Here is a 57671-nt window from a genome sequence, read left to right as displayed (position 1 = left end):
CAACCAACGTTGCGTTGAAATGTCGGCGATTGCATTGGCGATTGTTGACCAAGAAGCCTTGTTCTTCCGCGCGATGTCTGAAGAAGGGCAGGCTAACACGGTACGTTGGCTTCAGGCGGCATCCTACATTCAAATCCCAAACAATAACTGGCACTTTTTCCGTGTACTGATCCTGATGGCTCTTCGCCACATCGGTGCAAATTTTGATGTAGACGTGCTGAAAAACGACCTGAAAGAAATCGACGATATGTATCTGGCTGAAGGCTGGTATCGCGATGGTCGTAGCGGATGCACAGACTACTACAACCCGTTTGCTTTCCATTATTACGGATTGGTGTTTGCCCGTTGGGTAAATGGTGTTGTCGATCGTCACTCTTCGGTGCTTGCGGAATTCGCCCAACTCTTTATTCATCGTGCAGCTCTCTTTGCGAAGTGCTTTTCCCTGTGGGTAGGCAGCAACGGCGCATCAGTGGCATACGGCCGTTCGATGACCTATCGCTTTGCGTCTGCGGGCGTTTGGAGTGAACTGGCTTGCTACAGCGCGGCTCTGAAAAATGTCGGCTTGAGCGTCGCTGATATGAAGACCTTGTGGGCGAACAACATCCGCTGGTGGAGCCAGCAGCCAATCATTTCAGATGGTCTTCTGAGCGTGGGGTATCGCTACCCGAACCTCATCATGAGCGAAATCTATAACAGCCCTATGTCCCCGTTGTTGGCACTGAAAGGCTTTGCGGCGGTTCGTCTGCCAAGCTCTCATCCGTTCTGGCAAGAAACAGAAAACCAAATGCTTCACAGCAATGGTACGCAATTGCTGGAAAAGAACCGCCAAATCATTACTCGCCAAAATGGCACGAGCTTCCTGCTTTCAGGGGCACCGAGTGCGGCAGAGTTGCGTAACAGCCACGACAAATACCTCAAATTTGCATACTCATCTGCCCATGGATTTTCCGTAGAAGCACTGCGTTGGATTGAGCAGGGCTTTATGGGTGACAACGTCATGGCCTGTAAACACCCAGAAACGGGCGAGTGGTTTTTCCGCACCGCATTGCTGAAAAGTGAGCTTGTTGAAAACACCCTGATCACCACGTGGAGCCCATTCTCGGGTTGCACCGTGACGACCAAGCAATGGATGGAAGGTGGCAAAGAATGGCGTGCTCACCACATTGATGCTGACACATCGTTTGAATTCATTATGTCCGGTTATGCCGTCGACACCTGGGTGAAATGCATTGGTGCGCGTGAGAACCGCCAAAGCGCACGCATCGCGGGACACGAGTACAGCAGCGACATTCAATTACACGAAGGACAAGGCAGCTATGACGTTATGCCTTGTGCGCCAAATACGAATCTTTGTTTTGCACAAGCAGCAGTGCCCATCATCTACGGCAATGTGCCGCAGGGAGAAAGCCGCTGGTTAGTGTCAGTTATTTCAGAAAAACAAAATTAAACAATTACATATAAAACTCCCTGGAGAACCCAATGAAAGGTAATATCCAAACTCGCAAGCGTACCCTACTTGCCGCTTCCATCGCTGCGTTACTGGCTTCGCCAGCTTTCGCCGCTCAGTTCAATGAAGCACCTGAGCTAAAAGCTCTGGTCGCAGAAGGTAAACTACCTTCCGTTGAGCAACGTCTGCCAAGTGATCCTTTGGTTGTGACACCATTTGAAGCCGTAGGCCAATACGGCGGTACAATGAACCTTGTGGGCCTGTGGGGCGACAACGGTCACCGTATGCGCATCCTGGGTAACAACAACCTGTTCTCTTTCAACCACACTTACACCGACGTTGAGCCAAGCTTGGCAACCGGTTACGAGTCAAACGCAGAAGCAACGGAATACACCATTTTCCTGCGTAAAGACATGAAGTGGTCTGACGGTTCAGATTTCACCGCTGACGACATCGTTTACTACGTGAATGACGTACTGGGTGACCCTAACCACGCAGGTAACCGCCCGCTTTACTTCAAAGATTACTCGTCTGCAAAAGCAGAAGCCGTTGATAAACACACGGTTAAGATTTCTCTGACTGAGCCAAACGGTCTGTTCATTCGCCAATTGGCGGGTGTTGACGGCTCTAACATCGCTGCGTTTAACAAAGCCTACTGTTCTAAATTCCAACCTCAGTTCAACGCAAACGTAGAGAAAGAAGCGAAAGCGGAAGGCTTCTCTTCATGGCGTGAATACTACGAAGTGAAATGTCCTGCGCATTACTTCACACCGTTCTACGCAAATGCTGATCGTCCAACGATGGCACCGTGGATTGTTGAAACACCACCATCAGCAAACGCGCCGTTTGCAGAATACGTACGTAACCCGTACTTCTGGCAAGTGGACACGGCGGGCAACCAACTGCCGTACATCGACTCCGTGAAGTGGACTTTCTCTGAAAACAAAGAAGAAATGTTGCTGCGTGCAGTTGCAGGCAAAACAGACTTCCAATCTCGCCACATTGATAACGCAGCAAACCGTCCAATCATCTTCGGTAACGCTGAAAAGTCTGACTACAAAGTCATGCTGCGTCCTGAAACACGCATGAACGTGTTGGTTCTGGGCCTGAACCAAAACGCGAAAGATCCAGTTAAGCGTGAGCTTTACTCGAACAAAGACTTCCGTATTGCGCTGTCTTACGCGATTGACCGTTGGGACATCAGCGAAACCATCTTTGGTGGTGCAGTAGAACCGTACCAAGCGGCTCCGCTAGAAGCGTCTCCTTTCTACAGCGAAGAGTTTGCTACTCAGTACACTGACTTCGATCTGAAGAAAGCCAACAAGATGCTGGATGACCTGGGTCTGACTAACCGTGACAAAGATGGCTACCGCCTGATGAAGAACGGTGAGCGCATCCGTATCGAAGCGTTGAGCACCACGCTGGTGAAACCAGAAACCCGTGATGCGCTGGAAATGGTGAAAAAACACTGGGATGAAATCGGCGTCATGCTGGATGTCCGCATTGTTGACCGTTCACTGCAAAACTCCATGCGCTTTGCTAACGACTACGACGTGATCCCATGGTACGGCGACGGCGGCGTGGGCATCATCGATGAAGCGCGTTGGTACATGCCTTACTCACCAGAATCTACGTTTGGTCTGGGTTGGTACAACTGGTCTGCAAACCCGAACTCAGATTCAGCGGTTGAGCCACCAGCGGCCGTGAAGAAGCAAATTGAGCTGTACAGCGAGCTGCGCAAAACGTCAGACAAGAAGAAGCAAAATGAGCTGATGCAGGAAATCATCAACATTGCTCAAGAAAACTTCTACGCGATTGGTACGGTGACTAACCTGCCTAACACTGTGATTGTTAACGAGAAACTGCGCAACGCACCAGAAGGTATGCCTGAGTCTTACAACCTGATGACGCCAGCACCAATGCGTGTCGGTCAATTGTGGTTCGATAACAAATAACAATAAAACAGAGGATGGCGAGTAATCGCCATCCTATATCGATTAGCAACACAATTTAGGAATTGGGGAATTGAAATGAGCAATTTCTTAATAGGTGCACGTGACCAGTTGGCGTCAACCGTTGCACCGTTTTTCGAGAAGCATCCTCTGGTGGCAAGTGGTTTATCACGCCTCGGCTTGATGATGTTTACCTTCTTTTGTATGTCCATCATCATTTTCTTGGTGATCGACTTGCCAGAGGGCGACTTCGCAACTGCGAAGATTGCTGAACTCCAATCGCTGGGCCAAACCGTTGACCCTAAGATGATTGAAATTCTCCGTGAAACATATGGTTTGGATAAGCCAATCCTTGTGCGTTACTGGGCGTGGTTCTCGGGTCTGATGACCGGTGACCTAGGGATGTCTCTATCCACTCAAGAGCCTGTTTGGGACACGATTAAAACGCGTTTGCCGGTCACCCTGCTTCTGATGTCAGCGGTACTGGTATTCATGTTTGTTACCGCGATTCCAATCGGCATTTACTCTGCACTTCGTCCTTACTCAGTCGGTGACTACGTCGGCACCATTATCGGTTTCCTGGGTATGGCAACGCCAAACTTCGTGATGGCGATTATCGCTATCCTGATTGGTTACGAATATTTCGATACCGTGATTACCGGCCTGAACTCAGACGAATACCTCGGACAACCTATGTCTTGGGGCAAGTTCTGGGATTCGGTTCAGCGTAGTTGGGTATTTATTTTGGTTCTGGGCACATCGGGTATGGCCACCATTATCCGTAAAGTACGTGCGAACCTGATGGAAGAAATCAACAAACCTTACGTGACAACGGCACGTGCAAAAGGGTTGAGTGAGCGCGAACTCACCATGAAATATCCAGTGCGTCTGGCACTGATCCCAATTGCTGCAACGATTGGTTGGAAACTGCCTGTACTGCTTGGTGCTGACATCATTGTTAGCCAGGTAATGAACATGCCAACGATGGGTACGCTGATGCTTCAAGCGTTGGAAAAACAAGACATGGTATTGGCAGGCGACATTCTGCTCATCATGGGCGGCCTGACCATTCTCGGTACGCTGATTTCTGATGTGCTGCTTCGTTTGATTGACCCACGCATTCGTGCTGGCGCGTAGAGGAAAGTGACATGAGTGCTTTAGCTATCGTAGACAAACTGAATATTTTCAAACTGAAAAAGCTGGATAAAGAGACGGCAACGGCTTCCCAGTTAATGATTCATAAATTCCGCAGCAACCGCCTTGCTTGGGTAAGTATGTGGTTTTTGCTGGTGGCGTATATCGTTGCTATGCCTTTTGCGGAATTCTTTGCCCCGTTTGAGTCGGGTGACAGTTGGCGTCGATACACCTTCGCGCCACCGCAAGAAATGCACCTGATCGAAAAAACCGATGACGGTTACAAGTGGGCTCCGCACCTGTCTGTTTACAAAGTAAAAACAGACCCGATGACACTGCAAAAATCTTACGAACTGGATGAGAACAAAAAAGCCTACTTTGAGTTCTTTGGTCAAACCGATGAATACCACCTGATGGGCTTCATTCCAATGACCACCAAGTTCATTGTTCCAGAGGATAAGAAGCTGCCGTTCTTCTGGCTGGGTTCTGACCGTATGGGTCGCGACATGTTGTCACGCGTTATCCACGGTGCACGTATTTCCCTGTCAGTCGGTTTGATGGGTGTGTTTTTCAGCTTGGTTATCGGTATTACCGTCGGTTCTATCGCCGGTCTGAAAGGCGGTTGGTTTGATACCGTGACAAACCGCATCATGGAAGTAATCAAGGCTATTCCAACGCTGCCGCTTTGGATGGCACTGACTGCATCGCTACCACGTGAGTGGGACAGCATCACCAAATACTTCCTCGTTACCCTGATTTTGGGTTGTGTGACCTGGCCGGATATGGCGCGTGAAGTGCGCTCCCGTTTTATGTCACTGCGTAATGAAGAGTTTATTAATGCAGCGTGGCTGGACGGAAACTCACAAACGTCGATTATCAGCCGCTACATGGTTCCTAACTTCATGGGCCACATTATTGCCGCCGTTACGCTGGCAATCCCTGCAATGATTTTGGGTGAAACCTCTCTGAGCTTCTTGGGCCTTGGCCTTCAGGCTCCGGTTGTGAGCTGGGGTGTACTGCTTCAGGAAGCGCAAAATATCCGCTCAGTAGCGGAAGCCCCTTGGCTGCTTTACCCCGCAGGCTTGGTGGTCGTAGTAATTCTGGCAATGAACTCTTTAGGTGACGGTTTGCGAGATGCAACTGACCCTTACCACGAGGCATAACGAGATGACTGATAAAGTATTAGAAATTAATGGTCTGAACGTAAGTTTTGATAGCACACTGGGTTCTAAGCACGCAGTAAAAGATGTGAGTTTTGACATTGTTCGCGGTGAAACGTTGGCAGTCATTGGCGAGTCAGGTTCCGGCAAATCGGTCACTTCAAAAGCGATTCTGCAGATCCTTGGAAAAACGGGTCACATTGACTCGGGTGAAATCATGCTGCATGTCGATGGCTCAAAAGTAGACATCACCACACTGAAAAGTGACAGCATTGAAATGCGCCGTATCCGTGCTGAGCGTATTTCACTGGTATCTCAGGAGCCGATGAGTGCGCTGAGCCCAGTTCATACCGTGGGCGATCAAATCAAAGAGACATTGTTCCTTTGCAATAAAGGCCTGACGAAAGAGCAAGCTCACCAAGAAACCATTAAGTTGCTGGGGCAGGTATTACTGCCTGACCCAGAAACATTGATTGATAAATACCCGTATGCGCTTTCCGGTGGCCAGCGTCAGCGTGTTTGTATCGCCATGGCGATTGCAAGCCGCCCAGATATTCTGATTGCCGATGAGCCAACAACCGCACTGGACGTGACCACGCAAGCAGAGATCCTTGAGTTGTTTGCGAAGCTTCAACGCGAAATCAACATGTCTATTCTGTTTATCACCCATGACCTTGGTGTGGTCGCGCAGATTTCAGACCGCGTCGTGGTCATGAAAGATGGTGAAGTGGTTGAGCGTGGCGATGTGCGCCAAATCTTTGAAAACCCGCAGCATCCATACACGATTCGTTTGATGGACGCGACCAAGCGTCTTGAAATGCGCTCTGCGTTGAAAGTGCCTTATGACGCCGAAAAAGCGACCTGTAAGAAGCCAATTATCGACGCGCGTAACGTGTACAAAATTTTCGAAAATGGCGGCGGTTTCTTCAAGAAAGGCAAAGAACTGGTTGCGCTGGAAGATGTGTCTGTCGTGGTAAACCAAGGTGAATCACTCGGCATCGTTGGTGAGTCTGGCTCAGGCAAATCGACATTGGGCCGCGCGATTCTTGGTTTAGGTCATGCGACGTCAGGTTCCATCCTGTATCACGATCCAAGCCGTGATCTCGATGTGGATCTGGTTAACCTAGAGCGTAAGCAAAAAGATCATCTGTTTGTCGACCTGCGCCTGATTTTCCAAGACCCAATGTCTTCGCTTAACCCGCGTATGACGGTAGCGGACATTATCCTTGAGCCGCTGCGCCAGTTAAGACCAGACCTGACCGAAGACGAACGCCGTAAAGAGCTTCATGAAGTGATGGACTGGGTGGGCGTTCACCGCGATTGGGCGGCACGTTACCCACACGCATTCTCAGGCGGTCAGCGTCAACGTATCGTTATCGCACGCGCGCTGATCACGCGTCCGAAACTGGTTATCGCTGATGAAGCAACGGCAGCATTGGACGTATCGCTACGTTCTCGTGCGCTGGATCTTCTGATTGAGTACCAAAACCGCTACGGCACTTCCTTCATTCTTATTACTCACGACATCGCGACGGTTAAGTATTTCTGTGACCGCATGGTGGTGTTGGAGAAAGGCAAGATTGTTGAGCAGGGCACGGTGGATCAAATCATCAACAATCCTCAGGAGGCGTACACCAAACGTCTGATTGATGCAGTGCCAAAGGCAGAACTTCCGCCTTTGACGACGCAACCTGAATTGCTTACCGCATAACGTAAAACAATAAAAATAATAAAGAAAAAAACTTCCGGAGGCTCGAAAGAGCTTCCGGTGGCTAGTTGCACCCGAAATTCAACATCCAAATCCAAAAACAATAGAGATAAATACCCTATGAACATCAAAACCTCTGTACTCGCTTTAGCGATTGCTGCGGCACTCGCTGGCTGCCATTCGGACTCTGAAGACCTGAAAAACCCGAGTATTGGCGTTGACCCTGAAATTCCAGCGGTCATCGATTACGACTTGGCCGTGAACAATTGGGCTTCGTTGTGGACACCACCAAACACGGATGACGCGCAATATCAGCTAATGATCGAAGCAAAGCTGGAGACAGCGGCAAAGTCTTACACAGGATTTACGAAAGACAACGCTGAGCACCTTTGGGCAGATTTGCCGCTTTACAAATTTTATGACAAAGAAAAAACCGTTGACGCGATGAAGACCAAAACGTCGTTCGTGCGTCTACGTGATTTAGCGGTCGCGTACACCTTAGGCGATCCTAGTTTTGCAACTGAGGAAGTGCTTGCCGATATCCTGTTCGGTATGGAGTTCTTGCTTAAAGATTTCTATAACGCAGACCTCATTCCGCATAAAAAAGACAACTGGCATGAGTGGGAAATCGGTACGCCGAAGATCATCCATGACATTGCATCACTGATTTACGAGCACGTTCCAGAGCAGATGATGAAGGACATCATCGCGGCGTCTCGTGCGCAACTGCCTGATCCTACTAAGCAGTATGCGGGTAATTCCCCACACAATGACATTACCAATACTGGTGCAAACCGTGTAGATACGTCCATGGTCGTGCTGCAGCGCGGCATTTTTGATAAGAACATGGACGAAATAAAGCTCGCTCTTGCTGCTATGCCTGAAGTACTTGAGCCTGTGACGCGTGAAGACGGTTTCCACGATGATGGTTCCTTTATTCAGCATGAAGACATTCCTTACATCGGCACCTACGGCATGATCTTGCTGTCGAACATTTCTCGCATCATGGTGATGCTGGATGACACGGGCATTTCGCTGGATGACGAACGCTACAAACTGGTTGATGAGTACCTGTTCAGTGCGGTAGAGCCGTTCTTATACAAAGGCCAAATGATGGAAGCTGTTTCTGGCCGCGCTATTGCTCGTGGTTGGTCACAGAATAAAGGCGAAGGTCGCGGAGCCTTGTCTGTTCTACTTCGCTATTACGATTCTCGCGAAGGCGAAGTGAAACAGCGATTGGGTGGATTGATCAAAGAGCAACTGCAGACAGACACTGACGCGTTCTTTGAAAAAGCGACTGACTTTAAAGTGTTGGATGTGGCAGAACGCATTCTGAATGACACCACCATTGAAGCGGCGGGGGAGGTTCAAGGTAACTTCCTGTTCCACAACATGGATCGCATGGTACATCGTGGTAACGGCTACGCGTTGTCTGTATCGCTTCACTCTGACCGCATTGGTAACTACGAATGTGGTGCAAACAACACCGAAAACACCCGCGGTTGGTATACCGGTGACGGTATGGTTCATCTTTATGATGCTGACCACAATCAATTCACGGATTGGTACCCTCTGGTTGATCAACGCAAAATGCAGGGTGCAACAACAACGGTCGAAAATATCGGGAACTGTAAGGGTCGCAATACTTGGGGTAACAAGAAGAAAGACATGAAGTGGGTGGGTGGTACATCGAACGGTGAGTTTGGTGTGATTGCGGCTGACTTCTTTAATTCAAGCCAAGGTGTTGATAGCGGTAAGTACTACGAAACATTTGCGAAAAAATCCTACTTTGGTTTTGACGATGAAATCGTGATGTTGGGTTCGGATATTCGCTCAGAACGTAATAATTCCTGGTCCGTTGCTACCCACGTTGAAAACCGCAAGCTACTGGAAGGGGCGACGAACAAAATTACGATTGATGGCAACGTATGGGCACCAACCGTGCCTGCAATTGGTGCCTCTCCAGACTACGTGGCCAAGGATGCACTCAAAACGTATCACGTAGAAGGTAACGTTCCAGGTTCTCAATTGGGTGTGTACCTTCCAAATGGCGACACGTTCAAAGTTGGTATTTACGCCCGTCAGGGGAATTGGAAAGAACTTTATCCGTTAAACAGCAGCAAGATGGCCGACACTGCTGTGAGTGGTCATGTTCTACAAACATGGTTCCCGCACGACACAACGGGTGGCCGCGCAGCCGAATACGCCTATGTGATGCTGCCTAGCCACAGTGCTCAGCAAACCACGGACTACGCAAACAATCCGGATGTTGAGATCGTGGCACAAACAGCAGGCCTTCATGCGGTTGTTGAAAAGACGCAACACGCCATTGCAGCCAACTCTTTCAGTGTAGAGGCACAAGAGAGCACACACGTAAATACTCAAGGTGAGCTGTCAGTGTTGATGGTTCAGGAAGGCGATATTGCGAAAGTTTGGATAAGCCAGCCGACGCGAAGCAACCAAGCGGTAAAAGTGAGCTTCCCTCAATCACTTGGTTATGAAGTGATTGAAGACAGTGCTAAACGCGTAACGTCTGTAGGTAATGATTGGCAAGTCGATACCAACGGACTAGACGGCGAACCGTACTTCTTCTCATACCGTATTAACTAAACCTGCGTTTTCAAAATGGGCACCCTGCGTGCCCATTTTTTATGGTGAATCCAATGAATAACACTTTTTCTCGCTCACTTCTTACGGTGGCACTTAGCATGGCTATCTCTGGCTGTATTCATGAAGACAGTTCAGCATTAAACCCGAATGACCCTTTAAAACCTGTCGATCCTATTCCACCTTCCGAAACCATTGATTACGGGCAAATTATTGAGAATTGGTCTTTCCCTATGTTGCTGACGGATGGGGATCGTCAAAACCCGCTGTACGACACCATTTTAGATCAACGACTTCAAACCGCTCGCACGCTGCAAGCTGAGTTGATTCGTGATGAGCCGACGATGCTGTGGAACAATCTGCCACTGTATAACGATGATGGTGAAACCATCCACAACCGCAATATGGCCACCACGTTCAACAACATCGAACACCTTGCTTTGGCCTATCGTTCGTTTGACGAGTTCCACAACGAAAAAACGCTCGACGACATTCTCTACGCGCTCGATTTCGCATTGGAAAATCTGTACACCGAAACCTCGGTATCAACGGGTAACTGGTACGAATGGGAAATCGCGGTTCCTAAGTCTATCTATGACACCTTCAGCTTGGTACATGACAAGTTACCTGCGGCACTGATCGACAAAGCCAATCGCGCCACGCGTTACATTGTGCCTGATCCAAATTGGCAGCATAAAGGTGAAGGCGCAACGAGAGAGCCGATGGAATCAGCGGGAGCAAACCGCATTGATTTGGCCTTGGTTGTGCTGTTCCGCGGTGTGTTTTCTGAAAACCCAGAGGAAATTGCACAAGCGATCGATGCTATTCCAACCGTGTTAGACGAAGTCTCGACGGGCAATGGTTTCTACGCAGATGGCTCTTTCATCCAGCATGCCAACATTCCTTATATCGGTACCTATGGGCTGACACTGCTGCACGGGGTAGCGAGAGTCATGGATGCGGTACATCAAACGGGTATTGATACCAGCGATCCGCGTTACCAAACCATTGATACCTATCTTTTCAGTGCACTAGAGCCGTTCCTTTACGATGCAAAGATGATGGATGCGGTGAATGGCCGAGCGATTGCGCGTGGTTGGGTACAAAACCAAGGCGAGGGGTTAAATGCGATTTCAGCATTGGTGCGTTTTTATGAATCGCGCGAAGGCGAAGTGAAACAGCGTTTAGGTAAGCTGATTAAACACCATATCCTCATCGACAAAGAGCGTTTCTTTAGCTCTACCAGTGATCTGCATATCTTGCATGTGGCGGACAAAATCTTAAATGACGCTGAGATAACGGCGTCAGAGGAAATCAAAGGTAACTTTGTCTTCTACAACCAAGACCGAATGGTGCATCGAGGAAATGGTTTTGCGCTGTCTGTTTCCCTTCACTCTGATCGCGTCGGAAACTATGAATGCTTAACGACTACCGATGAAAACCTGAAAGGGTGGTACACGGGTGATGGCATGACCTACCTCTACGATGCTGACCATAATCAATACCAAAACTGGTATGCGCTGGTGGACAAGCGTCACTTGGCGGGAACAACGACTGACGGCGCAATGCTACCGGATTGTGGCGGTCGTCGACAGTATGACAACACCAAAAAAGATATGACGTTTGTTGGTGGTGCATCAAATGGTGAGTTCGGTATTTACGGTGCGGATTTCTATAACCACAACGATACCCTGCAAGCGAAAAAGAGTTACTTTGGCTTCGGTGACAAAGTGGTAGCACTCGGTTCAGACATCCAATCGAACTCTGGAAAAGCGTTCACCACAATCAATAACTTCAAGCTAAACGATCTGGCGAACAACACGATTCACGTTGATGGCGTGGCTTGGGCTCCTTCTGGCAACGTAACCAATACCGCGACAAACAGCTTCCATATTGACGGCAATGTGGAAGGTTCGCAGCTTGGCGTTTATTTGCCCGCAGGGCAGAGCGTGAAGATGAACTTCCATCAACGTAGCGGCAACTGGAACGTGATTTACCCAGAAAACGAACGCAAGATGGAAGACACAGTAGTGAGTGGCACGGTACTGCGTAACTTCTTCGCTCACAATGCGAAAGATAATAGCTATGCCTATGTATTGCTTCCGACGCTTTCCGCAAGTGAAACCGTGGCATTTAGCCAAAGCCCGAGTATTGAGGTGATTGCCCAAGACAGCAAAATGCATGCGGTGTATGACACTGAGTTTGATGTGCTGGGTGCTTTCTCCTGGAGCAAGGAAATCGCGACGAATGCCCTTATTTCGACGCAAGGACAATTCACTGTTCTGGCCAAAATCGAAGGGCAAACGCGCCACATTTGGTTAAGCCAACCAACACGTGCGAATGAGGTTGTTAAAGTTAAGTTTAATGACCGTCAATGCCAATCACTTCAGTCGGATAGTGAAAATCGCGTGACCTGGCAAGATGGTTACTGGGTTGTTGATACTTCCGGCTTAGAAGGGCGTGCTTACGCGTTTAGCTGCCAAATTTAAAACGATATTTCATATAGGCACTGCTTAGCGGTGCCTATTTTCTTTAAGAATGTAAACGTAGCGTTGGTAAGTAACACTATGAAAAATAACAAATAAAAGGAGTAATAGGACAGAGTGTGCTTTCACTCGTATAAACGATACGAGAGCTAAGAATCTACTGATCAGTATTCTAGTCATTGCGTATCATCTACGTCCAAAATATTAAAAATATCGTTTCATTTATCTTGGTTTACGATTGATTTTTGTGACACCTAATTTACAATTGCACCTATAACGTCCGTCGAGTAGTGACGGAACTCAATTATTTTGAGGAAAGGATAAATCTATGAGCAACAAGCAACCTGATGCTGTCTCTTCCGTTCAAAAAACCATGGCGATTTTTGAAACGTTGAGCAGCGAGAAGGAAATTGGAATAAGCGAACTGGCTCAACGCTTAATGATGTCAAAAAGTACGGTTTATCGCTTTCTACAGACGATGAAAACGCTTGGTTATGTCTCGCAGGAAGGTGAGAGTGAGCGTTATGCGTTGACGCTGAAACTGTTTGAAGTTGGCGCGCGTGCACTTGAGTACGTGGATATCATTGATTATGCCAACGCAGAGATGGTTAAAATCTCTGATGAAACCATGGAAGCACTTCACTTGGGCGCGTTGGATGAAGACAGCATTATCTACATCCACAAAATTGACTCTAAATACAAACTCAGCATGCAGTCACGTATTGGTAAGCGTAACCCGCTTTACAGTACCGCGATTGGTAAAGTTCTGTTAGCTGATTTGCCTGAAGCGACTGTGCGTGAATGCCTTAAAAATGTTGATTTCAAACAGTCTACGCCTAAAACGCACAAGAACATCGATGAACTGTTGGCCGAGTTGCCAAAAGTGAAAGCGCAAGGTTATGGTGAAGATAACGAAGAGCAGGAAGTGGGCCTTCGTTGTATTGCGGTGCCAGTTTATGACCGTTTTGGTAAAGTGATTGCAGGTTTGAGTATTTCTCTGCCGACAATGCGTTTCACTGAGAGCAAAAAAGAAGAGTTTATTAATTATCTTCACGCTTCAGCGGCGACTATCTCTGCACGTTTAGGTTGTACTGAATACTCAGCTACCGAATAAGCATCAAAAAGAATGATTAAAAAGTGGCTTTAATAGCCACTTTTTTTGTGCCCGATAATTCCCTTCGTATGGAAGTTGAGCGTTTTGTTGTTGCGTTAACCGCAGCAAGATACTGGCGCACACAGAGATTCGTCTAAGGGTATAACGCTGCGCGTGTTTTCGAGGCACAAAAAAATCCCCGCTATGAAGCGGGGATTTGAACGAGAGAGTAGGGTGAATTACTTCGCTGCGTACGAGTAAGAGAACATGAGTTTCATGTCGTTACGATCGTACTTGTAGTTAGTATCTTCTGAGCGGAAGTACGCTGGGAAGAAGTTAACGTTCAGACCTTTCAGGCCACCCTCAAGGAAGCGGTAGCGGATGTTGTAGTCGATAGAGTACATGGTACCGTCGTAAGTACGTGCGTCGCCTTTTGCACTCTTGTCAGAGATAACATCCCAACCATAGTTACCGCTCAGACCAATGCTCAGCTCTGGGATACCCCAAGATGCAAAGTTGTAGTCCATGCCCAGTTTGATCGCTTTGGTGCCATCTGGGTTGTAGTCTTCAATTTGCGATGTTGCTTGCATGAAGTTACGGTTGTCAGAGTTAGCCCAAGGCGTCAAACGGAAGTTGTATGCGCCGCCTGGATCGCTCTTCGCATCTGTTTGGCTGTATGCAGTACGGAAAGTGAAACCACCGTTTTTAATGTCTGCGCCCAGTGCGATGTAGCTTTCTACTTCTGCGTTATCAACTTTAGATACTTTACCTTCTACATACTTACCACCGTGGTAGAAGAATGCCGTGTTCAGTTTGGTGTCTTCGCTCAGATCCCAGCTGTATTTAACCAGTGCCTGCCAGTTGTCACGGTAGTCTTTACCTTGACCGTAACCTAGGTCGATAACACCTTTGTCCAGTTCGTAAATTGCGCCAACAGAATGGATGAAATCAATTTTTTGTGCCGCAGACATGCTTGGGTCACCTTGGTGCCAAGCGTTGGTCATGTCTTTGAACTTGTCGCTCCAATCATTCTTAAATTGGTCTGCCCACGCATAGCCAACGTGGAAGTTACCCATTGACACTTTACCTTCGAAACCGCGGTATGAGTGTGGGTTCAAGCCCCAAGAAGAACGGATAGTACCCATGTTGATGCGGGTGTAACCTGCGCGACCTGCAAAGCCCAGTTGCTCGTCACCCAGTTTCACTTTCAGTGCAGCGATGTTTAGAGACGTGTTGGTTTTTTCACAGCCATCGCCACCTTTGCCATCGTCATCACAGTCGTAGTCGTACAGCAGAATTTCAGATTGACCAACGGTATCACCAACTTTCATCAGCGTACTTGCCCATAGGTCGAAACCTACGACATCGTTCAAGTAACCTGAACGGTAGTCCATGGCCAATTGCAGCGTTTGGTTTTCAATTTGAGGTTTAAAATCGCCACCAGGTGCGCGTTCTTCACGGTCACGAATATAAAGGAAAGAGTGCAGATTTACCTTCGAGTCATCGTAGAACGCTTTTTTGGCTTCATCACTTAGGTCGACAGCAGCGACGCTTTGGTTTTGGGCGTCATTTTGATCCAACTCTGCTTGCGCAGAAAAAGTGCAAAGAGCAGCTGCGATAGACAGGCTCAGCACTGACAGTTTATTCGTAGATTTTATCATCATTATGTCCAATTGTAGGGTATGCATTTGGTCTGGTATGGAGCATATTTGAAATGTGTTTTGTTTAAAAACAAAACAGCGTTTCACGTTGTAAATGCTTGATCGTGATCTAATAATGAAATGCCGTTTCGAATAAATGAGTTTGTCTGTTTAATTCTGTGCGTTATGTCATTGGACTTTGGTCGTCTTTTGTTTATATAAGCGAGGGCTATGTAAAGATGCACGAGTTTAACTGTATGTTTTATACAATTAAAATTGTGATTGTGTTCATGATTACAATGCTGAATGAAAGCTGAAGCCCAAGAATATTAGCAATGTATTAATAGACTGCTGGTTTTTCTGTGCAAGGTGGTTTTTTATTGTTCAACATGCACTCGCACTTAAGAAGTAATACGTATCAACGTTATAATTTTGGCATTTTTAAACATAAAATTGACATAAATGAAAAGCAGTTTTATTTGTTGCTGTTTTCATTGGGCGTACTCAAAATTGCACGGACTGTGTTAAGCTTTCAAGACACAAAATCTGCATAGCAGTAAGAATAACAAACTCAGGCAACGGGCCTATCTAGGCTTCGTTACACTAGAACTTTTGGGAAGAAATAATGGACGTTTTAATCACCGGTGGCATGGGGTATATCGGTAGCCACACTTGCGTACAGCTGATAGAGGCTGGGCACAACCCGATTATTTTAGATAACCTCCATAACAGCAAAGTTGCTGTTATGGATCGCATCGAAAAACTAACGGGTAAACGTCCAACGTTTTATCAGGGTGATATTCGCGATTCGGTGATGCTGGATGGTGTGTTCGCAAAACATAACATTGAATCTGTTATTCATTTTGCAGGCTTAAAAGCGGTGGGTGAATCTGTAGAGAAGCCGCTTGAGTATTATGACAATAACGTCAATGGCACCTTGGTGTTGGTTGATGCGATGCGTCGAGCGGGTGTTAAATCATTGGTATTCAGCTCTTCTGCGACGGTATACGGTGACCCAGCTTCTGTACCAATTACCGAAAGCTTCCCAACCTCAGCGACTAACCCGTATGGTCGCAGTAAGTTGATGGTTGAAGAATGTATGACGGATTTCCAATTGGCGAATCCTGACTGGAGCATTACCCTGCTTCGCTACTTCAACCCAGTAGGTTCACATAAATCGGGTGAAATGGGTGAAGACCCACAAGGTATTCCTAACAACCTGATGCCATTTATTTCTCAGGTAGCGGTAGGTCGTCGCGAGTTCTTGTCTGTGTTTGGTGATGATTACCCAACCAAAGATGGCAGCGGCGTGCGTGATTATATCCACGTTGTCGATCTGGCCAATGGTCACTTAGCCGCGCTTGATAAAGTAGGCAAGAAAGCGGGGCTTCATATCTATAACCTGGGTACAGGTGATGGTAAGAGCGTGCTTGAAATGGTCGCTGCGTTTAGCGAAGCCAGCGGCAAAGAGATTGCGTATAAAATCGCACCTCGTCGCGCGGGTGATATCGCCGAATGTTGGGCGGATGCGTCGAAAGCACAAACCGAATTAGGTTGGACAGCAACGCATACGCTGGATGACATGGTAGCAGACACATGGCGTTGGCAGTCTAACAACCCGAATGGGTATCCAGACTCTCACTAAAATCCGGTTTTAAAGAATTAAAATGGGCGTTGATAAAACGCCCTTTTTGTTTGTGCCAGTTAGGCTTGTCGCCTGCACTAAGCGACCAGGTTTTTGATCCAGACTTTGCGGCGAACACGGTAAATTGAGCCTACCCACTTCACCATTTCTTCAACAGCAAACAGGGCGTATACCCATTCCAGAGGTATTTTTAGCACCAGTGCTGCAAAAGCAACGACAGGAATGCCAATCAGCCACTGCGCAGCAATGTCTTGATAGAGACAGTAGCGGATATCTCCGCCTGCACGAAGTACCCCAACAATCATACTCATAGGTACGGATTTGATGATCAGCATGCCTGCAAACATCCAGTAGAACTTCTCAGTTAGTGCCAAGGTGCTAGGCGACAATGCGGAGAACAGGCCCAAAATGGGGTCGCAAACCAACAGCATTACACCCGCAACGAGTAGCGCGCCGACAAAACTAAAGGCAGCAATGCCCCATGCTTGCGGGTAGACCTCTTCTAACTTATTGGCACCAAGTTGGTTACCCATCACAACACTTGCGGCATTGGAAATACCGATTAGCATGGCCAGTGCAAACGACTCAATGGGCGTGATCACAGAAAGTGCTGCCAGACCTTCCACACCAGCCTGCCCCAAGATCGCGTGATACACAAAGATACCGCTAGACCAAATTAAGTGATTCAAGGCAATGGGGAATGACAGCGACAGAAAACGCTTCATCCCAATAGGGTCAAACGCTTCGATAACGTGTTGAATGCCAAAAGCAGACTCTAGCTTCTTCCAATACACGTAGAGGAAGAAAAGAATGACTTCAACGATACCGCTCAACAGGGTTGCCCATGCCGCACCGGCAATGCCAAGTGCCGGAAAACCCAAATTACCGAAGATAAGCACCCAGTTAAGGAACAAGTTCAAGCTGATACCGACAAAGCTGAACGCTGTACCAATTGCGGGTTTGTTCATTGTTCGCAGGGATGCATTCAGGCTACTTCCCATGGCAATGGTGATCATTGCTACCGAGGTAATTTGTAGATACTGAGAGCCCAAATTGATGACGTTGCTATCGTTTGTCGCGAGCCCCATTACCGCATGGGGAATGAAAAGGAAAATAAGTGCGAACAACACGGCAACAATGGTTGTCATGACGGCTGTCAGTGCGGTTTTACGACGAAAACCCTCAATGTTCCCCGCGCCCCAATATTGGGCGGTGAGCAATGAGCCACCCGTCGTGACACCAAAGATCAGAATCGTTGCAACGAACAACGCTTTACCAGCAACACCAATGGCAGCAACATCCGCTTCGCCTAATTGACCAAGCATAAGAATGTCGACCAGGCTTCGGCTGGAAAACAGCATAGTTTGTAACGCAATCGGCAAGCCAATACTGATCAGACGGCCGAAAAACTGCGCGTCGCAGTGCGTGCGCAGTAGAGAATACTTGGTGCTCAAAGGTGGTTTCCTAAAAAAGGGAAGGTGGAAAAAGTTGGTGTAAATTTTGCGCGATTATCGAGCAATGCACTGCAAGCTACAAGGGGGTAAATAAAAAGAATTAAGACTGAATTTTCATATGAAGATAGCAAATTACATGTTTGGTTATAATTATATATATCAGTCAGTTACGTGCTTTCTTTTGAGTCCTGCAACAAGACGTTCTCAATCGGTAATTTCTTAATTAGCACTCCGTGGTTTTGTGAGCTGATCGAAACAGATAGGCGCGATGTAGAGTTATATTGCAGTTAGTTAAAAAATTGATAGGATGAAGTGGATATAGTCGGGGAGCCTATTGGCTGAGAGTGCATTTCGCATGACCCGTAGAACCTGATTCAGTTAGCACTGACGTAGGGAACTATTTGTGTCTCAATTGTAAAGAGCATCGCCTCTTACTTTCACGAGCACGTGTTCCTGAGCGTTGGTTTAGGAATACAAATGACGTTACCTACCCAACAAACAAAAACACCCATTGTCCTCACGATTGCTGGCTCTGATAGCGGCGGCGGCGCAGGCATTCAGGCAGACATTAAAGCTATCTCCGCAACTGGCGGTTATGCGTGCTCTGTCATTACGGCCATCACGGCGCAAAACACCCAAGGTGTCTCCGCGATATTTCCTATCCCAATTGAGCACGTTGCTCACCAATTAGATGCCGTTTTTTCCGATTTGAATATTGTGGCCGTTAAAGTGGGTATGCTGGCGGACAGCAACATTATCCGTACTGTTGCGGAGAAGATTAAACAATACCGGCCACAATTTTTGGTGGTAGATCCAGTGATGGTTGCAACAAGTGGTGATTTACTGCTGGAAACGGATGCGATTAGCACCTTGAAATCAGAATTACTGCCACTGGCAGACATCATCACGCCTAATCTTCCTGAAGGTGCAGCATTGACGGGCTTGGCTATTCCAAACAACGAAGACGAAATGAGCAATATGATTGTCGATCTTCGTTTGCTGGGTGCTAAGAGTGTTTTGCTAAAAGGTGGGCATCTTGAGAAAGATGAAAGCAGCAATGATTTGTTGATACTGAAAGACACCGTCGATGAACTTCGAGCAAAACGCATTAAAACTAAAAATACCCACGGCACCGGGTGCTCGCTGTCTTCGGCGATCGCCTCTTACCTTGCTCAGGGTAATGACCTTCAAAAAGCCGTTCAGCTAGGTAAACAATATATTTCTGAGGCCATCGCCCATGCAGATGAACTTGAGGTCGGTGAAGGACACGGGCCAGTAAACCATTTCTTCAATGGTCATACACAACTGCGGTAATTGCCGATGGTAAAACATACTGAATTTGAGCTTGAGTTAGGGATAAACAATGAACGTTGAAACTATAGTGTCCGCACTTCGTCGGGTGCGTGAAGTGAAGCCATTAGTGGTGAATGTCACTAACTATGTTGTGATGAACAATACAGCAAATGCATTATTAGCTGTGGGGGCGTCGCCAATTATGGCGCATTCTAAAAAAGAAATGGCTGAGATGATGTACTTTGCGGGTTCGCTAGTCATTAACATTGGAACGTTGGACAGTGTCTGGGTGCCTCGAATGCTGCATGCGGTAGAACAAGCCAATGCCAACAAAAAAACGGTTGTTTTGGATCCGGTAGGCTGTGGTGCAAGTTCTATTCGTACGGAAACTTCTCGTCAAATCGCCGCGTTGGCAGATTCACTGATTATTCGTGGTAATGCGTCTGAAATTATCGCGCTTGCAGGTGAGCAAGGTCAGTCCAAAGGCGTCGATGCTCTGGACAGCAGCGAAGCGGCGTTGGGGGCTGCGCAGTATCTGGTGGAAACGTACAACTGCTCTGTGGTTGTATCAGGCGAAACGGATTACATCGTAAAAATGGATGGCTATGTCCAACTTAAAAATGGCCACGCCATGATGCCGTATGTGACAGGGATGGGCTGTACCCTTTCTGCGCTGACAGGGGCATTTGCCGCTGTTGGTGAAAAAACGGGTCTAGCAGCTGCAGCGGTGCTGGGTGTGGCGGGTGAAATCGCGGCGGAGAAATCAGCAGGCCCTGGTAGCCTTCAGATGAACATACTGGATGCGTTGTACCAACTCGACGTTGAGACGTTAACACAACGCCTCATCATGACTGTTCAGGAATAGGCCAGTTGAACCCTTATCGTTTATATCTGGTCACGGATGATCAGCAAGATTTAGAGACCCTGATATGGGTCGTGCAGGAAGCGGTTGCAGGTGGCGTGACCATGGTGCAGGTTCGTGAAAAACACGGTGATGTTCGCCAATTCATAGATCGCGCGAACGCAGTAAAAGACGTTCTTAAGGGCACGGGTGTGCCCTTGATTATCAACGATCGTGTTGATGTTGCCTTAGCGGTAGATGCAGACGGCGTGCACCTGGGTCAGTCAGACATGCCCGCGGCACTTGCGCGTCATCTTATTGGGCCAGATAAAATTCTGGGGCTGTCCATTGAAACGAAGGCACAGCTAGAAGAAGCGGCATCTTTACCTGTTGATTATTTGGGGTTAAGTGCCATTTTTTCCACGCAGACGAAAACGGATACGAAAACAGAGTGGGGCATTGAAGGGCTGCGCAGTGCAGTTAACGAAAGTCATTTCCCCATTGTTGCTATCGGTGGCATTAATGCGTCCAATCTGGATGATGTCGTGGCAACAAACGTGGACGGTATCGCGCTGGTATCGGCTATTTGCCATGCTCAACACCCCCGAAAGGCGGCCGCGAATATCAAAGCACAAATAGATAGAACTTGAATTCACAATGATGTGCAGATAAAAAAATCCCCTCAGAAGAGGGGATTTTTGTTCACGATGTTATCGGTTTAAAGCTTACACGCCAGCAGTCATATGCATGCCATAGAACATGCCGCGGCCAACTAGCTCAGACAATACGATAAGCACAAATGCGATTACCATGACTGGAAGTGCTGGTTTTTGCTTCATGAATACTGGTAGCAACCACATCACTAACCCCGTTGTTAGTAGGCTAAGGCGAACGAGCAGGATAGTTTCTATCTCTGGTACGACAGCCATTGCAGAGGTTGCGCTGGTTTCAATACTACCTAAGTGCGCCGTAAGCATTGCTACAGCAATGACAACACCCATCGCCGAGAGCAAACCCATTAGAGGCAAAATGGTATCTGCTGAATGAACTTTATGGTTAGCAGCAACAAGCAGCAGGTGCGCTAGCGCAAGACCACTCACAGCCATTGTTAGTAGGAAGGCAGCTGGCGTCAGGCCAGTGTACCAAGTAGGTACAGTATCAATCATATACACCATGATCATGGCGTACATAAAGAAAGCACCCATACTCATTGCGCCCAGCATCAGCACTTTGCGCAAGCCTTCGCTGCCTTTGTCCAGAATAGACAATAGCCAGTAAAAACCGCCTAATGCAAAGAACACGCTACCGCTAGCAATTTCGTTAGACAGCCAAGATTTACCGACCATGTTTAACGCGTTCATCGCTCGCAGTGGAGAGCCCAAGTGCATGGTCGATGTCATGAAACCAAGGCCCATGATCACCCAAAGACCAAACATGGCTTTGTGCAAACGTTGTTCACCACCTGGGCAGAATTGCTTGCTGAGTAACAGTACACTCAGCACCAAAAATGCACCGACCGATGTCTGTGCAAATACCGTAAATACGACCAGTGGCCATTCATGCCATGCCATATTAAACCTCCTTCGGGTTCGCCAGATAGCCAGTGGTGTCTCCACATGGGCGGGCATGGCGGTTTGGTTTGATAACAATGTTTGGTTTGGTCAACGAGGCTGACGGCAGTGGAGCCACTTCCGCTTGTTCGCCATATTTGGCGCGCAGTTCATCGATTGGGCCGAACTCCAATGCACGAAGCGGACAAGAACCAACACAAATTGGCTCCAGACCTTCAGAAACGCGCTCGTAACAGCCGTCACATTTGGTCATGTGGCCTTTGTTTGCGTCGTACTGTGGCGCGCCGTAAGGACAAGCCATAGAACAATACTGACAACCGATACAGGTATCAGTATCGACAACGACAAAGCCATCTTCGCGCTTGTGCATTGCGCCGCTTGGGCAAACTTTGGTACATGCTGGTTCAGAACAATGGTTACACGCCATGGAAACGTAATAGGAGTAGACATCCTGTCGCCATGTGTCGCCATCTTTTACCCAGTTACCGCCTGCATATTCGTAAACACGGCGAAAGTTAACACCGACGTCCAAATCTTTATTGTCTTTGCAAGACAGTTGGCAGGTTTTACAACCGGTGCACTTGCTTGAATCAATATAAAAACCGTATTGCTTCATGGTTTAACCCTTATGCCTTTTTCACCAGTTGTACTTCCACCAAATTGGTGTGTTGCGGATTGCCTTTTGCCAGCGGGCTAGGACGTTGAGACGTCAGCACGTTAATACAACCGCCTTTGTCTATTTTGTTTTTGCCCGGTGCGTACCAACCACCTTCACCCAAGGCAGTCACACCTGGGAGAATACGAGGCGTCACTTTGGCGGGAATATGTAATTCACCGCGGTCGTTAAAGATGCGGATCAAATCGCCGTTCTCGATGCCGCGCTCTGCTGCATCAATTGGGTTAATCCACATTTCTTGAGGTGCCGCTTCCTTAATGACGTCTACATTTCCGTAGGTCGAGTGGCAGCGCGCTTTGTAGTGGAAACCGGTCAACTGAAGTGGATAGGTTTTGCGCTTTTCATGATCCCAGCCATCAAACGTTGACACATAGATAGGCAATGGATGGATGACTTCATCGTCTTCCAATTCCCACGTTGCGGCGTATTCAGCCAAACGCTCTGAATAGATTTCAATTTTGCCGGATGGGGTGGTCAACGGGTTGTTTTCAGGATCTTCGCGGAACGCTTTGTATGCGACAAAGTGGCCATTCGGGTCTTTGCGTTTGTAAATGCCCAGCTCACGCATGGTTTCAAAATCAGGCAGTGAAGGGTCCATTTCACGGGTTAAAGCGTAAAGATGGCGCAGCCAACCTTCTTGATCACGGCCTTCGGTGAACGCCTCACCAACACCCATACGCGCAGAGATTTCTGAACACATCTCAAAAATGCCTTTGGCTTCAAACTGTGGTTCGATGGCTTTGTCAGCAAAGATGAAATACGGCATGTTCGCCGCTTTCGTGTCCATACAGAAATCCATCTGCTCAGACGTGGTTAAATCCGGCAATACGATATCCGCGTATTTCGCAGACGATGTCATGTGGTTGTCGATAACCACGATCATCTCACACGCCTTATCATCTTGAAGGATATCGTGTGTTTTGTTGATATCTGAATGCTGGTTGATGATGCAGTTACCCGCATAGTTCCAGATAAATTTGATAGGTACGTTCAGCTTATCAACACCGCGAATACCATCACGCTTCGCTGTCATTTCTGTTCCGCGAACAATCGCATCAGTCCAAAGGAACATTGGGATAGACGCTTGAACAGGGTTTGTCAGAGTAGGGAAGCGTACAAACGGAATGTTGTAGTCTGATTCACGAGCACCTGTGCCACCGCCGTTGATACCAACGTTACCGGTCAACAAGGCTAGCATTGCCACTGCGCGAGATGCGATTTCGCCATTTGCAGTGCGTTGCAGGCCCCATCCTTGTAGAACAGCACAAGGTTTGGTTGAACCAATTTCACGCGCGGCTTTAATGATCATGTCAGCAGGGATACCTGTGATAGATGCTGCCCATTGCGGTGTCTTCACAATGCCATCCGGCCCTTCACCCATGATGTATGACTTGTAGTCACTCTTAGGTGGTGCGGACGCTGGCAGTGTTTTTTCGTCATAGCCGACGCAGTAGGTATCTAAGAATGCTTGGTCAACCAAGTCTTCAGTGATCATGACGTGAGCCATGGCTGCAATAAAGGCAGCATCTGTCCCCGGACGAATTGGGATCCACTGGTCTTCACGGCCACCGGCGGTGTCGGTGTAGCGTGGGTCAATCATGATCATGCGAGCATTTGAACGCGCTTTACCTTCCATCATGTGATGGATAAGGCCACCGCCAGACATGCGGGTTTCAGCGGGGTTGTTACCGAACTGAACAATCAGCTTGGTGTTTTCCAGATCGGAAAAAGAGTTACCTGCGCCCCAACCACCATAGGTGTAGTTCAGGCCTTCTTTGATTTGTGCCGTTGAGTAGTCACCGTAATGGTTTAGGTAGCCACCGGTCAGGTTCATCATTCGAGCGATCAGTGAACCCGCTGGTGGCCATGATTTGGTGACAGTGCCTCCCAAGGTGCCCGTACCGTAGTTCAGGTAGATCGCCTCGTTGCCATAGTCTTTGATGATGCGTTTCATGTTGTTCGCGATTTCATCGTAGGCTTCTTCCCACGTGATACGCTTGAACTTGCCTTCACCGCGATTACCCACACGCTTCATTGGATATTTCAGGCGGTCTGGGTTGTATACGCGACGGCGCATAGAGCGGCCACGCAGACAGGCTCGTACCTGATGATTGCCGTATTCATCGTCACCGGTGTTGTCGGTTTCAACCCATTTGATTTCGCCATCAACAACGTGCATGCGAAGAGGGCAGCGGCTACCGCAGTTAACAGTACATGCGCTCCACACTACTTTTTCTTCTTTCGCAGCAGCGGTTGCAGCAGCTACTGGACTGGTTTTAAACGGCAGGGCGACTGCGCCTGCGGTCGCCGCTAAGCCACCCATTGCGGATGATGACTTCACAAAGTCTCTCCGCGAAAGGCCACCTGACAGCAACGCTTTAAATGTATTTTTCATCTACGACATTCTCTTTTGTTTTGATAACGGTTGTTTCACCGTCTCGCGCACGTGAATGTCTTATGGAATGGGGTATGGAAACTTGTGGCAAATCAACAAATCATCCGGAAAGCGGGGGAATGACATGCAAGATGCTGGAAGTGATATTTACATCACACTTTGGGCATATAATCTGTAAATTACATATCATTCAGATGTATGTATCGAGAAAATTAAATATGTTAACGGAAATGTTTTGTTTGATAGCGCGCAAATTTTTCGGGCTGCAACAGGGCTAGACTCCGAGAAAACATCGAAAATAAGGCTCTCATGCAATACGACTCAAATTTAGCCCGCTTGTTGGGTGCGCTGCTGTACCATTCACCCTCCTCAGAAACTGCCTCGTTAATTATTGGAGACTTTAAGCATCAAAATGATGAGCTTCTTCGATTGCTAGGCGAAAGTGCTGAAGCGAGCCATGCAGATTTTTTAGAGGCGGACTTTTTTAGTTTGCTGCAAGGCAGTGGCGACATGCCCTGCCCACCATGGGGATCAGCTTACCTCGATAATGAAAACGCACTGTTTGGTGCTTCTACCATTGAGTACCGCGCTTTCTTGTCAGAGGTGGGGTTAGAAAGTAACACGGGTGTGCGAGAGCCTGAAGATCATATCGGCTTAATGCTGATGGTGCTGTCGGTACTGCTCGAAAGGGATGATGTTGAGCGCGTTAAGATATTGCTCAGTTATCATTTACTTCCGTTCGCTTTTACCATGCTTGAAGAAATGGAAAACAGTGCCCAAACGGATTTCTACCGTAACGTTGCGTTGCTGACGGCGGGCTGGTTGAACACCTTCTCGCAAGAGATTGGTGTTGTCGCCGCAGAGCGTCGCATCTATTGGGAAACCACCCGTCCGGCGTAAACGAGCACGTTCAATAGTCACCAATCGTTAACCCCAAGCTGTCTTAGTCACATTGCGTAACTACCTAAGCGGTGAGGGGTTAGTGCTATATCACCAACGCATTTGGTAACTCTGTTGAGCTCGACGTAAACGTTTGCGTTGTGATGTGACTCGCATCACATCCTCAATTTCAACGCCTTTCTATAGTTCATGCCGCTTTGTTTCCTCCTTTTTAGAGTATTGAAAACATGAACAATAAGCGTGTTCTTTTGCCTGTTAGTCTTTTGCTGATGAGCCAATCTTTTGCGGTGTCTGCGGAAGTGAAAGAAATCACTTTACTGCACACCAACGATATTGAAAGTGTGTACGAACCTGTCGATGCGTTCTGGAATCCTGATATCACACGTATTGGTGGTATTCCGTATCTGGCGACCTTGATCCACGAAACCAGAGCGAAAGAAGACACCAGCTTCCTGTTTGACGCGGGCGATATTTTCACGGGCTCCTTGTCGAAAAAGACCCAAGGTAAATTGGCGTTCGATCTCTACAGCGCAATGGGTTACGACGCTATTACGCTGGGTAACCATGAATTCGAATACGGCTGGAAAACGCTGAAAGGCGTGATGCCACGCGCGGCATACCCAGTGTTGAATGCCAACATCAAGTTCGAACAAAACGATGCACCTTTTGCACAGCCTTACACCATTGTTGAGAAAGACGGTGTTCGCATTGGCGTTGTCGGTGTAATGGGTATAGATGCCTTCTACAACACCATGTGGAAAGGTAACCGCAAAGGCCTGACAATTGGCGATCCAACAGAAGTGACCCAGTACTGGGTAGACAAAATCCACGATGATGTGGACATGGTTGTTGTACTGACTCACCAAAATAAAACTGCGCCAATGCAGACTGACAAAGAAGCGGATCCTGAAGTACAGCGCGGTTTTGATGAAGACTACGTGATGGCAGGCAAGCTGAAAAATGTTGATGTGATTTTCGGCGGTCACTCTGATCACGGTCTGTGGGAGCCAGTTGTGCACCCAGAAACGGGCACGGTTGTTGGTTTAACTTTCGGTCAGGGTAAATACCTGGGTTACACCAAGTTTGAAGTGGACACCGACAAGAACACCGCAAAGCTGGTAGAAGGAAAACTCATCCCAGTTGAGTCTGACAAGCTGAAGCGCGATGAGAAAACCGGTCAGCTGATTGATGATGCTCGCACGGCGTATCCAGAGCTTAGCGCGCAAATTGCCACCATCAACGAAACGGCATTCCGTCGCTACTACCGCGAATCTAATATTGGCAATTTGGTCGCAGACATGATGCGTGATGCGGGTAACGCTGATATCGCGATGATGAGCTCAGGCAGTATCCGTGTTGACCTTAACCAAGGCCCTGTTACGTTGGAAAACGTGATGAACGTGTTCCCGTTCACTGACAAATTGGCGGTGGTGTCTATTTCAGGCAAGCAAGTGAAGGAACTACTGGAATACAGCTACACACTGCCATATGGTCTTGCTCAATTCTCGGGTATTGAAGCCACCTATGAGAGCCGCAAACCAGCAGGTGAGCGTCTGCTTACACTGCATATAAACGGTAAAAAAGTGGACGACGCGAAGCAATACAGCGTAGCAACTTACTCTTATGCAGCAAGCGGCGGTGACGGTTACCACGTGTTTGCAAAAGGTACGCCAGTGTCTCAAGGCAAGCTGGTGATGGATGTACTGATTGATCAGTTTAAAGCGCGCAAGGCGGTAACCGTTCCAGCGTTGGGTCGTCAGGTTGATGTTGCTCGATAAGGCCTAACGCCTTGCAATGATAGGAACATAGAAGTTTGTTATTTCGTCGAGAATACAATGGCTGTAAAACGTTCAGTTGTGTTAACTGTGGCAACCCTGATCCTGCCTTGTATTCTCGATCTTCACGTTTGGGGTATGCCGCCTGGCATTGCCCTGAATGTGGCGCTTACCCACCAGAACTCAGTAATCCCCCCATTCTTGCGCTAGCGGAACAAATCGCTCAAACGCGAATACCAGACGTTTCTCCACTCATTTGGTGCTGTGCGCAACCATTGTTCGTGAAATATGGACTGACACGTTCAGGCAGCCCACGTGTGCAGTGCATACATTGCAGAAAAGTGCATACCCTTGCTAATCCAAACACCTTGTCAAAGCAGTTACAGCCGCTACTAGACGGTTTGTTGGCAGGTATTTCGCCGGTTGACCTCGCGGCTGAATTAACTCTCAGCAATAAGGTGTTTTCTGAGCGGATGGCGAAACTGACATGCTTACTTAGCACTGTCATGACACGGGTAGAAATTAGCGCGTTATCACAAAAAGTCTCTCCGATCGTTCAAACGAGAAGCCACGTGCAGGTTTGCCGTTCAGGTCTGAGTCGAGCGGCGAACAAACAAGCGGAAACCCATGTTTGGACGTTAACAAGCGTTGATGCTCGAACAGGCTATGTTTACCTCATCAGTGACAACGTGCTGCTTTCAGCAGATAACGCGTCATGTTTGGAAGCGGGTCATTATGTGCCGCGAGTAAAAGAGCAAGGCATAGATAGCGAAGCCAACGTACTGTCACGTGCAGAAAAAACGTATGCCAAAATCATGGCCAGAACACAGTTTGATGAGCTGGCATATTGTCACGAGAAACACGGACAGATAGCAAAAGGTGCGTTGCTTCGTCCGGTTTATGCTGCACACGCCCATATGCAAATTCTGTATCAACAACTGGCGAACACGTCATCGGTTTATTTGCTGTTAGAGCATGAAAGTTTTGTTCGTGGAGCCGCCATCACGGCATTTGATACGCGCGTAAAAAACGTGACAGCCAATTTGTATTATTGGCATGTTGCCGCAGACATCGACGCCGACAGAGTCAGTGAACCTCAACAAAAGACACTGAGCTGGTGGAATGAAAAGTGGTTTAGAACGAATAGTGAAAGGGAAGGTCAGCACTACCAGATCGCCTTGGGTTACTTGACACCCAGAGTCAGTCAGCCCCCGAAAAATGCTGATTCCCTGTTCCCCTCGGAGCTCGATTGGAACGCTGTCTTTTGGCAAGATTTTGATCATTGGTTACCGCCGTCACACGCAGCGAAATTGAGTATGGAACGGGTTCGACAATGGCAGACAGTGTATCGTTATTTGCACAATATTGTTTGGAGCAAAAAACCGAGACTGCCAATCTATAAAACAATGAAACCCATATCGGTTGAAAGCTTAGTGGCGTTGGAAAATACGCTTTCTGTTGCTTTAGTCGCGGACATCTCTTCAGGTAGCGAGAAATAGCTCTCCAGATAAAGAAAAACCCCTTTACCTTGATATTCGGCAAAGGGGTCTGTCGTTTAAGGGCTTATTAACAACCGCGTAGCGTAACTTGATACCGGTAATGCTTGTCCGTTAACTGGAATTCCTTATGCACGCTTGGGCTCCAAGAATCATCGCCGCCAACGCCCATATGACGGTGATCGACATAGACATACATTTTATCTTCGGCCATTAACTCGTTGGTGTGCTTCGCATCAGTCAATTGCATTGGGTCGAATCGCGACACGTTAAATTGGAAGTCCCCAGACACCTGAATCTTGCCTGCTTGCATCCAATGTGTACCGCAGCGGAGACCGCTATCGGTTGGGAAGATATACGGTGTGTACATCGTTTCCAACTCTTGGTTGTAGTGTCCAAAACGCGCGCCCGCCAATCGGTCAGGGTAGTTTTCAAAAGGCCCTAAACCTTTCCAACTCACGCTGTTTTCATCTTTTGCCAGTGGTAGCTCGAAGGCAAGGCCAATACGCGGCATCGGTGGAAGGTAATCGGCCAGTTGTACCTTCACATCGATCGTCACTTCACCATTGTCAGAGAAGGTATAGCACCACGTTGTTATAGCTTGAATGGTGGCATTGAAGTGGTATGCAAACGTTGCGTTAACGACAACTGACGATGCCGTCTCGTCGTGATTGAATTGAACGCATTCGCGCTCCCAGTGGCCAATGCCTGCTTGTTCCCAACGACACACCCAAGCATTCGGGTCGACGTTATCAATCTCACTTATCCCGATATCATTATCGAGCGGGGCACGGTAGAAATTATCAACCGGACCACGAAGTATCTGAGCGATGCCATCAATCGTCCAATTTGTCATCAAACCCGATTGACGGTCAAAGCACCAAGACGTTTTCGCATCCTGTGTGTGAACAATCAGTGAGTCTTCACTTACTGTCAATACAGGTGCTTTCGGACTAACCGTTGTAGGAAGTGTCAGGCCTGTAGAGTTTTGAACCGCAAACTGCTCGGTGGCAATCACATGTCCTGCTTCTGCCCAAGCCGTGTCGTTGACTAATGCGATATCAGTATTTAAGTGATAAACCGCTTTTGCTTTTGCTGCAAACGGAGCATTGATTTCCAGCACTTCACTGCTGTCAGCCGCTACGTCTAACGCCATTTGACCAGATTGAATAGCGACGCCATTTTCTAACAAGGTCCATGTCAGCACTTCGTTATCAGTCGCGCGGAACAGGTTCTCGTTAGTAACCTTCAGGTGGAACGTATTACCTTGTTGCTCCACTAACGCTGCGGTAATCATTCGTTGGCAGAATTTGGCTTCTTCCAATGTAGGGTGTGGTGTGCGATCAGGGAAAATTAAGCCATTGATACAGAACTGACGGTCATTGATCGTATCGCCAAAATCACCACCATACGCCCAGAAGTGCTGGCCGTTTTCATCAAATTGGCTGAGGCCTTGATCAACCCAATCCCAAATGAATCCCCCTTGTAGGCGAGGGTATTCGCGGAATGCATCCCAGTACTCGTTAAAGCTGCCCAAACTGTTCCCCATCGCGTGTGCGTATTCGCAAAGGATAAGAGGGCGTTTTTCATTCGGTAATGAAATCCATTTTTTAATCGCATGCTTAGGAACGGCGTCGTCTTCAATCTCGGTATTCACGCGAGCATACATTGGGGCGATGATGTCTGTAGCCGTTGTATTTGCGCCACCACCTTCATATTGAACAGGACGCGAAGGGTCATATTGTTTTGACCAGCCATACATAGCGTTGTGGCTGCTGCCGTGGCCAGACTCGTTACCCAATGACCAAATGATGATGGATGGGTGGTTTTTGTCGCGCATCACCATTTGGGTATAGCGACTCATGTACGCGTGCGCCCACTGAGGGTCTGCTGACAAGCGGTTCATTGGCTGCATGCCGTGTGTTTCAATATTCGCTTCGTCACACACATACAAACCGTATTGGTCGCACAGTTCATACCAACGAGGATGGTTAGGGTAGTGGGCAGTACGAACAGCGTTGAAGTTGTTCTGCTTCAGCAAACGAATATCGCGGATCATGTCTTCTTCGGTCATGACATGACCAAGTTCAGGATGATGCTCATGACGGTTAACGCCGCGAATAAGCAAGGCTTTGCCGTTCAGCATGAGTTGGCCATCAGCCATTTCCACTTTACGGAAGCCAACCTGATACGCTTCGCTTTCCACGTGTGCGCCGTGTTCGTCCAGCAATGACACCACTAAACGGTAGAGATTCGGCGTTTCCGCTGACCATTTCTTCGGTTCACGAACGTGAAGAGTTTGAAACACCACATCACAATAGGTGCCGCGCTCATCAATACGGCGGTTGTGCGGTTTCGCCACTTCTGGAGCCGTCAAAGCCGTGTTGTTTTCGAAAAGCTGTACTTGAACTTGGTAAGTATCAGGAGCTGAAATGTGCGTCACGATGGAAAGTGAACCGTCGCGGTAACACGCATCTAAATCCGGTGTAATGAACACATCTTCAATGCACTGCTTGGGTTTAGACAGCAAAGTGACGTCGCGGAAAATACCACTTAGCCACCACATATCCTGATCTTCTAGATAGGTACCATCGCACCAGCGTAGCACCATGACTGCCAGCGTGTTCTCACCAACAGTAAGGAAGTCAGAAAGGTCGAACTCAGACGGAAGGCGGCTGTCTTGGCTGTAGCCGACCCATTTGCCGTTACACCACAAGTGAAAAGCAGAGTTCACACCGTCAAAAATAATGCGTTGCGTGTTTTCTAGATCTTCAGCTGACAAGGTAATGCGAGTACGGTAGCAGCCTGTCGGGTTATCAGCAGGGACAAGCGGAGGGTTCACGTCAAACGGGTATTTTACATTGGCATAAATGGGTTTGTCGTAGCCGTGTAGCTGCCAGTTAGACGGCACCGGAATCGTGTTCCAGTCAGTATCATCAAAGAGAGTTTCGATAAACTCCCCCTCTACCTTCTCGGGTGCATCAAACAATTTGAACGCCCATTGACCATTCAAAGAGCAACGCTTTCCTTGAATACCATCTCTGGCGTGGAAAAGGGTGCGATAGCTAGAAAGCGGGCTGTGTGCCTTTAAGCAGTTGATGTTGACGGACTGGGGATTTTCCCAGTCTCTACGTTGAAGGATTGCTGAAAATGCCGTCATGGTGTTCCTACTTCTTTTTATTAGGGTTTGCCGCAAGCTAGGTGTTGAGTCAAACACCAAGGAAACGCCAAGCAAGCAGCTGTTGAGGCAAGTTTAAAGAGTAAGTGGTAACGTTTACATTTATTTGTGCTGAAATTGTGCGTTGGATTTCATTTCAGCGTGGTTAGCCAACGAGGGTAGGTCATGGTAGTCACCAAGTATCAGCATTAACAACTGTATGCGTGGTGTTTCGTCATAACCTACAAAAATGTGTAAACGTTAACACTTTTGTGTTTTGTACGCAGACAAGTGAAAAACTTTGACTATCATGCCAAGAAAGAAAAGAGCCTGGGATTGGCGAGCATGAATAAACAAAAACTCATCACTTTGTCTGGTCAAGACAGCCAGATGATTATCGAACTCGGTGATTACGCAGAAATACTGCATTGGGGGCAGCCCGTTTCCGGTTCATTAAGCGGTTTTAGAAAAGCCCTTTTCCGTCCAGTACCTTACGGCAGGTTGGACAACGATGTTTCTATGACGCTGAGCCCAGAGTTGGGGCGCGGTGTGTTTAGCAGCCCAGGGATTGAAGGGCACAGAAACGGCCAAGACTGGGCGCCTGTATTTGTGATTGAAAAAGTCGAGCATGAAGAAGGCAAAGTGACGACCATAAGCGTGGACGCGCGTGCGGGTCTGCGTTTGACGTCAGAATTGGTAATGGACGCACATGATGTAGTGAAAGTGCGCCACACGCTCGGCAACCTTAAAGAAGGCATTTATCAGGTCAACCGCTTGGCAAACACCGTGCCTGTGCCTGCGCGCGCCAATGAAATCATGGCTTACTACGGACGCTGGGTTCACGAGTTCCAAACTGTACGTCAGCCATTGCTGCAAGGCGGATATCAGCAAGAAAACCGCCGTGGCCGCACTTCACATGAACATTACCCTGCACTGGTTGTGGGGACGTCGCATTTCACTGAAATGCAGGGGGATGTTTGGGGCTTCCACTTTGCGTGGAGCGGCAACCACCGTATGCGCGTAGACGTGAAGGCGGACGGTCGTCGTTTGGTTCAGGCGGAAGTGATTTACTTGCCAGGTGAAGTTGCACTGGAAAAAGGCGAGAGCCTGACAACCCCTTGGCTCTATGCGAGTTATAGCGGGGCGGGTTTGAATGGCATGAGCCATCATTTCCACAGCCATGTGCGCGAAGCCGTTTTGCCTTCGGACTTTGCGAAAAAGCCGCGTCCTATACACCTCAATACTTGGGAAGGGATCTACTTTGACCATGACCCTGAATACATCATGGCGATGGCGACTCAGTCGGCTGAAATGGGTGTTGAGCGATTCATCATTGATGATGGGTGGTTCCGAGGTCGAAATGGTGACAAAGCTGGGTTAGGTGACTGGTTTCTGGATGAAAGCAAATACCCGAACGGTTTGGCTCTGATTGTTGATCACGTTAACGCGCTTGGCATGGAGTTTGGGCTTTGGTTTGAACCAGAGATGATCAACAAAGATTCTGATCTTTACCGTGCGCATCCTGATTGGTTACTTGCCGTTGCTGGTTACGATCAGCCTACGGGTCGAAACCAGTTTGTGATTGATTTGCAAAATGATGATGCGTTTAATTTTTTGTTTGAGCGCCTCGACCATTTTCTAAGCTCGTACAATATTGCCTATATCAAATGGGACATGAACCGTGAGATTGTTCAGCCGGGGCATGAAGGTAAAGCGGCGGGGCAGAAACAGACAGAATGCTACTATGCGTTGGTCGACAAAGTACGCGCTGCGCACCCGAACGTTGAAATTGAATCCTGTGCAGCAGGTGGCGGTCGCATCGATTTTGAAATTCTCAAGCGCACACATCGTTTTTGGACATCTGATAACAATGACGCGTTAGAGCGTCAGCGTATTCAGCGTGGTATGAGCTATTTCTTCCCGCCGGAAGTGATGGGAAGTCACATCGGTGCCAGCCACTGCCACAGCACGAGACGTCGTCACAGCATCGAGTTTCGTGGCTTGACCGCATTGTTCGGGCACATGGGGATCGAGTTGGATCCGGTGAAAGAAACGAAGGAAGAGAAAAACGGATTCGAGCATTACATTAAGCTACATAAAGCGTTGAGGCCGTTACTTCATAGTGGCAAAACGTGGCGAGTTCAAACCGATGATGATGCACATCAGGTTCACGCCGTGATAGCGAAAGACCAATCAGAAGCGGTGGTTATGATCGCGCAGTTGGCGATGCCGACCAACGCTCTCAGCGGGCATTTGCGAATTCCGGGTTTAGATCCTGATGCTATTTATCACGTAGAGGTGTTGGATAAACCAAGCAACTTTAATGACATTGTGAATTGTCAGCCATTTTGGACCAATGAAGGATGTGAGTTATCGGGGGAGTGGTGTGAAAAAATTGGTTTAACCATGCCGATTTTGGACGCTGAAACTGCGTTGCTTATTCGCTTGAAGCTTCTTCACTAATAGAGATTGAAAATTTCCACAAAAGCCGTGCTATTCGAAAGAATAGTGCGGCTTTTGTTTTCTTTAAATACCAAAAATAGTGGTCTATAGAAGTAATGATTAAGTTGTAATCGTTATACTTTTAATAAAGTATCTAAATGACTAAAAATAGTACTTTATGGATAGAAAATGCCATGAATAATAGATACTCATGTGCATATGTCACAATTTTAATATCATTGTGTGTAAACGTTTCCATTTGAGGCGATTTGATCACAGATTAGCGATGTAAGTACCGATAGTATCCGCGTCAGACCAATGACAACCATTGCACGTTTAAGACTCAAAGCATGAGGCGATAGCGGCAACAAAGGATAATAAAATGTCTGACAAAATAACCTTACAAACTAAGCTTTCCTACGGTCTTGGCGCACTGGGCAAAGATTTTGCCTGTGCACCGATATATATCTTCTTGATGTTCTACTTCACCGACGTAGCAGGGCTGTCTGCAGCATTCGTCGGTACCATTTTCTTGGCTGCACGCATTATTGACGCAATTACTGATCCTATGATGGGTGTGATTGTCGATAACACGCGCTCGAAGTTCGGCAAATTCCGTCCTTGGATAGTGATAGGTACTCTGCTAAACGCCGTGGTGTTAGTGGGTCTGTTTAGTACGCACATGTTTGAAGGTACTGCGCTGTATATTTATGCCGCCGCTGCTTACATTTTGTGGGGCTTGACCTACACCATTATGGATATCCCTTACTGGTCAATGATCCCTGCGCTTTCAAGCTCTCGCCAAGAACGTGAGAAGTTGGTGGTGTGGCCACGACTGTTTGCAAGTCTGGCATGGTTTATTACCGGTACTTACGGTCTGCACATTGTTGGCAAGCTAGGAAATGGTGACCAAGGTGACGGCTTCTTCAATGTTGCTATGCTGATCGCTGTGTTATTCGTGATGAGTGCATTCTTGATTGCGCGTAACGTAAAAGAAAAAGCAGCACCTGATAATGCAGCCGCACCAGAGAAATTCAGTTTCAAAGATGTGCTTGAAATCATTGGCAAGAATGACCAATTGAAAGCCTTGATTGGTACTGTATTGTCTTTCCAAATCGCGAACTTGCTAGTAGGTGGTTTTGCTATTTACTACTTCACCTACGCATTGGGCGATGCCGAACTGTTCCCTGTTTACATGATGGTGGCAGGCATTGCCGAAGTGGCGGGCGTATTCCTATTTCCTCGCCTTGCGACACTTCTACCACGTAAATACCTGTGGTTTATCGCAAGTGGCTTCCCGATCGTATCGTGTATCGTGCTGCTGGTAATGAGCTTCACAATGCCGGGTAATGCAGTAATGATTGGCCTTGCTGGTGCTGCTATCAAGTTTGGTGTCGGTGTGGCGAACGCCCTGCAGACAGTCATGCTGGCAGACGTGGTTGATTACGGCGAGCACAAAACCGGCCGTCGCAGTGAGAGCGTTATCTTCTCAGTACAAACCATGTTGGTGAAATTCGCAGGCGCAGCAGGTGGCTTTATTGTTGGTGTGGGCTTGTCAGTCGTTGGCTATGTGCCGAATGAAGTCCAATCGGAGACAACCATCATGGGCCTGCAATTTATGATGGTCGGTCTACCTGCGGTGCTGATGTTGATTAGTGCGCTGATTTATAAAGGTTACTATCGTTTACACGAAGGCTTCAATGCGGAAACAGACCTAGAAGCGAACACCTCTGCAACACCTGCTACTGCAAGCTAACTCCTGATTACCCTACCGTGAGCGGCGGAACGATAAGTACGTCGCTCACACTTTCCAAAATATTCTGCTGAATTTCCACTAATCTAGAAAGCAAAGGCTAGGCGAAATGGGACGCCTCATATATAGTTGTGGAAACGTTTACACAAAGTGTTGCACCAAGTGAATTCATAATGGCAATGCTGAGTAAATAACCACAAAAAAATACGAGAGTTCTGCGGCATGACCGCCGTGAAGATGGAGATGCGAAGCGTGAAAGTGCTAGTAACGGGTGGAATGGGATATATCGGCAGCCACACTTGCGTACAGATGATTGCAGCAAGTATGGAGCCCATCATTGTCGACAACCTGTGTAATGCGAAAACAGAAGTACTCAATCGCATCGAAACCCTCGCAGGGCAGATGCCGCGTTTCTACGAAGGCGATATTCGCGATGAAGCGTTTCTGGATGCTGTTTTCGCAGAGCACGACATCAAAGCGGTCATTCACTTCGCAGGCTTAAAAGCGGTGGGTGAATCTGTGGCAAAGCCGCTGGAGTATTACGACAACAACGTGAATGGCTCGCTGGTACTGGCGCGTTGTATGCGTAAAGCGGGCGTGAAAAGTATTGTGTTTAGCTCATCTGCAACTGTGTATGGCGATCCAGAAATTGTTCCTATTACTGAGGATTCACCGACGGGCGCAACTACCAACCCATATGGACGAAGCAAGTACATGGTTGAGCAGTGCTTCGGTGACTTGTTCCATGCTGAAAATGACTGGAGCATCACCTTGCTTCGTTACTTTAACCCAGTTGGTGCACACCCGTCTGGCATCATGGGCGAAGACCCGCAAGGTATCCCAAATAACTTGATGCCATTTATCGCACAGGTTGCAGTGGGTCGCCGTGAAAAATTGGCGGTATTTGGAAACGACTACCCGACACCTGACGGCACTGGCGTGCGTGATTACATCCACGTGATGGATTTGGCAGACGGCCACATTGCCGCGCTGAAAGCAGTTGGGGAACAAGCAGGTTTGCACACCTTCAACCTAGGCACAGGCAAAGGGTCTAGCGTACTGGAAATGGTAGCGGCATTTGGCGAGGCTTGCGGCAAGCCGGTTGCTTATGAAATTAATCCGCGTCGACCGGGTGACATTGCCGAGTGTTGGGCGAGCACAGAAAAAGCAGAAAACGTGCTGGGCTGGAAAGCGACACGTACTGTGGCAGAAATGACTGCAGATACGTGGCGTTGGCAATCTGCCAACCCGCAAGGTTATGCAACCGAAGAATAAGAACATCCCTACGGGCTGGTACCTTTTTGTGTAACCAGCCTTAGACGCAGATTTAGATTTGAGATAAGAACAATGACTAACGTTGAATTTAATCCGGTTGATCACCCGCATCGTCGCTACAACCCGCTGACAGGTCAGTGGATCTTGGTCTCTCCGCATCGCGCCAAGCGTCCTTGGAGTGGGCAAGATGAAAAACCTTCGACCGAACAACTTCCGGCGTATGAAGAAACCTGTTTTCTTTGCCCAACCAATGCACGTATCTCTGGTGATGTGAACCCTGATTATGAAGGGACGTACGTTTTCACCAATGACTTTGCTGCGTTGATGACTGATTCACCAGAGGCACCAGAATCAGATAACCCGCTGTTCAAAACGCAGGGTGTACGTGGTTTGAGCCGTGTGATTTGTTTCTCTCCCGATCACAGCAAGACTTTGCCAGAACTGCCGCTGAACAAAATTCGTGGCGTTATCGACACATGGAATGACCAAATCGAAGAGCTGGGCAAAGACTATGTCTGGGTTCAAGCGTTTGAGAACAAGGGTGAAACCATGGGCTGTTCGCAGCCGCACCCGCATGGTCAAATTTGGGCAAACAGCTTTCTGCCAAACGAGATTGAGCGTAAAGAGCAAAACCTGAAAGCATACTTTGACGAAAACGGGTCTAACCTGCTGGTGGACTATGTTCAGGCTGAAATGAAAGACGGCAGTCGCACGGTTGTAGAAACCGAGCACTGGTTAGCTGTTGTCCCTTATTGGGCGGCTTGGCCGTTTGAAACCATGTTGCTGCCAAAAACGCACATTCGCCGTATGAGTGAATTGAGTGAGGAACAACGTGATGATTTGGCATTAGCCATCAAGAAGCTGACCAGCCGTTACGACAACCTGTTCCAATGCGCATTCCCGTATTCAATGGGCTGGCACTACGCGCCGTTCTTCGAAGAAGGCACGGACATTGAGCATTGGCAATTACATGCGCTTTTCTATCCGCCGCTGCTGCGCAGCGCATCGGTACGTAAGTTTATGGTGGGCTATGAAATGTTGGCAGAAAGCCAACGTGATTTGACCGCCGAGCAAGCAGCGCAGCGTCTTCGTGACGTAAGCGACGTGCATTACAAAGAACAGAAATAATTTGGGAACCCCTGCGTGTTTTAATACCAATGATGAAGAAAAAACGACGCGCAGGATTCAAAACGACTATTAATGATTGAGAGTAGAAACATGTCTGAACTGATTTCAAACGTTAAAGCCTCTTTTGAAGCCGTGTTGGGCTATTTGCCAACACACATTATTCAAGCCCCAGGTCGTGTAAACCTCATTGGTGAGCACACCGACTACAACGACGGCTTCGTGCTGCCATGTGCCATTAACTACCAAACAGTCGTTGCAGCCGCGAAGCGTGATGACATGAAGGTTCGCCTTGTGTCAGTGGATTACGACAACGAAGTGGACGAGTTCGACCTCAACGAAGAAATTACTTTCCTGCAAGACAAAATGTGGGCGAACTACATTCGCGGTGTGGTGAAGTGCCTGCAGGGTCGCGGCTACACGTTCAACGGCGCAGACATTGCAGTAACAGGCAACGTGCCTCAAGGCGCGGGTTTGAGCTCTTCTGCTGCTTTGGAAGTGGTGATCGGCCAGACGTTCAAAACTTTGTTCAATCTGGAAATCAGCCAGGCGGAAATCGCACTAAATGGCCAGCAAGCAGAAAACGAATTCGTGGGCTGCAACTGCGGCATCATGGATCAGATGATCTCCGCGGAAGGGCAAGAAAACCACGCCTTGTTGCTGGACTGCCGCTCACTGGAAACGCAAGCGGTCTCTATGCCAGAAGACGTTGCAGTCGTGATCATCAACTCCAACAAACGTCGCGGTCTGGTAGACAGTGAATACAACACCCGCCGTAAGCAGTGTGAAGAAGCCGCTGCGACCTTTGGTGTGAAAGCACTGCGCGATGTAACCATCGAAGAATTCAATGCCAAAAAACACCTGCTGGATGAGGTAGTGGCGAAACGTGCCCGTCACGTGATCACTGAAAACGACCGCACTGTTGAAGCCGCTGATGCGCTGCGCGCAAACGACATGAAGCGCATGGGCGTGTTAATGGCAGAATCTCACGTATCAATGCGTGATGACTTCGAAATCACGGTGAAAGAAATCGACACCTTGGTTGACATCGTTAAGTCAGTGATTGGCGAACAAGGCGGTGTACGAATGACGGGCGGCGGCTTCGGCGGTTGTATCGTCTCTTTGGTTCCACCATCGCTGGTTGATGATGTGAAAGCTGCCGTTGATGCACAATACGAAGCAGCAACAGGTCTGGTGGCATCAATCTACGTTTGTCAGGCAAAAGACGGCGCAGGACTGGTAGACGTGCTGTAAGGAACGACGATGGACCAAGGACTTTCGCTGGACCAAGGGTTAAAGCTGGACCAAGGGTTAAAGCTGGACCAAAGGTTAACGATGGAGCAATCACTAGTGCAAGGAATGACATCGCAGGCGGCGTTTGATGGCCAGCCTGCAAACCTTGTTACGCTGCAAAACAGCCACGGCATGCAAGTGGTGCTGATGGACATCGGTGCAACATGGTTGAGCTGCCAAGTGTCTTTGGCAGAAGGCGCAAGGGAAGTGCTGCTGGGCGTAAATACCATGGCAGACTTTATTGCGCACCAAAGCTTTCTGGGTGTGACAGTTGGCCGTTATGCAAACCGTATTGCCAAAGGCCGTTTTTCTATCGATGGTCAAGACTATCAAGTCTCAACTAACCAAGCGGGAAACACGCTGCACGGTGGTGTGGAAGGCTTTGATAAACGCCGCTGGAGCATTGAATCCCAATCAGTCAGTGCGGTGACCTTCTCGTTGGTCTCGGATGATGGCGACCAAGGCTTTCCGGGCAAAGTTAACGCTGCGGTGACCTATACACTGACCGATGACAATCAAGTGGTGATTGGGTACAAGGCAATTACAGACAAAACCACCCCAGTGAACCTGACCAATCATGCCTACTTTAACTTGATGGGGGCAGAGTCGGGTGCGGATTGCCGAGAGCATCGTTTGATGATCGCCGCAGACCGTTACCTTCCCACCAATGATGTTGGTATTCCTCACGGTGAGTTGAAAGCAGTGGAAGGCACGGGTTTTGATTTCCGAGAGGCCAAATTGGTCGCTCAAGACATCATGTCAGACGAAGATCAAATCCCCGCGAAAGGCTACGACCACAGCTATTTGTTTGATACCAAACGAGACCCTGAGGCTCCGGTCGCTGTTGTTACCTCACCGGATGGGCGCATTACCCTAAGCGTGTTTACGGACAAACCAGCCATGCAGCTCTACACCGGCAACTGGTTGGAAGGCACACCAAACCGCTCGGGTGGCACGTACTTCGACTATGCGGGCTTGGCTCTGGAGACCCAATTCCTGCCGGACTCGCCCAACCACCCTGAATGGGAACAACCAAGTTGTTTCTTAAAACTGGGTGAGGAATACGCGTACCAAACGGTGTATCAGTTCGACTGCTGAACGCTGAAAATTTGATTAAAAGAAAAACACCCCAAAGGTTGTGCCGTTGGGGTGTTTTTGTATGTGGGGAAGGTGGAAAGCACTGTTCTAGCGAGGTTTATTGGTTCTCTTGAACCTGCTCGTTCTCATGAATCACCCGAATCAACTTAGCGGGTGTGCCACCATACAGAGAATCTGGCGGTACATCGGAATTGACGACGGAGTTAGCCGCAATCACAGAACGCGCACCAATGGTCACACCTTGATTGATCACCACATTGCCGCCAATCCACACATCATCCTCAATGGTTATCGGCGCACAGCTGGTTTCCCAGTTACGGCGTTTGAGATAGTTCAACTCGTGGCTAGCACAGTAAAGCTGTGTGTTCGGGCCAATCAACACATTGTTGCCAATAGTGATTTTTGCACCGTCCAGCATGGTTACGTTCATATTGATGAAGGTCTTTTCACCAATCGAAATCGTTTTGCCGAACTCACAATAGAATGGGGAACGAACAATACTTGATGCTGGAATAGCACCCATAAGCTTTTGAAACAGCGCATCACGTTGAGCATCATCGGTGTTTTGATTAATGGCCTGCAATAAGTCGGAAGCATTTTGACGGATTTGGTTAATGCAATCTGCACCGCCGTCAAAGTCTTTCCCTGCAAGCATCTTTTCGAATTCGGTCATGTCGTTTTTCTACTTATAATTTTTAGGTTTATTGCGGTGACATTGTATCACTCGCGGTTGCACCTCTTCATCAGCCCTTTTTATAAGGTGGTCAATAAGCGGGGTATTGAAGGGGTAAGGAGTAAAGTTTGTGGATTGATGCGTGTTAAAAAACGGCTCATGATGAGCCGTTTTGTTTTTACTGGTTCACTGTGATTGAGCGAGGTTTAGACAAAATCGAACATGTCTGTGGTTACACGGTCAACATCGAAGTTTTCCAGCGTAATGGTCGCGGCACCATCGTTGACAGAAACGACTGTATTCGCACCGCTTTGCCAGTAGGTTAGGGCATCGGCACTGTTGGCTAGCGAGCTATCAATGTGGATGCTGTCTTCATGCAGGTTGAAGTCTGTAATGGTGTCCGAGCCGGATTCGCTGTCGAAAAAGAACACATCGGCATGTTTGCCGCCTGTGAGCGTATCGAAACCAGCGCCGCCCGTCAGGAAGTCAGCACCGTCATTACCCTGCAAGATGTCATTACCTTCACCGCCATCAAGCTTGTCGTTTCCGTGGTTACCTTCTAATTGGTCGTTACCCGCACCGCCATAGAGTTCGTCGTCATTGGTATAGCCTTCAATCGACATGGTGTCGTAACCAAAGCCCAACTCAACGGATGCCGCGTTGCCATCAGCGTCGACAAGGAAGTAGCTGCCGTCTTCTGTCTGTACGATAACAGGTGGCGTTTTATCGTTATCAATGCCTGTAACATGGAGTTGATGCACGAACTTTCCGTCACTGTCGATGGTATAAAGGTCGACACCTTCAGTGGCATTTGGCATCACGAACACAGGCTCTCCATCTACATAACCCGCCGAAGACATGTAAGCACCGCCCCCTGAAATGGTGTCAGTGAGCGTGAGTGTGCCATTTTCGCCAACCACAAAAATCGAAGCATAGTCTGCGCCGTTACCAGAGGTGATGGCATACGTCGCGCCATCCGCGGTTTGGTAGAAGTTGACCGAATTCCCTCCGCCAGCGGTGACTGTCTGCGTGTCGACCAGTGTTAGATCGCCAGTGACGCGATTGACGGTATAAAGGTTTACGCTGCCGTTGGCACTTGATGCAACAAAGGTTTGCGCCCCCATTGAGATAATATCAATGCCGGAGACAAGGTCGCCAGCGTCAACGGTTTTGCCCGTTTCAGCAATTTTCCCAGTATCGGAATCGTACGTCAGGATATCGATGCGGTCGTTTTGAGAGCGGGTGACATAGAGGTACTCAGTCCCATCATTGGTTTCAAAGACCACGTTTTCGCGTACGATCCCGCCGCGAAGCCAAGTTTGGGAGCCCCCAAAGTAGGACAGACCACCGTCTAATGACAGTTTGCCGTCGTCCGAAATGTGCCAGGTGGTGATAGAACCACTGTTTTGGGAGGTGAGGAAAAGCGTCGCTTGACCGTCGACGTACGCCATGTTGGATTGCGTCAGGCCGTTGCCCATCGCACCTACAGAAAGACCAGCATCTTGCACTTGTGCCGTAATGTCGCCACTCGACGTGGTCGTCACTGTCTGAGTGCTGTTGTTGAACGTCATGCGGTCGGTTTCGGTCAGTGTCCCGTCGTTTTCAACGCGAGAAAGAATTGCGGAACCGCTATAGCCAAAGGATGTCGTGAGGACATAAGGCACACCATCAATCTCAATGGCGGTAGTCGTCCAACCATAGTTGGTGCCATTAGCGACGGCACTGCCGACTTGAAATAGCCCCATTTCAGAGCCTACGCCATCGTCACCTTTGAGGACGTCGTTACCGTCTCCGCCATACAGTTTGTCGTTGTCTGCGTTACCAAACAGTTGATCATCGCCGGCACCGCCCTCGAGCAGATCATCCCCATTCCCACCCACAAGCAAGTCATTCACTGCGGTGCCAAGAAAGTCATCGACCGCCAGCTTCACAGAGGCAGATTGCCCATCAGCGTCCACGAGGAAGTAGCTGCCATCGACAGTCTGGACTATCACAGGGGGCGTGTTGTCATTTTGCAGATCGGTAATGGTGGTACGAAGCTCAAGCTGGCCATTTTCATCAATGGTGAACAGGTCGACCCCTTCCGTTGCATTTGGCATCACAAACACGGGTTGACCTTCCACATAGCCTGCTGTCGACATGTACGCACCACCACCGTCTATTGTGTCGGTTAGGGTGAGTGAACCATCGGCATTCAACTCAAAGACAGATGCGTAATCTCCACCGCTGCTTGAGGTAATGGCATAGGTTGTTCCATCCGCTGTTTGGTAAAAATTAACGGAATTTCCCGAACCGTTGGTGACAGCTTCAGTATCAATGGCGGTAAGATCGCCCGTCGCCTCATTGACCGAATAAAGGTGTACGCTGGCATTACCGCTTGCGACAGCGAAGGTTTGACCGTGAGCCTCGATAATGTCGATGCTGGACGCAATATCGCCCGCCACGACGGATTTCCCTGTTTCTGCCATTGCGCCAGTTGTAGGGTCATAGGTCAGAATGTCCACGCGGTCATGGAACGGGCGGGTAACATACACGTATTCGCTGCCGTCGCTGGCTTCAAACACCACGTTTTCACGGATGATGCCATCACGCAGCCACGTCTGCGAGCCACCGAAGTTAGATAAACCACCCTCTAATGACAGCGTGCCTTCAGGCGATATGTTCAGGGTTGTAATTGAACCGCTGTTCTGAGAAGTGAGGAACAGGGTGGGTGTGCCATCTACAACGGAAATGTTCGAGTGGTGCAAACCGTTACCAAAGGCACCGACTGAAAGGCCTGCATCCTGAATCTGACCGGTGATGTCACCAGCCGACGTTGAAACAACTGTCTTGGTACTGTTGTTGTAGGTTAAACGATCCGTTTCGGTTAAGGTGCCGTCGGTTTCCACGCGCGAAATGATGGTCGTGCCGCTGTAGCCAAATTGTGTGGTGACAACAAAAGGAACGCCGTCAATGGTTACAGTGGTGGTGGTCCAGCCCGAATTTGCCCCGCTTTGAACGGCAGGGCCGTCAGCCTCCAGCTTCACACCGCCGTCGCCGCTTGAACCTGAGCCAGCGTTTGGGTCGGTGCCGTCATCGCCGATCAGGTGGTCGTTGCCGTCACCCCCGAAAAGACGGTCATTGTCATAGCCGCCATCGAGGTAATCGTTGCCAGCCCCACCTTGTAGAGCATCATCGCCATTGTCTCCGTAAAGGAAATCGGCACCGTCTTCGCCCCAAAGGGAATCGTTATCTTCGCCGCCGCGAAGGGTATCCGAACCTTGACCGCCCCAAAGGACATCGTTGCCTGCATCGCCACTAACAACGTCATCGCCGTCGTTGCCAAATAAGATGTCGTTACCATCACCACCGTGCACGGTGTCATTGCCATCGCCGCCGCGCGCTTTATCGTCGCCTGCGCCACCGTAGATGGTGTCCACGCCATCGTCGCCAAACAGCAAATCGTTACCGGCACCACCTTCGAGATGGTCGTTTCCTAATCCGCCTTCTACGCGGTCATCGCCCTCACCGCCATAGAGCAGATCGTCACCAAAACCACCGCGAACCCAGTCGTTTCCAGCGTCACCGTGCACAATGTCGTTGTCATCACCGCCGATAACCGTATCGTTACCGTCGCCGCCATACACGGTATCCGTATCGCCGTCCGCCTGAATGTAATCATCGCCGCCGTGTCCGTAAATAACATCCACACCGACTGTGCCGCGTAGGATATCGTCTTCCTCTGTCCCATTGATAATGTTGGCCACTGTATTTTCCTTTTATTTTGGTGAGATTGACGGGTCTTTCTCTTTGGGTATTTGTCCGTAGGGAGAAATATAAAAGGAGATATCCTCACAAGGAATGAGGCCATGTATCGCTTAAGAGACACGTTTGGCGGTTTCATATTCTTTTGATCACAACAGTCGCTACGTCGCCAATGGCGTGTACGTTACACTCATCACTGTGATTTTACTAAATGCATGTTTTTAAGGGGTTATTTTGGTGGCGGTGGGGCGTAATAACTATTTCGAAATACAAAATTTCTTAAGCATGAAAAAAGAATGAAATTGATCCTCTATGGAGATTTCGGTTTTTTGAATGTGCTCGACAAGGCGAGATTTCGTTTAGCAAATGCGTATTTTGTCTACCGATCTAGTTTCATGGTCTGCTTTTTACTCATGGCGTATGCAAGCCTTCACTTTATTCAAACTCTGCGTTGCACACGCCTTGTATTTACCGCATCGCAAATAGCTCTTCATGAAAACGCGATTTCACATCTAACCCATAACGCGGTAGCGTTAATCGCAGTGCTTTTGAAAACGCTTCGGGTCCGCAGAAATACACCTCGTAATCAGCTAAATCACCGTGGTTTTGTTGCAACTGTTCGGCATTTAATCGGGTAGCTGAACCGCTTTCAATAATTCGAAGTATTACGCCTTCTTGTATGCACAGGTCATGCAGTTTCGCTTCCAACTCATCGTCTTTGTCTCTCGTGCTGTAATAGACATGGATAGGTGCCAAGTTTTTCGTGCCAGCGTGCTGTAAAGCTGTTTTTCGTTGCGCTAAGGCGGCGAGAAAAGAGGCGACACCGACACCGCCAGCAACCCAAATCTGTTTCTTGTCAAAATCAAAGTTCAGCTTGCCATACGGGCCTTCTAATTCAACGTTATCGCCAGCGGCAATCCGTTGATGTAAGCCTGTGGTGAAGTCTCCCAGTTCCTTAATCAGAAAACGAACCTCCGATTCCTCCGGTGAAGAGACAATCGTGAACGGGTGCGGCTCTTCCTGTCCGACACGAAGGTAAGCGAATTGTCCTGCTTGGTGGCCTGCCCATTTCTCGTCTGGTTTCAGGCTTAATAGCAGTGTTCGTGATGCCGGGAAGTAGCATGTGCTTGTTACTGTTGCAGCAGCGCGTTGTCGACGACCGACAAAACCAAACAAACTATAAAGTGCGGCGATTGAACCCAACGTAATTGCAGCAAGGGTGATGTAGCTTATTGGATTAGCCCAATAACTGGCTTTTAGTAGCAATGCTGAATGGAATGCGATCAGCAAGTAAGCAAATGCCATTAATTTGTGAGAGAGCTTGAAGGGTTTGTACTTCAGTGCAGCCCAAAGAGAAACGACCACCAAGATCAGCAGCAAATAGAAGCCTTTCTCACCGATTTCCATGGCCGGTTCACGCAGTTGCAACAACCACTCTTGCCATTGGCTCGGTTCTACTGAACTTGCTCCACTGGGTTTGCTTGGTCTGGTTAGCCAAGCTGCCATCACCATCCATTTGGGAACCTGATACCAAAGCCAGTGTGCAATGCCGAATCCTGCGGCTCCAATGCCTAACCACTTGTGGAGTCGGTAGGATTTGTCCAATCCTTGTGTCCATTGCTCAATCATTGGCAAACGCAGCGCGAGAATCATGGTCAATGACATGAGCAAGATAGAGATGATGCCTGAGTACTGAATGATTGCAGCACGCCAATAGAAAAACTGTGTGGAAGTGAGTAACTCGGGTTCTGCCAAAAACCATAGTGCAGAGACTAGCGAAAGGAGCAGCCAGACTGGCCTAAGTGTGTTGTTCATTGGGTACGCCTCTACGGAAATATAAGCGTATGTTAGTGAATGCTAAGTAAAGAAAGGTCAAACCGCGTATAGCTGCGTAAAGGTGATGTAGCGTGGATAAATCTAATGCAGTACTCGTGCATGAGCGATAATGTCAGAGAGAAGGGAAAAGGGCGTGAGCTTTTCCGATACCGTTTCTGAATAGAGGGACTGAATGACATGGCATGTTCAACCACCAAACCAATTGTGGCGAGCCTCTTTGTGTTGCTATTTAGTGCGGTCGTCAATGCCGAGATGGTATGGATAGACACACGCAGTGCGGTAGAGCACTTTTTCGATAATATTCAGGGCGATGCAAGGATCGCCCATCAAGATATCGTTGAAGAAGTAAGCAGGCTTTATCCTGATAAAAACACGGAGATTGGGTTGTATTGCGTGCGTGGGGTACGGGCGGGTAAAGCAATGGAAGCGTTGAACAGTGCGGGTTATCTCAATGTGTTTAATGCGGGCAGTATCGATGATGCCAGAGCCGAGCGTGGCCTTGAGGGTAAATAATCGCACGTTGATTTTTACGGTGCCTTTTAAACGTCGCGTTAAATTTAAATAAACCGTTTTCGCCCCTTCTGCTAACGTTTTTTACCTTCCTATTTTCTTGCTTGTTTTGCGATTTCGTATTTTTGAACTGGCTCACCTTTGTTGGTTTAATTGCGCTTAGGACACTGATTTTTCGAATGTAAAATCGAGATGAAGATGTCCGATCAAGGTGAGTAGCCATATTCCCTCGTTATTCTCGGCATCACTTTCCCCCCCAGGAGATTTACCTCAGCAATCCATGTCATCTCTATGACCAACATGTGCCGCTAATAAACATGAACTTTGTGGTTTCCGCAGGGTGGGTTTGCGTGTGTGTTCTCCAAAGAAGTTGTAACAGGAAAAGCAATGAAACAAAGAATAGGGATTATCGGTGGTTTGGGTAACGAAGCCATGGTCGACTTAGTGAACAAAATCGCGAGCTACCCAAACCATGTTGAACATGAATACGTGGTGTTTGGAAACTCGCGCCTTGCTTACAAGCCAGAAGAAGTTGCCCAAAAATGGTTGCCAACAGATTTGCCAGAGCTGCGCAAATACGACACCGCACTTTACACCCTCAGACTTATGCAACATCTGGGAACAACGGCAATGGGATTGGCGTGTAACAGCGCGCATGAACTGTTCCGAGATATCGTGTCAGATATCCCCGTTCCATTTATCGACATGTTGAAAGAAACAGCAGCGACTGAACAAGGCCAAACAGAAGACATTTTGGTGATGGGTGTCACCAGCTTGATGGAGTCTGGTTTGTATCAACAAGCGTTGGCGGAGTATGGTGTACCATCCTTCTCGCCAAGCACCGAAAACCAACCCAAAGTGATGGACGCCATTTATAACTCTGAGTTCGGCGTTAAAACCGCACAAATTACGCCGCAAGCTGAGCAACTGCTGTGTGACGTGATCACCGATGAAGCATCGCGATCGTCGTTCAAAAAGGTGGTGTTAGGATGCACTGAGCTGCCTTTGGTGCTAACACCTGCAAATGTCGCCCGCTTTAAAGCAAACGGCATGATCCCTGACTACATCGACGTAATTGATGCTTCAATGGTCTTGGCAACTAAACTGGCAAATGCCAAAGGTCAGGCGTTTGAACTGGACGTGCCTATGGCGTCATTCCGTCGTGAAAACCTTGACTGGTTTTTGCCGTTTGCCATTGAAGTCACGTCTCTGTCTTCGATTGCAGAAGTGCAAAATCGCATCTTTGCGCTAACGGCGCAGTACGCGAAATCACAGAACAAGGCGATCACTGGCAGCTACGCGCATTTGCCAACGCTATTCTTTTCTAAAGAAGCGATTGATGTAAAAGAGAAGCTGATTCAGTTGGATATTGAGCTAATTGAAGCAGATAAATTGACTGATGAGCGTGTATTGGATGCGTTAGCGCAGCATTTCTCGGAATAACACAACGGCCAGAAATAGAAAAAGCACCGCCTGCTAGCGGTGCTTTTTTGTGCTCGGTGCAAATTGATTTCTTCAGTACAAATTAAAGTGATGCAACGGAGTTTCGGCGTACCAGTGTTGGGGAGAAAATCGCCGTTTCGTCTTCAATCTCTGCATTTTTAGAAAGAGCCAATGCAAGACGGGATGCACGCTCCGCCATGATTTCAATGGGGTAACGAATCGTGGTCAGGCTAGGGTGAACAAAGCGTGCAATCAAGCCATCATCAAAACCGACGATAGACATTTTGCTCGGTACCGCTATGCCATTTTGGTCTAACGCGGCCAACGCACCTGCCGCCATGTAATCGTTATATGCCACAACAGCTGTAAAGCTCAGGGATTTGCTGAGCAGGTTCGTCATTGCAATTTCGCCGCCATCACTGCTGACTTCACCGTATTCGATATAGCTTTTGCTGAGTGATACACCGTTATCCTTGAGTGCGGCTAAATACCCATCGAGGCGTTGTTCGGTATCTTCAATGTCTTGCGCTGATGCAATGCACGCAATGTTTCGGTGACCGTGGCGGATTAAAAAATCAGTGGCTAAGTAGGCACCTTTGCGGTTATCAAGCGCAATGCATCGTTCGGCGATTTCAGGGATATGGCGGTTGATGATCACCATACCTTTGACTTCCTTGGCATAGCCAATCAACTCTTCGTCGGAAAGGCCTTTTGCGTGAACGATGATGGCTTCACAACGTGCATTGATAAGGAGCTCCAATGCATGACGTTCGTCTTCTGCTTTGTGATATCCGTTACCGATAAGAATGTGTTTGCCATTTTCACGTGCAACCTGATCAATGGCTTTAATCATGCTGCCAAAAAAGGGGTCGGAAACATCGGAAACTAAGACGCCAACCGTGTTGGTACTTTGGCTCACGAGCGCACGAGCAGCCGCATTGGGACGGTAGCCTAACTGTTTCATCGCCAAGCTGACCGAGTCAATGGATGACTGGCTGGCTTTGGGTGACTTGTTGATGACGCGTGACACTGTCGCAACCGAAACGCCTGCTTCCCTTGCTACATCTTTGATTGTTGCCATGGAGATCCCCTTAATCGAACAACCCATTAAACACCGCGAGTGTAAACATCGCAAATGTTTACGGTTTTCCTCGATGATAAATGGAGGTTATCCCTTATTTTTATTGGCGTTTGTGCTTGTGTTAACGATTACAGTTTTATAGCAGGATTTGAAGTTCGTTCTGGGGTTTGGTTGGTCGACGTTCAGGGGCGTTGAAAGTTTGATTAATAAAAAAGCCGCCCGAGGGAGGGCGGCAAATTAATGCGTATTGTGGTGCTGAGAGTCCATCCTTGAACTCAGTTGTTATCATTATGACGCTGACGCATTCTGGGTTAGTGTCAAAATGGTCAGGTGTCCTTCAGGTTATGGGTATTAGTGCTCTTTAACGACGTCGCTTAATTCAACGCGTAGGCGAGGGCCATAAACACCTTCTGGCAGGCGTTTACCACAGCTCACCACCATACAAACGTCGACTTCTTTCGGCAGGCCGAGCAGTTCTTTGACTTTGTCTTCTTCAAAGCCTTCCATCGGGCAGGAATCGTAACCCTCTTCTGACAGTGCATACATGAACGTCATCGCAGCGAGAGCAACACTCTTGTTCAAAATGACGCGAACGTCTTCTTTGCGTTGGTTTTCGCCTTCCTCTCCCGCAACGCCTTTGTACTCAACCATGTCTTGACCGCCATAGAGGAAAGGCATGTCTTTTTCATAATAAGCAAACACGTGTTCTGGTGTATTTGGTTTGGAGGCAAACGCGTTACGAATCACCTTCGCGTTCATGTCCGCGCGTTCTTTCCATTTGTGCGGGGTGGTGACAAACGCCACTAATTCGTTCGCTGTTTTCGCCGCATTTTGACCTAAGCAACATGTCTTCATGAGCTCTACTTTTTCTGGGCTTTTTACGCGGTGGAATTCCCACATTTGCATGTTTGAGCTGTTAGGTGCCAGTGTTGCCAATGCGAGTGCACGCTCTACGACTTTAGGGTCAAAGTCGAATTCTTGGTCATACTTTCGGATAGAGCGGCGATATTCGACAATATCAGTGAAGTTCTTCATTACATATTCCTTGATTCAAATTGGGATTCGATGTCGTTGCAAAATGTACCAGTTTGAATGCGTCAAAATGAAAACTTTTTAAACGTTTCATTCGTGAAACGTTTTTTCATTTACCCCTGTTCAAAATGACCGTTTTAAAGCACTTATTCGGTCTTTATTTGAGGTTGATCACTATAACTCACTGTTTCGAATGGGTCGAAATGACCTTTTGAGTATTGAGTCAAATATTAATATTTCATTTTGAATTATTCCTTAGAAAAAATATGACATTCCACAATGATGCATCTCGTCAGGTAAATATTCGTTAATCTCAAGGAAACTTCAAAATGACTAGTGATGCAAAAATCCCAGCCAGAGGTTGGGCAATAGTTTGGATTGCTTGGCTGGCATTCATGGTCGCCAACCTTTCTAACTTCGCATTTGGTGTAATTCTTCCAGACATGCGAAATGACATTGGCTTTGATTTGGAAACAGCGGGTTGGCTAAGTGCTATCGCTTGGGTGGGTAAAGGTCTGTTAACCATCCCAATCATCTGTTTCATCAGTAAAGGAAAACCCAAAACCGTTTTATTTAGCATCTTCGTTCTCCTCGGCATCGGGATGATCATGCAGGGCTACGCGACAAACGTCACTATGCTCTTCGTCGGTCGCTTGTTTGTGATGGGTGTTGCTGCTGGCATCGTTTCTGTACTTGTGGTTTTCAAGATCCAATGGATCCCGAAAGAGAAGCTTGGATCTATCAACGGCGTTGAAATGTTCACCGGTCCAGCAGGCCAAATGTTAGGTACAGCGGCATTCCCAATGTTCCTGGCAATGATGGCGGGTTGGCGTGAAGTGATGATCGTCATGGGTGTCTTCGCGTTGATTTTGGCTGCTGTTTGGATGGTTGTTGCGAAAGACAACTCTGAAGGCGAAACCAAACCTTACGAACAAGTACCTGTATTGCAGCCGCTGAAAGAGGCTTTGCAATACAAAAACACCTGGATTCTGGCCATTGCGTGGCCGATGACATCGTTAACCTGGATTGCGGTTTACACCTTCTGGCCAACGTACGCGGTTGAAAGCTTGAGCCTGTCTATCGCGGAAGCAGGCATGGTGTTAGGTCTGTTGCCAATCGGCTCTGCGATTGCGTGTCTGGTGTCGCCAGTCATTGCGCAGAAGTGGGGTTATGACAAGCCATTGATTGTTGCCTCTGGTGTGGTTCTGCCTGTTGCTTACTACAGCCTGATGCTAACTGACAATGTCCTCATGCTGTCTGCTGCAACCTTCATCGCAGGTTACGCCGCTTACAACTTTGTCCCACTGGCGTTCACCACGCTTTACAAAACTGACATGTCGCCACGTGCTGTGTCGATGGGTACTGGCTTCATCTTCTCACTGGTTGGCCTTGGTGGCGCAGCGGGTGGTGCAGCAACGGGTTGGTTGGGTGCGCAGTACGGTCTTGAAACTGCATTGTCGCTGACCTGTATCACGCCTGGCTTCTTCGCTGTTCTGACCATGTTCCTGACTGAAACAGGCTGGAAAGCAGAACAGAAGAACAAAGCACAAGACAACTTAGAAAAAGAACCGGCTTAATCAATATTCCAATAAACGGAAGGTATGAAATGAACTTTCTACTCGATAAAGAACATCAGGCAATTTTTGAAAAAGCGAAAGCTTACAGCCTTGAGTGCCTTGCACCTGTTGCCCTTGAACTGGAATCAGATCCAGAGCTGTTAAAAGCAAAAATGAAAGAAATCGCGGAGAACGGATTCTACGGTCTGGGTATCCCGACAGAGATGGGTGGCAAGGGTTACAACTACCTGCAAATGTCTCTGGTTTATGAAGGTCTGGCACACGGTAGCGGCATCATGTCTTTCCTGCTCCAGCTTCAAAACAACATCAATATGGAAATCGCGACTTTCTATGAAGGTATCGATGAAGAAATCCTGAAAGTCGTGCCAGATCTCGCGTGTGGCAACAAAACCACTGCATTCGCTCTGACTGAAAGCGCATCAGGTTGCGATCCATCGGCAACGGAAGCTTACGCAGAACTAGATGGCGATGTTTACCGCATCCAAGGTACTAAAGATTGGATCACCAACGCAAAAGACGCTGACTACTTCAACGTGATGGTGAAAGACGGTAAAGACAGTAAAAACATGATCATGCTGTTTGTTCCAGCTGATACCAAAGGTCTGCGTTACTTGGAAAACCGCGAACGCATGATTGGTAACGGTATGTTCGTTGGCGGCCTTGAGTTTGATAACTGTGTCGTGCCAAAAGCAAACCTGCTGTCTGCTGACGGTTTTAAAGAAGCATTGAAAGCGATCGACGTTGCCCGTGTGTTCACGCCAGCAATCGCAATCGGTGTAGCTCAGCATGCTGTGGATTCAGTGAGCGAGTACTTGGGTCAGCGCGAATCATTCGGCAAGCCAATCCTGACCAACCAAGGCGTTCAATGGCAAATCGCTGAAATGGCGACAAAAATCGAAGCGGCTCGCTGCCTGCTTTACAAAACCGCAGCTGTAATGGATAGCGGCGAGCCAGTGGCTCTGACGGCGGCAATGAACAAGTTGTTTGCGACTGACGTGGCGATGGAAGTCACCGTGAAATGTGCGCAACTGTTCGGCGCAGAAGGCTTCATGAAGGATGCTCCGATTGGTCGCGCAATGGCAGTTGCCAAGATGCTGCAAATCGTTGATGGCACCTCTGAGATTCAAAAGATTGTTGTAGGCCGCGGCATCGCTCGCCAATACCTACCACGTCGCTAATTTTCTGAAAGAACTCTACGTATAGGAATAATAAAAATGTCTGCACAAAATAAAATAATGGACGTGAAAGAAGCGATTGACCTGATTAAATCTGGCGATTGCGTTGCTATCAACGGTTTTGGTTCTCTGTGTTTCCCTGAAACAGTGGCAATTGCGCTGGGTCAGAAATTCTTAGAAGAAGGTCAACCTCGTGACCTGAGCTACTACTTCGGTGCGGGTCTGGGTGAATCTCAAGAAGGCCGCCTGATCGATGCAATCTCTCACGAAGGCATGGTGCGTCGCGTTGTTGCTTCTCACTTCATCAAAATGCTGGGCCTGAAAAAACTGGCAGCTGAAAACAAAATCGAAGCATACAACCTGCCTTACGGCCCAATCAGCCACACCTTCCGCGCTGCGGCAGCAAATCAGCCAGGTGTACTGACCAAAGTTGGTCTGAAAACCTTCGTTGACCCACGTAACAGCCGCGGTGCACTGAACGCGCGTTCTACTGACACGCTGGCAGAACTGATGGAAATCGGCGGCGAAGAGTACCTGTTCTACAAATCACCAAAAGTCGATGTGGCAATTATCCGCGGTACGACAGTTGACGTGAACGGCAACGTGTCATTCGAACATGAAGCGTTCTACCTAGACCCATACAGCACAGCAATGGCGGCGAAAGCGAACGGCGGTAAGGTCATCGTTCAGGTTGAGCGTGTTTCTGCAACTGCGTCTCACCCACGTTCAGTGAAACTGCCAGCAGCAATCATCGATGCAATCGTGGTTGATGGCGAGCAAATGCAAACCATGATCGAGAAGTACGAGCCTGCTTACACGGGCGAATTCATCATGCCAGAAGCGGACATTGCGAAGAAACACGAAACCATCGCACACCTGACGTCAGGCAGCGGTAAGAAACCACGTGAACTTCTACACAAAGTTATCGCGCGTCGTGCAGCGATGGAATTGGCAGATGGTGCGGTTGTAAACCTGGGCATCGGTGTACCTGAGTTGGTACCAGGCCAAGCGAAAGAAATCGGCATGTCTACCAACATGTACCTGACTATCGAAGCGGGTCTGATTGGCGGTACGCCAGTCGGTGGCCTGAGCTTTGGTGCGGTTCTGAACCCAGAAATGTGTCAAGACACGGCGAGCCAGTTCGACCTGTACGACAGCGGCATGCTGGACATCACCTTTGTTGGCGCAATGCAGGTTGATGGCTCAGGTAACGTAAACGTAAGCCGCGCGGGTGACAAGATCATCGGTGTAGGTGGTTTCGTTAACCTGACAGCAAGCGCGAAGAAAGCCGTGTTCTGTTTCCCATTCTCTGGTGGTGGTCTGAAGACTGAAATTGGCAATGGCAAACTGACTATTCACCAAGAAGGTATCTATCCGAAGTTTGTTGCGAGCGTTGATGAAATCTCTGCAAGTGGTGACTTCCGTGCAGAGCAAGGCACAGTAACCATCTACGTGACAGAGCGTTGTGTGTTCGAACGTACTCGCGATGGCATGGTTCTGACCGAAATCGCACCGGGTGTGGATATGCAGCGTGACATTCTTGACCAACTGCCGTTCTCACCAATCATCTCTCCTGTACTGAAAGAGATGGATGCACGTTTCTTTAACGAAGACGTTGCATAACTAACACTCCCGACCTCGAAAGAGGTCGGGAACCCATTTTTCATCATGCATGCTTCGGGTAAAGGCCCATAATTTCTGGTGCGGAAGCGGCTCGATGAGGTAACCGCGTATGAAAAGTGATTGTTGCTACGAGATGGCGAAAGACATTTTTGTGTGCCATCTGGGAATGAGCGAAGGCGAAGCGGAAAAACAATTGGCGATGATATTCCAACATGGAAACTCGACCTCGGTAACGCATTCTTCTCGCGAGAAAAAACTGACGAACTATTCAGAAAATAAAAAGGTGTAATCGTGGCTGAACTGATTATCAACAAAAAAGAATCTTGGGTGTCGGACTCTATCGACGGCACGCTGTATACCCAACGTCTGGGTAACCTAGTAAAACTTGATTTCAACAACGATATCAAGGTGATTGCACGTAACGATTGGAACAAAGACAAAGTCGCGATCATCTGTGGTGGTGGCTCAGGCCACGAGCCAGCGCATGCGGGTTTCGTTGGTAAAGGCATGTTGACTGCGGCAGTTTGCGGTGACTTGTTTGCTGCACCTAGTGTTGATGCAGTCCTGAACGCCATTGTTCATGTAACGGGCGAAAAAGGCTGTCTGGTTATCATCAAAAACTACACCGGTGACCGTCTGAATTTTGGTTTGGCGTGTGAGAAAGCCAAAGAAATGGGCTACGACGTTGAACTGGTTATCGTAAACGATGACATTTCTATTCCAAATAACCCGAAACCACGTGGTATTGCGGGTACCTTGTTTGTCCATAAAGTGGCGGGTCATTTCGCAGAGCAAGGCGCGTCACTGGCTGATGTAAAAGCAGCAGCACAAAAAGCAATTGATAACACCGCGAGTATCGGTATTGCGCTGACCAGTTGTTCACTGCCAGGCGACAACAGTGAAAGCCGCATCGCACGCGGTAAAGCAGAGTTGGGTCTGGGCATTCACGGTGAGTCAGGTATTGAAACTATCGACGTTGCAGAATGCCGCGATTTCGTTGCGCTGATGTCTGACAAGTTACTGGAAGCTCGCCCAAGTACTGAACACGCCGTACTGATCAACAATCTTGGCGGCCTGTCTCCAATCGAGATGAACGTGGTAGCAAAAGCCGTTGTTGAATCGGGTCTGGGTGAAGGCGCAGAGAGCTTTGTTGGTCCTGCTGCTTTGATGACAGCCATCGACATGAAAGGCTTCTCGTTGTCCCTTCTGCGTCTTGATGATGAAATGCGTGCCGCTCTAGCGTCAGAAACAGTGACGGAAGCATGGCCGGGTATCATCGCGAAACGTGCTTGCCCTGTGGTTGCATGTGAAAACAAAGCCGCAAAAATTGACTACACCCCAAGCCAAAACGACGCCGTTGCAACAGCAGTTCGCACTGTATGTGGCACCTTGATTGATTTGGAATCTGAACTGAACCGCTTGGATGCGATTGTGGGCGACGGTGACACTGGTTCAACGTTCGCAGCTGGCGCACGAAAAGTGCTGGCTGAGCTGGATGCAAACAACTTGCCGTTGAATGAGCCTTCAACCCTGTTGAACGTGGTAGCCGAGAAGCTAACGA

At 48.4% G+C, this 57671-nt stretch carries 39 protein-coding genes and 1 riboswitch (2 of these 40 running past the window's edge); of the genes, 28 read left to right on the top strand and 11 right to left on the bottom strand.

Annotated features, from left to right (window positions below; all coding sequences use genetic code 11):
* The 8 genes from LRP49_RS15830 to kdgR form a co-directional block, all read left to right on the top strand.
* Positions 1-1447, top strand: partial view of a DUF2264 domain-containing protein gene (locus LRP49_RS15830; RefSeq protein ID WP_274143275.1) — the 3' portion only. 308 nt of this gene lie to the left of the window's left edge; only the last 1447 of its 1755 coding nucleotides appear in the window; the start codon falls outside the window, past its left edge; it ends in the stop codon at positions 1445-1447.
* A 32-nt stretch (positions 1448-1479) separates the two neighbouring features.
* Complete coding sequence (locus LRP49_RS15825) at positions 1480-3402, top strand: ABC transporter substrate-binding protein (RefSeq protein ID WP_274143274.1); 1923 nt, start codon at positions 1480-1482, stop codon at positions 3400-3402.
* A gap of 75 nt (positions 3403-3477) precedes the next feature.
* Entirely contained in the window at positions 3478-4536 is a 1059-nt protein-coding gene (locus LRP49_RS15820) for an ABC transporter permease (RefSeq protein WP_274143273.1), read from the top strand.
* A gap of 11 nt (positions 4537-4547) precedes the next feature.
* Entirely contained in the window at positions 4548-5696 is a 1149-nt protein-coding gene (locus tag LRP49_RS15815) for an ABC transporter permease (RefSeq protein ID WP_274143272.1), read from the top strand.
* 4 nt (positions 5697-5700) lie between these two features.
* The gene (locus LRP49_RS15810; RefSeq protein ID WP_274143271.1) at positions 5701-7404 is read left to right on the top strand and encodes a dipeptide ABC transporter ATP-binding protein; all 1704 of its coding nucleotides are present in this window, start codon (positions 5701-5703) and stop codon (positions 7402-7404) included.
* A gap of 117 nt (positions 7405-7521) precedes the next feature.
* Entirely contained in the window at positions 7522-10011 is a 2490-nt protein-coding gene (locus LRP49_RS15805) for a polysaccharide lyase 8 family protein (protein WP_274143270.1), read from the top strand.
* Positions 10012-10064: 53 nt separating this feature from the next.
* Positions 10065-12497 (top strand): polysaccharide lyase 8 family protein, encoded by a 2433-nt coding sequence (locus LRP49_RS15800; RefSeq protein WP_274143269.1) that lies wholly within the window; start codon positions 10065-10067, stop codon positions 12495-12497.
* 325 nt (positions 12498-12822) lie between these two features.
* Entirely contained in the window at positions 12823-13608 is a 786-nt protein-coding gene (gene kdgR, locus LRP49_RS15795) for a DNA-binding transcriptional regulator KdgR (protein ID WP_274143268.1), read from the top strand.
* A 218-nt stretch (positions 13609-13826) separates the two neighbouring features.
* On the opposite strand, the gene LRP49_RS15790 is transcribed toward kdgR, so the two are convergent.
* Positions 13827-15248 (bottom strand): OprD family outer membrane porin, encoded by a 1422-nt coding sequence (locus LRP49_RS15790; RefSeq protein WP_337992953.1) that lies wholly within the window; start codon positions 15246-15248, stop codon positions 13827-13829.
* Positions 15249-15852: 604 nt separating this feature from the next.
* On the opposite strand from LRP49_RS15790, the gene galE (LRP49_RS15785) reads away from it, so the two are divergent.
* Positions 15853-16872, top strand: a complete 1020-nt coding sequence (galE, locus tag LRP49_RS15785) for a UDP-glucose 4-epimerase GalE (protein WP_274143266.1) — start codon at positions 15853-15855, stop codon at positions 16870-16872.
* A gap of 77 nt (positions 16873-16949) precedes the next feature.
* Here the strand turns inward: galE (LRP49_RS15785) and LRP49_RS15780 are convergent, their stop codons facing one another.
* Positions 16950-18326 carry an MATE family efflux transporter gene (locus LRP49_RS15780; RefSeq protein WP_274143265.1) on the bottom strand — a complete coding sequence of 459 codons (1377 nt, stop codon included), beginning with the start codon at positions 18324-18326 and terminating at the stop codon, positions 16950-16952.
* A gap of 313 nt (positions 18327-18639) precedes the next feature.
* Positions 18640-18739: riboswitch (TPP riboswitch) on the top strand.
* A 64-nt stretch (positions 18740-18803) separates the two neighbouring features.
* On the opposite strand from LRP49_RS15780, the gene thiD reads away from it, so the two are divergent.
* The 3 genes from thiD to thiE are packed head-to-tail and all read left to right on the top strand — an operon-like array spanning position 18804 to position 21110.
* Entirely contained in the window at positions 18804-19640 is an 837-nt protein-coding gene (thiD, locus tag LRP49_RS15775) for a bifunctional hydroxymethylpyrimidine kinase/phosphomethylpyrimidine kinase (protein ID WP_274143264.1), read from the top strand.
* 49 nt (positions 19641-19689) lie between these two features.
* Positions 19690-20484: a hydroxyethylthiazole kinase gene (gene thiM / locus LRP49_RS15770; RefSeq protein WP_274143263.1), complete on the top strand. Its 795-nt coding sequence runs from the start codon at positions 19690-19692 to the stop codon at positions 20482-20484.
* Between the two features lie 5 nt (positions 20485-20489).
* On the top strand, positions 20490-21110 hold the full coding sequence (gene thiE, locus LRP49_RS15765; protein WP_274143262.1) for a thiamine phosphate synthase: 621 nt from the start codon (positions 20490-20492) through the stop codon (positions 21108-21110).
* A 75-nt stretch (positions 21111-21185) separates the two neighbouring features.
* Here thiE and LRP49_RS15760 read toward each other — a convergent pair whose 3' ends face one another.
* From LRP49_RS15760 to LRP49_RS15750, 3 genes are read right to left on the bottom strand one after another with little or no spacing between them, the layout of a single operon-like run.
* Entirely contained in the window at positions 21186-22031 is an 846-nt protein-coding gene (locus tag LRP49_RS15760; protein ID WP_274143261.1) for a DmsC/YnfH family molybdoenzyme membrane anchor subunit, read from the bottom strand.
* 1 nt (position 22032) lies between these two features.
* Positions 22033-22647, bottom strand: a complete 615-nt coding sequence (locus LRP49_RS15755) for a DMSO/selenate family reductase complex B subunit (protein WP_274143260.1) — start codon at positions 22645-22647, stop codon at positions 22033-22035.
* 10 nt (positions 22648-22657) lie between these two features.
* Entirely contained in the window at positions 22658-25102 is a 2445-nt protein-coding gene (locus LRP49_RS15750) for a DmsA/YnfE/YnfF family dimethyl sulfoxide reductase (protein ID WP_274143259.1), read from the bottom strand.
* A gap of 309 nt (positions 25103-25411) precedes the next feature.
* Between LRP49_RS15750 and LRP49_RS15745 the strand changes: the two genes are divergently transcribed.
* The 3 genes from LRP49_RS15745 (at position 25412) to LRP49_RS15735 (ending at position 29276) form a co-directional block, all read left to right on the top strand.
* The gene (locus tag LRP49_RS15745) at positions 25412-26002 is read left to right on the top strand and encodes a TorD/DmsD family molecular chaperone (protein WP_274143258.1); all 591 of its coding nucleotides are present in this window, start codon (positions 25412-25414) and stop codon (positions 26000-26002) included.
* 269 nt (positions 26003-26271) lie between these two features.
* Complete coding sequence (locus LRP49_RS15740) at positions 26272-27780, top strand: bifunctional metallophosphatase/5'-nucleotidase (protein WP_420791595.1); 1509 nt, start codon at positions 26272-26274, stop codon at positions 27778-27780.
* A gap of 35 nt (positions 27781-27815) precedes the next feature.
* Entirely contained in the window at positions 27816-29276 is a 1461-nt protein-coding gene (locus tag LRP49_RS15735; RefSeq protein ID WP_274143256.1) for a hypothetical protein, read from the top strand.
* 67 nt (positions 29277-29343) lie between these two features.
* Here LRP49_RS15735 and LRP49_RS15730 read toward each other — a convergent pair whose 3' ends face one another.
* Positions 29344-32433, bottom strand: a complete 3090-nt coding sequence (locus LRP49_RS15730) for a beta-galactosidase (RefSeq protein ID WP_274143255.1) — start codon at positions 32431-32433, stop codon at positions 29344-29346.
* Positions 32434-32775: 342 nt separating this feature from the next.
* Here LRP49_RS15730 and LRP49_RS15725 point away from each other — a divergent pair, with 342 nt between their 5' ends.
* The 6 genes from LRP49_RS15725 to galM all read left to right on the top strand — a co-directional run bounded on the left by LRP49_RS15725 (position 32776) and on the right by galM (position 41416).
* Positions 32776-34893 (top strand): alpha-galactosidase, encoded by a 2118-nt coding sequence (locus LRP49_RS15725; RefSeq protein ID WP_274143254.1) that lies wholly within the window; start codon positions 32776-32778, stop codon positions 34891-34893.
* A 361-nt stretch (positions 34894-35254) separates the two neighbouring features.
* A complete protein-coding gene (gene melB, locus LRP49_RS15720; protein WP_274143253.1) occupies positions 35255-36628 on the top strand; it encodes a melibiose:sodium transporter MelB in 1374 nt (457 codons plus the stop codon).
* 249 nt (positions 36629-36877) lie between these two features.
* Positions 36878-37900, top strand: a complete 1023-nt coding sequence (gene galE / locus LRP49_RS15715) for a UDP-glucose 4-epimerase GalE (RefSeq protein WP_274143252.1) — start codon at positions 36878-36880, stop codon at positions 37898-37900.
* A gap of 72 nt (positions 37901-37972) precedes the next feature.
* The gene (locus LRP49_RS15710; RefSeq protein WP_274143251.1) at positions 37973-39028 is read left to right on the top strand and encodes a UDP-glucose--hexose-1-phosphate uridylyltransferase; all 1056 of its coding nucleotides are present in this window, start codon (positions 37973-37975) and stop codon (positions 39026-39028) included.
* A gap of 90 nt (positions 39029-39118) precedes the next feature.
* The gene (gene galK, locus LRP49_RS15705) at positions 39119-40279 is read left to right on the top strand and encodes a galactokinase (RefSeq protein ID WP_274143250.1); all 1161 of its coding nucleotides are present in this window, start codon (positions 39119-39121) and stop codon (positions 40277-40279) included.
* An 81-nt stretch (positions 40280-40360) separates the two neighbouring features.
* Complete coding sequence (gene galM / locus LRP49_RS15700) at positions 40361-41416, top strand: galactose-1-epimerase (RefSeq protein WP_274143293.1); 1056 nt, start codon at positions 40361-40363, stop codon at positions 41414-41416.
* A gap of 97 nt (positions 41417-41513) precedes the next feature.
* Here galM and LRP49_RS15695 read toward each other — a convergent pair whose 3' ends face one another.
* The 3 genes from LRP49_RS15695 to LRP49_RS15685 form a co-directional block, all read right to left on the bottom strand.
* Positions 41514-42089: a sugar O-acetyltransferase gene (locus tag LRP49_RS15695; RefSeq protein ID WP_274143249.1), complete on the bottom strand. Its 576-nt coding sequence runs from the start codon at positions 42087-42089 to the stop codon at positions 41514-41516.
* A gap of 206 nt (positions 42090-42295) precedes the next feature.
* Positions 42296-45835 (bottom strand): calcium-binding protein, encoded by a 3540-nt coding sequence (locus LRP49_RS15690; protein WP_274143248.1) that lies wholly within the window; start codon positions 45833-45835, stop codon positions 42296-42298.
* 466 nt (positions 45836-46301) lie between these two features.
* Positions 46302-47648 (bottom strand): ferredoxin reductase family protein, encoded by a 1347-nt coding sequence (locus LRP49_RS15685; protein WP_274143247.1) that lies wholly within the window; start codon positions 47646-47648, stop codon positions 46302-46304.
* A 198-nt stretch (positions 47649-47846) separates the two neighbouring features.
* On the opposite strand from LRP49_RS15685, the gene LRP49_RS15680 reads away from it, so the two are divergent.
* Both LRP49_RS15680 and LRP49_RS15675 read left to right on the top strand, forming a co-directional pair.
* On the top strand, positions 47847-48182 hold the full coding sequence (locus LRP49_RS15680) for a rhodanese-like domain-containing protein (RefSeq protein ID WP_274143246.1): 336 nt from the start codon (positions 47847-47849) through the stop codon (positions 48180-48182).
* A 384-nt stretch (positions 48183-48566) separates the two neighbouring features.
* Positions 48567-49622, top strand: a complete 1056-nt coding sequence (locus LRP49_RS15675) for an aspartate/glutamate racemase family protein (RefSeq protein ID WP_274143245.1) — start codon at positions 48567-48569, stop codon at positions 49620-49622.
* A gap of 82 nt (positions 49623-49704) precedes the next feature.
* On the opposite strand, the gene LRP49_RS15670 is transcribed toward LRP49_RS15675, so the two are convergent.
* The gene (locus tag LRP49_RS15670) at positions 49705-50703 is read right to left on the bottom strand and encodes a substrate-binding domain-containing protein (RefSeq protein WP_274143244.1); all 999 of its coding nucleotides are present in this window, start codon (positions 50701-50703) and stop codon (positions 49705-49707) included.
* Between the two features lie 351 nt (positions 50704-51054).
* The gene (locus tag LRP49_RS15665) at positions 51055-51738 is read right to left on the bottom strand and encodes a nitroreductase family protein (RefSeq protein WP_274143243.1); all 684 of its coding nucleotides are present in this window, start codon (positions 51736-51738) and stop codon (positions 51055-51057) included.
* 326 nt (positions 51739-52064) lie between these two features.
* Between LRP49_RS15665 and LRP49_RS15660 the strand changes: the two genes are divergently transcribed.
* The 5 genes from LRP49_RS15660 to LRP49_RS15640 all read left to right on the top strand — a co-directional run.
* Positions 52065-53312, top strand: coding sequence for an MFS transporter (locus LRP49_RS15660; protein ID WP_274143242.1), 1248 nt, complete (start codon positions 52065-52067; stop codon positions 53310-53312).
* 29 nt (positions 53313-53341) lie between these two features.
* Entirely contained in the window at positions 53342-54490 is a 1149-nt protein-coding gene (locus tag LRP49_RS15655) for an acyl-CoA dehydrogenase family protein (RefSeq protein ID WP_274143241.1), read from the top strand.
* Between the two features lie 36 nt (positions 54491-54526).
* Positions 54527-56110, top strand: coding sequence for an acyl CoA:acetate/3-ketoacid CoA transferase (locus tag LRP49_RS15650; protein ID WP_274143240.1), 1584 nt, complete (start codon positions 54527-54529; stop codon positions 56108-56110).
* 109 nt (positions 56111-56219) lie between these two features.
* Positions 56220-56399 (top strand): hypothetical protein, encoded by a 180-nt coding sequence (locus LRP49_RS15645; protein ID WP_274143239.1) that lies wholly within the window; start codon positions 56220-56222, stop codon positions 56397-56399.
* A gap of 2 nt (positions 56400-56401) precedes the next feature.
* Positions 56402-57671: the 5' portion of a dihydroxyacetone kinase subunit DhaK gene (locus LRP49_RS15640; protein ID WP_274143238.1), read on the top strand. The gene runs 365 nt beyond the window's last position; the window shows 1270 of its 1635 coding nt (coding positions 1-1270); it begins with the start codon at positions 56402-56404; its stop codon lies beyond the right edge, outside the window.

It is taken from the genome of Enterovibrio qingdaonensis (genome assembly GCF_028683135.1).
GTDB lineage: Bacteria > Pseudomonadota > Gammaproteobacteria > Enterobacterales > Vibrionaceae > Enterovibrio > Enterovibrio qingdaonensis.
The sequence above is the reverse complement of the archived record's forward strand: the minus strand, read 5'-3'. Positions and strand labels throughout refer to the sequence as shown.

Excerpts from the sequence above, each read along its gene's own strand:
- thiD (WP_274143264.1), top strand. The coding sequence starts at position 18,804 with ATGACGTTACCTACCCAACAAACAAAAACACCCATTGTCCTCACGATT.
- LRP49_RS15805 (WP_274143270.1), top strand. The coding sequence starts at position 7,522 with ATGAACATCAAAACCTCTGTACTCGCTTTAGCGATTGCTGCGGCACTC.
- LRP49_RS15815 (WP_274143272.1), top strand. The coding sequence starts at position 4,548 with ATGAGTGCTTTAGCTATCGTAGACAAACTGAATATTTTCAAACTGAAA.
- thiM (WP_274143263.1), top strand. The coding sequence starts at position 19,690 with ATGAACGTTGAAACTATAGTGTCCGCACTTCGTCGGGTGCGTGAAGTG.
- LRP49_RS15660 (WP_274143242.1), top strand. The coding sequence starts at position 52,065 with ATGACTAGTGATGCAAAAATCCCAGCCAGAGGTTGGGCAATAGTTTGG.
- LRP49_RS15670 (WP_274143244.1), bottom strand. The coding sequence starts at position 50,703 with ATGGCAACAATCAAAGATGTAGCAAGGGAAGCAGGCGTTTCGGTTGCG.
- LRP49_RS15665 (WP_274143243.1), bottom strand. The coding sequence starts at position 51,738 with ATGAAGAACTTCACTGATATTGTCGAATATCGCCGCTCTATCCGAAAG.
- LRP49_RS15800 (WP_274143269.1), top strand. The coding sequence starts at position 10,065 with ATGAATAACACTTTTTCTCGCTCACTTCTTACGGTGGCACTTAGCATG.
- LRP49_RS15725 (WP_274143254.1), top strand. The coding sequence starts at position 32,776 with ATGAATAAACAAAAACTCATCACTTTGTCTGGTCAAGACAGCCAGATG.
- LRP49_RS15695 (WP_274143249.1), bottom strand. The coding sequence starts at position 42,089 with ATGACCGAATTCGAAAAGATGCTTGCAGGGAAAGACTTTGACGGCGGT.
- galK (WP_274143250.1), top strand. The coding sequence starts at position 39,119 with ATGTCTGAACTGATTTCAAACGTTAAAGCCTCTTTTGAAGCCGTGTTG.
- LRP49_RS15685 (WP_274143247.1), bottom strand. The coding sequence starts at position 47,648 with ATGAACAACACACTTAGGCCAGTCTGGCTGCTCCTTTCGCTAGTCTCT.
- LRP49_RS15825 (WP_274143274.1), top strand. The coding sequence starts at position 1,480 with ATGAAAGGTAATATCCAAACTCGCAAGCGTACCCTACTTGCCGCTTCC.
- LRP49_RS15810 (WP_274143271.1), top strand. The coding sequence starts at position 5,701 with ATGACTGATAAAGTATTAGAAATTAATGGTCTGAACGTAAGTTTTGAT.
- LRP49_RS15655 (WP_274143241.1), top strand. The coding sequence starts at position 53,342 with ATGAACTTTCTACTCGATAAAGAACATCAGGCAATTTTTGAAAAAGCG.
- LRP49_RS15645 (WP_274143239.1), top strand. The coding sequence starts at position 56,220 with ATGAAAAGTGATTGTTGCTACGAGATGGCGAAAGACATTTTTGTGTGC.
- LRP49_RS15675 (WP_274143245.1), top strand. The coding sequence starts at position 48,567 with ATGAAACAAAGAATAGGGATTATCGGTGGTTTGGGTAACGAAGCCATG.
- LRP49_RS15650 (WP_274143240.1), top strand. The coding sequence starts at position 54,527 with ATGTCTGCACAAAATAAAATAATGGACGTGAAAGAAGCGATTGACCTG.
- galM (WP_274143293.1), top strand. The coding sequence starts at position 40,361 with ATGGAGCAATCACTAGTGCAAGGAATGACATCGCAGGCGGCGTTTGAT.
- LRP49_RS15740 (WP_420791595.1), top strand. The coding sequence starts at position 26,272 with ATGAGCCAATCTTTTGCGGTGTCTGCGGAAGTGAAAGAAATCACTTTA.
- LRP49_RS15790 (WP_337992953.1), bottom strand. The coding sequence starts at position 15,248 with ATGATAAAATCTACGAATAAACTGTCAGTGCTGAGCCTGTCTATCGCA.
- kdgR (WP_274143268.1), top strand. The coding sequence starts at position 12,823 with ATGAGCAACAAGCAACCTGATGCTGTCTCTTCCGTTCAAAAAACCATG.
- melB (WP_274143253.1), top strand. The coding sequence starts at position 35,255 with ATGTCTGACAAAATAACCTTACAAACTAAGCTTTCCTACGGTCTTGGC.
- LRP49_RS15750 (WP_274143259.1), bottom strand. The coding sequence starts at position 25,102 with ATGAAAAATACATTTAAAGCGTTGCTGTCAGGTGGCCTTTCGCGGAGA.
- LRP49_RS15755 (WP_274143260.1), bottom strand. The coding sequence starts at position 22,647 with ATGAAGCAATACGGTTTTTATATTGATTCAAGCAAGTGCACCGGTTGT.
- LRP49_RS15710 (WP_274143251.1), top strand. The coding sequence starts at position 37,973 with ATGACTAACGTTGAATTTAATCCGGTTGATCACCCGCATCGTCGCTAC.
- LRP49_RS15760 (WP_274143261.1), bottom strand. The coding sequence starts at position 22,031 with ATGGCATGGCATGAATGGCCACTGGTCGTATTTACGGTATTTGCACAG.
- LRP49_RS15745 (WP_274143258.1), top strand. The coding sequence starts at position 25,412 with ATGCAATACGACTCAAATTTAGCCCGCTTGTTGGGTGCGCTGCTGTAC.
- LRP49_RS15730 (WP_274143255.1), bottom strand. The coding sequence starts at position 32,433 with ATGACGGCATTTTCAGCAATCCTTCAACGTAGAGACTGGGAAAATCCC.
- galE (WP_274143266.1), top strand. The coding sequence starts at position 15,853 with ATGGACGTTTTAATCACCGGTGGCATGGGGTATATCGGTAGCCACACT.
- LRP49_RS15820 (WP_274143273.1), top strand. The coding sequence starts at position 3,478 with ATGAGCAATTTCTTAATAGGTGCACGTGACCAGTTGGCGTCAACCGTT.
- LRP49_RS15680 (WP_274143246.1), top strand. The coding sequence starts at position 47,847 with ATGGCATGTTCAACCACCAAACCAATTGTGGCGAGCCTCTTTGTGTTG.